The following is a 57,671-nucleotide window of genomic DNA, read 5'->3' as shown; positions in this document are numbered from 1 at the left end:
TTCATGATAAAAAAAGCTAGCAATTTTCGACGGTGAAACGAAAAGCAAAATGAACATCCCCTTATTTAAACGAAAATTCTGTGTATATTTCATTATAAAGCAAACCAAATGCCAAAAAGACATAAAAAATTCATCAATGTAGTAGACTTGATGGATTTTTTATTGTTTCTTAAGAAAAGCTTTATCGATGTTATCTGTTTCTTTTCTAAATGTTGCTTTGTGCTAATTGTGCCTTAAAGTTTTCTTTGTTAGCTTCATACTGTTTCTTTCTATGGCCATTTGCTCCCGATGGATGAGGAAAATCGAAAAGAATCGTTTGATTATGAATTTTATTTTCCTCGACTAAATAGCGGAGTACATCGGAAACCGCTTTGCCTGTTGGTATGATGATTGCGTTTGGAAGACTGTTTATTTCAGGTACGAGCACTTCGTTCATCATGTTTAAGAATGCTTTCGTTTTTAACATCTTTGGCTTGCTGCCTGTATAATTTTGCCCGTCGACAAAGACTGGATATCTCATTACCGAGGTCGTATGCAGCAAGTGGTGCTGATCCCCAAATAATTGTTCACAGCTATTAATATTCAAAGCATGATGAAGCCCAATACCATCCAACATATCATAAAGGTTTTTCCTCATGGTCGTCCCGCCAAAGCTTGCATTCTTTTTGGCATTGCAAAGCATTTGTTCCCATTCTTCTTCATGGATGTGATGGCGTACATAATTAAAAGCAAGCTCCATTTGTGTCCAGCCGGGCGTAATCCCTATAATAATTACTTTCGCCTCTTTGTTTATGTATTCGAATGGTGCCCAAAAGACCTCGATATTGTCTTCCTTTAACATTAGAAACTCCTCGGTCCGAAGGTCATCTCTCTCATAAGCAGCTTTTAATGGCAACTGTAGTATGTTTTTTTCAAATTGTTGAAAGTACATGTTCATTCCCCCAAGTATGTATTGACCATGTTGTCGTGCATTTTTATTAACAACATTTTATTATTTCGTTAATCAAACTATAACGTTCGTTATAATTATTGTCAATATTTTTATTATTATGTTATAATTCATCTAACTTATTGTTATGAAAAGGGTAAACAAATGACAAATTCAAATTCCATACATGAACGAATAAAAAATAGAAGAAAAGAATTGAAAATGTCCCAAACTGAATTGGCCAATAAAGTGGGATTGAAACCACCTGCCATTAGCCAATATGAATCTGGGGTCAGAAAGCCTTCATTTGAAGCCTTAAGAAAATTATCGTTTGCTTTAAAGGTTTCGACGGAATATCTGGTTTCCGGTTTTAACCAATCCCAAAACCAGGACCCCCTTGGAAATTCTGATCGTGCCTTTCTAAAAATCATTCATTCATTAAATGCCTCTGATAAAGAAAAATTATTAGAATACGCAGCTTTTTTGGCAACTGGGAGGAAAATAAAAGTCGATATACTTTTTGACTCCCCTTCCGATTACGCGGACCATCTGCTGGAAGAAAGTACAAATGACCAATTGCCAATCGATTTATACCAACTGGCGCGAGAATTAGGGTTAAAAGTGTTGGAGGATGAATTAGAGGAAGGTGAAGGCATTCTTATTCAGGGCGACCATCCGATCATTCTTTTAGACCGAAACATAACCTTTCCATCAAGAAAAAAATTCACAGTAGCTACCTTGATCGGTCATTTTATAATCCCATGGCACTTAAAGCCAAGCTATACTTCTAGAAGGTACCTGAACAAAAACGATGAAATTTTAATGGGGAATTCCTCTCTTTTAACGGATGAGGTCGAGGAAATGGAAGCCCATAAATTTGCATCCAACCTGCTGATTCCATCAAAGGAACTAAGGAAAGAGCCGTTTAACCAAAGACCTGCCATAGAGGAACTAAAGAGGATGGCGGATAAAAAATATCAGGTATCTTTATTTTCACTGTTAAACCGATTAGTGGATTTTGCAATTGACAAGTACGCGGTTGTTCAATCCCAGCATTCTAAGATCATCAAAGTGTATCAAGGAAAGCGGATGCTAAAGTCCTTTGATGTGGAAGTGGATGCGAGAAGTATGGCAGCAACTTTTTTTAGTCAACCAAGCGCACAAGAAGAAGTCCGTGAGGGAGAAGTGCCGGCGGCTTGCTGGCTGCTGGATTCCAAGGAAAATGAAATGGTGTATGAACAATCCATCTATAATCCGAAGGTCGGAAGAGTATTAACTTTATTAACCTTTAAGAACCAGGATTAATACTAGGTATCAAATTCCAAAAGGGATTGCTTTGTGGAGCAGTCCCTTTTGTTCTACCTAATTCATTTATTCAAGAGGAATGGTTTCTAATTTCGAGATGATTCTGTGTTTTTAAAGGTTGATTAATTTCAATAATTGGTGTCTCTGTTTCATTATTATTAGTTGCTTCGTTGATTGGACTCATTTCTGATGGTTCACCCATGTCATTCATGGCTGTAGGAAATTCATTTTGTTTATCCAATATCCACACCTCCATGAATAGTATGGCTATTTCTTGGTTCTTTTAGTTCATAAACTTTTCTATACCAAAAGGGTAAAACCGGTCATCCAGGAAAAGGAATCAGTGATAAATAGATTTATGAAATAAGCGTCTGGTATTGGATTTAGGAGATGTACTTTTTTAACGAAAAGCCCCTCTTTAACGGATCAAATAAAGATATCAAATTTAAAGGCTCACGCCGTCATCTATACCAGTCCGCTTTTTCCATATGGACAAACGGTATATCGGTATCCACTTCCCCTGCAATCTGTTCGAGGGGCAGGTCTTCCCCGTTCAGCCACTTAGAAAAATCAAATTGCACCGGCATCTGGTCCCCGCCTAGCGCAAACCATGCTCTCAATTCCTTGGGAAAATAGCCTGAAGTATGAATGGTGCCTGCCCAGCTTCCATAGAGTTTTGAAAAGACCCCTTGTTCAGTGTCATTTAAAAGATTGAATGCTTCGGATGCGCCCAAATCTTGTACCCGGTTTTTTTCCATTGTTTCCAGCCTTTTTTTCGAATCATCCAAATGGTGGCGGTTTTCTTCTGTCAGGATATGAAAATGATTGGTACAGGAATATCCCCGCCGGACTTCCACCCTTCTCGGTGAAGTTTCCACAATATACGGACTTTGACATTTCTGATCAAAAAAGGTGTAGCTAAAGGAATGGCGGTGAGGAATCTCTTTCATAAAATCGACTGCTTCCTCCGCTGTGGCGCATAGCTCCAGTGCCAGCCTGCCAATCATATTACAGACGAAACCGTCTCCAGGGCGTTTGCGGTTCATAAAGGTATAACCCATTGTTAACCCTTTTTCATTCAGGCCATCCATCCGTCCGGTCACTTTCTGGCCCGGCCCGATGACCGCATATCCCCCATCAGTCGGTTGAAAAACTGTGAAACGACCATCATAGGTTTTCGGATGGTAATCATAGTTACGAATCAGATAATCTTCCCCCACATAAATGGAACAACCAGAAGGGTGAATGTTCACCCGGTAACCCCCAAATTCCAGCAATACGCGTTCCAGCGGCCACTTCAGAGCATCCTGCAATCCCAAAAATTCCTCCCAGATATGCGGGGCCAAACTTTTATAGACGTGTTTCGTCTCCTCTGTATCAATCCGAAAGAGCGGTTTCCGGACTTTCCATTGTTGTTCCCGGTTTTTTACCATGATGGAATCCTTCATGATTTCACCTTGCATAAAACCAAATTCATAGTGGGTCCCGCGAAATTGAATAATGTCTGCAAATACTTTCTTCATGCTGGTAACCTCCATTGCTGCGATACTATAAGGATACCTGAATGGGTGCAAAAAATAAAAGGACAAGCCTTCAACCAAGCTGTGCCTGGCTTGCCTGTCTAGAGTTGTTTACTATTATTTCCATATTAACGTGGTATCTCTTGAAGGCTATTGTAACTGACAAGCGAACCAAGATGAATAAACGACTCGATTACTTCCTCTAACAGCACTTCCGCATCATGGTAAGCTCCAGCCGGAAGGATGTCCAAATGACGGTGACCCATATTACCGCAGCAATATACAAGCAATAAGGTTCTCGTTTCCCAAATTTCAAATCTAAACCGATACCAATGGTTCGTTGCTTCGAGATGCCGCCCTGTATGGAACTTTTTGTTTAGTAAATGGTGAAAAGCAAACTCGGCTTTGGCTCCTTTCAAAGATTTCCCTTCCACTAGAAATGGGTTACTATTTCTCGTATACAGGTACTCCAAGCCATCTATGGTGGCTATGCCTGTCTCCTTTTTTGTCGCGAAAATGACCGGGGAACGTTTATTTTTTCCCAATTCTTGAAAGTCAATGATATCACTCTGATCCCATTGGACATTGAGATCAGCCTCATGCAGCAAATTTGCCCATTTCCCTAAATCTCCAGGATTCTCCAGTCGTTCGCATGAAAGATAGGCTCCATCCTCAGTTAACAAATTTTCCACGATTTGCATATAGGTTCTGTCACCATACATTGGAGCTCCCTTCAAGTATTCCGCCAGTGACCAATACTTGGATATCAAAACAGGCCCCATTATCTCATGAAACGTTCGCACAGATATAATAAGGTCAAACGAGTCCTCCAAAAAGTATTCCTGCAGCTCCGCAAAATCCATTTTAAAGAAACTTATGTTATTCAATTCGAGCTGACTAGCCAATTGTTCGGCACATCGAATGCCGTTCTTTTCTTGATCGATGCCAATAATCTCCGCATCTGGGAAATGAGTGGCATACCAGCAAGCCATCAGCCCATTATCACAACCGATTTCCAAAATCCGTTTTGGTTTCAGTTGCTTTTGACTGTTGAACCAGTTGAGGAGGGCTGTATGAAATGATATGGTCCATGATTCTACAGCTAAACTGAAGGATAATGTCCGGTTCTTCACCTCATAAAGGTTCCCATTCTTTTTACGGCTGAAGAGCGGTTCAAGTTCCTCAGATAAAATGGGGTCAACTGCCGAAACATGTTTCCAGAAATCACTCCTACTTGTGCTGGCCTTGATTCCCGTTGACTCAAAAAAATCGGAAATGGTAGTTTTCTTTTGAATCGGTTCTATTAACATCTCTAATCTCCAGTTATCGAAAATAGTTATGACCATATATTAGGACTTGGTAATAATTATGGTTCGTTTTAATAATAATTTATTTTTGCAGTTTTTTCAAAAGATTTTATTTAACGCGTCTTCCTTTTGAATTGTTATGGTGCAAATATGGAGTATGTTGAACAGTTCTTGAAATGGTTATTGATTTCAATCAATGGTTACTTATGATAGCCTAAGAATAGAAGAAAAAAGCTATTTGTTAGGGGGGATAAATTGATACTAGAAGCCGCTATGCTTCAAGTCAAACCGGGAATGGAACAGGAATATGAAGATTCGTTTCGTAAAGCCTCAAAAATTATTTCATCTATGAAGGGTTATATATCACAAGAGTTACAATGTTGTATGGAAGAGAATGGCAAGTATTTGCTTCTAGTTAAATGGGAGAGTTTAGAAGATCACACTGTGGGATTTAGACAATCAAGTGAATACGAGGAATGGAAAGCACTTTTACATCACTTTTATCAACCATTTCCAACCGTAGAACATTTTGAAAAAGTAAATCTGAATTCTTAGTATGAATCGGGGTCTCCTGTACATAGGAGTCCCTGTCCGGTTTACTATTAACATGCTTCATTACCATGCCAAAAAAAACGCCACCAGTTAGGTGACGTTCGACTTTTTTATGTATGGAGGAGAGCAAGGGATTTGAACCCTTGATACGCGGTTAACGTATACACGATTTCCAATCGTGCTCCTTCGGCCACTCGGACAGCTCTCCATTTGTGGTGAAAAGACAGAAATCAAAATTCCTGTCTTTCGCCTGGCAGCGTCCTACTCTCACAGGGACTTGCGTCCCAACTACCATCGGCGCTGAGAAGCTTAACTTCCGTGTTCGGTATGGGAACGGGTGTGACCTTCTCGCTATCGCCGCCAGACTATTTCATTGAGAGATCATTCCCTCAAAACTGGGTAATCAGAAGAAACTTTGGTAAAACGAGTAGTCTGCTTTATTAGTGTTGTCTAGCTCCAGCGCACAGCGTCTAGTGTCCTTCTCTCATCTCCCTACGATAAGTCAACATCGAATCGCTACACTCTCCGTGTTTCCTTTATCTCAGTCGATGCGTTCCACAAGTAACGCTTCGGCAGCATAAGCATCGCACTAACAAAAAGCGATAGCTTTTTGTAGGAGGCCATACGCTGCTAACCGTGCGCTTCCGCTTTTCTTATTGGTTAAGTCCTCGATCGATTAGTATCAGTCAGCTCCACACGTCACCGTGCTTCCACCCCTGACCTATCAACCTGATCATCTTTCAGGGATCTTACTAGCTTGACGCTATGGGAAATCTCATCTTGAGGGGGGCTTCATGCTTAGATGCTTTCAGCACTTATCCCGTCCGCACATAGCTACCCAGCGATGCCTTTGGCAAGACAACTGGTACACCAGCGGTGCGTCCATCCCGGTCCCCGTACTAAGGACAGCTCCTCTCAAATTTCCTGCGCCCACGACGGATAGGACCGAACTGTCTCACGACGTTCTGAACCCAGCTCGCGTACCGCTTTAATGGGCGAACAGCCCAACCCCTTGACCGACTACAGCCCCAGGATGCGATGAGCCGACACGAGGTGCCAAACCTCCCCGTCGATGTGGACTCTGGGGGAGATAAGCCTGTTATCCCCAGGGTAGCTTTTATCCGTTGAGCGATGGCCCTTCCATGCGGAACCACCGGATCACTAAATTGACTTTCGTCCCTGCTCGACTTGTAGGTCTCGCAGTCAAGCTCCCTTGTGCCTTTACACTCTGCGAATGATTTCCAACCATTCTGAGGGAACCTTTGGGCGCCTCCGTTACTCTTTAGGAGGCGACCGCCCCAGTCAAACTGCCCACCTGACACTGTCTCCCATCCCGATAAGGGATGCGGGTTAGAATTTCAATACAGCCAGGGTAGTATCCCACCGACGCCTCCACCGAAGCTGGCGCTCCGGTTTCTCAGGCTCCTACCTATTCTGTACAAGCTGTACCAAAATTCAATATCAGGCTACAGTAAAGCTCCATGGGTCTTTCCGTCCTGTCGCAACCTGCATCTTCACAGGTACTATAATTTCACCGGGAGTCTCGTTGAGACAGTGCCCAGATCGTTACGCCTTCGTGCGGGTCGGAACTTACCCGACAAGGAATTTCGCTACCTTAGGACCGTTATAGTTACGGCCGCCGTTTACTGGGGCTTCGGATTCAGAGCGTCGCTTTGCAGCTAACCCCTCCTCTAACCTTCCAGCACCGGGCAGGCGTCGTTCCCTATACTTCGGCCTTTGCGGCTGCAGAGACCTGTGTTTTTGCTAAACAGTCGCCTGGGCCTATTCACTGCGGCTTACCGAGGCTATTCACCCCAGTAAGCACCCCTTCTCCCGAAGTTACGGGGGTCATTTTGCCGAGCCTTTAACGAGTTCTCTCGCTCACCTTATAGGATTCTCTCCTCGCCTACCTGTGTCGGTTTGCGGTACGGGCACCTTTTATCTCGCTAGAGGCTTTTCTTGGCAGTAGTGGAATCAGGAACTTCGGTACTCTATTTCCCCGCCGTCAGCAGTTGAGCCTTACGGTGAACGGATTTTCCTATTCACCAGCCTAACTGCTTAGACGCACATAACCAGCAGTGCGCTTACCCTATCCTCCTGCGTCCCCCCATCACTCAAACGATAAAGAGGTGGTACAGGAATATCAACAGTTTGTTGTCCATCGCCTACGCCTTTCGGCCTCGGCTTAGGTCCTGACTAACCCTGAGCGGACGAGCCTTCCTCAGGAAACCTTAGGCATACGGTGGATGAGATTCTCACTCATCTTTCGCTACTCATACCGGCATTCTCACTTCTAAGCGCTCCACCAGTCCTTACGGTCTAGTCAACGCCCTTAGAACGCTCTCCTACCACTGACATCGAAGATGTCAATCCACAGCTTCGGTGATACGTTTAGCCCCGGTACATTTTCGGCGCAGAGTCACTCGACCAGTGAGCTATTACGCACTCTTTAAATGGTGGCTGCTTCTAAGCCAACATCCTGGTTGTCTAAGCAACTCCACATCCTTTTCCACTTAACGTATACTTTGGGACCTTAGCTGGTGGTCTGGGCTGTTTCCCTTGACTACGGATCTTATCACTCGCAGTCTGACTCCCACGGATAAGTCTTTGGCATTCGGAGTTTGTCTGAATTCGGTAACCCGATGGGGGCCCCTAGTCCAAACAGTGCTCTACCTCCAAGACTCTAACTTCGTGAGGCTAGCCCTAAAGCTATTTCGGAGAGAACCAGCTATCTCCAGTTCGATTGAATTCTCCGCTACCCACACCTCATCCGCGCACTTTTCAACGTGCGTCGGTTCGGGCCTCCATCCAGTGTTACCTGGACTTCACCCTGGACATGGGTAGATCACTTGGTTTCGGGTCTACGACTGCATACTATTTCGCCCTACTTAAGACTCGCTTTCGCTGCGGCTCCGTCTCATCAACTTAACCTCGCATGCAATCGTAACTCGCCGGTCCACTTACAAAGGCACGCCATCACCCATAAATGGGCTCTGACTACTTGTAGGCACACGGTTTCAGGATCTCTTTCAATTCCCCTTCTTCCGGGGTGCTTTTCACCTTTCCCTCTACGGTACTGGTTCACTATCGGTCACTAGGGAGTATTTAGCCTTGGGAGATGGTCCTCTCCTGCTTCCGACCGGATTTCACGTGTCCGGCCGTACTCAGGATCCACTCGAGGAGGGAACGAAGTTTCAACTACAGGGCTGTTACCTTCTATGGCTGGCCTTTCCAGACCGCTTCATCTACCCCGTTCCTTTGTAACTCCATATTGAGTGTCCCATAACCCCGAAAGGCAAGCCTTTCGGTTTGGGCTGTTCCCGTTTCGCTCGCCGCTACTCAGGGAATCGCGTTTGCTTTCTCTTCCTCCGGGTACTTAGATGTTTCAGCTCCCCGGGTATGCCTTCTATACCCTATGTATTCAGGTAAAGATGCTGCCCCATTACGGGCAACGGGTTTCCCCATTCGGAAATCTCCGGATCAAAGCTTACTTACAGCTCCCCGAAGCATATCGGTGTTAGTACCGTCCTTCATCGGCTCCTAGTGCCAAGGCATTCACCGTGCGCCCTTTCTAACTTAACCTAAAATGGTTTAAAACCTAAAATGGCGATTACTCGGTTTTACTTGGTTTCTTCTATATTACGATTATCCAGTTTTCAAAGAACGAGTTTCTTGAGAGAATGGTTTCGAATTATACCTTACGGTATAATCCTCACAGAAAAGATTGCTCCCTCAAAACTAAACAAACAACAGAGGTCAACTGTTTATCAGTCCATGTGGACTGCATATTCCTTAGAAAGGAGGTGATCCAGCCGCACCTTCCGATACGGCTACCTTGTTACGACTTCACCCCAATCATCTGTCCCACCTTAGGCGGCTGGCTCCGAAAAGGTTACCCCACCGACTTCGGGTGTTACAAACTCTCGTGGTGTGACGGGCGGTGTGTACAAGGCCCGGGAACGTATTCACCGCGGCATGCTGATCCGCGATTACTAGCGATTCCGGCTTCATGCAGGCGAGTTGCAGCCTGCAATCCGAACTGAGAATGGTTTTATGGGATTGGCTTCACCTCGCGGCTTCGCTGCCCTTTGTACCATCCATTGTAGCACGTGTGTAGCCCAGGTCATAAGGGGCATGATGATTTGACGTCATCCCCACCTTCCTCCGGTTTGTCACCGGCAGTCAGATTAGAGTGCCCAACTGAATGCTGGCAACTAATCTCAAGGGTTGCGCTCGTTGCGGGACTTAACCCAACATCTCACGACACGAGCTGACGACAACCATGCACCACCTGTCACTCTGTCCCCTGAAGGGAAAATCCTATCTCTAGGAGTATCAGAGGATGTCAAGACCTGTAAGGTTCTTCGCGTTGCTTCGAATTAAACCACATGCTCCACCGCTTGTGCGGGCCCCCGTCAATTCCTTGAGTTTCAGCCTTGCGGCCGTACTCCCAGGCGGAGTGCTTAATGCGTTAGCTGCAGCACTAAAGGCGGAAACCCTCTTCAACACTTAGCACTCATCGTTTACGGCGTGGACTACCAGGGTATCTAATCCTGTTTGCTCCCACGCTTTCGCGCCTCAGCGTCAGTTACAGACCAGAAAGCCGCCTGCCACTGGTGTTCCTCCACATCTCTACGCATTTCACCGCTACACGTGGAATTCCGCTTTCCTCTTCTGCACTCAAGTCCCCCAGTTTCCACGACCTCCACGGCTGAGCCGTGGGCTTTCACATCAGACTTAAAAGGACCGCCTGCGCGCGCTTTACGCCCAATAATTCCGGACAACTCTGCCACCTACGTATTACCGCGGGCTGCTGGCACGTAGTTAGCCGTGGCTTTCTGGTTAGGTACCGTCAAAGGCACCGGCAGTTACCCGATACTTGTTCTTCCCTAACAACAGAGCTTTACGACCCGAAGGCCTTCATCGCTCACGCGGCGTTGCTCCATCAGACTTTCGTCCATTGTGGAAGATTCCCTACTGCTGCCTCCCGTAGGAGTCTGGGCCGTGTCTCAGTCCCAGTGTGGCCGATCACCCTCTCAGGTCGGCTACGCATCGTCGCCTTGGTGAGCCGTTACCTCACCAACTAGCTAATGCGCCGCGGGCCCATCTGTAAGTGACAGCTTGCGCCGTCTTTCAGCTTTCCCTCATGGGAGGAGAAGAATTATCCGGTATTAGCATCGGTTTCCCGATGTTATCCCAGTCTTACAGGCAGGTTGCCCACGTGTTACTCACCCGTCCGCCGCTAGCTTCGAAAAGCAAGCTTTTCCAAGTCCGCTCGACTTGCATGTATTAGGCACGCCGCCAGCGTTCGTCCTGAGCCGGGATCAAACTCTCCAAGAAAGTTGATTAGCTCAAAAAAGTTACGTTAGCTTCGTTTCGTCAGAAACGAATGTTTATTGTTGACGTATTGTTTGTTTAGTTTTCAAAGAGCAATTTTTTTCACTGTCAAAAGCAACAGGAATAATATTATATCGCGTTTCTTCTAATCTATCAATCATCATTTTTTTCAATTGCGACTGATATCGGCTCTTCTTTTAAGAGCAACGTTTAGTATCTTAACACCAAAACAGTGAAGATACAACCAAAAAATTATTTCCAAAAGCAATAACTTGTTCCACTCTTTTTGAGAGGGACTTTATATCTTAGCACTGTTAACTCCTTTATATAATGGAATTTCTTTCCATATAAAAGAGATAATGTTTCGAGTATTTTTTGTCGCTCACGAAACAGCTTACTAATAATATCAATGATACAGGAAAACATCAACATGTAAAATATTCCATTCGTTCACAAACGCTAACTAACATTCCAATGAATAAAAAAACGCTAAACTCTAACTGTATAGAGTTTAGCGTTTATGTTCTATGTAATAGCCCACACAATTTCACTAATTATGGCTGCTGCGTTCCCGCCCTGACCCGTTCTTAGTGGCCTTGTTGAACTATAACTCCGCAGGTAGGATTCGAACCTACGACCGATCGGTTAACAGCCGATAGCTCTACCACTGAGCTACTGCGGAATAAAATTTATTTAGTATGGCAGAGAAGAAGGGATTTGAACCCTCGCGCCGGTTACCCGACCTACACCCTTAGCAGGGGCGCCTCTTCAGCCTCTTGAGTACTTCTCTGTATGTTAAAGAAGAACTTACAACAGAAGTATATCATTCCTACCATATAACAGACTAGCTGTAAATCCTGGTAGTTCAAATTTACTACAGGAAGGTATCCCTCTAAACGATATGATGCTTATGAAATGGCTGTAAGCCAGGTTTTGTTCTTCCGTACTCCAAACGGCAGCAAGCCTTGTACCGGAAGCAGTAGTCATCTATCTATCGGCCATTAGCCGATTCATCCGTTAGGTTCATTTTCCGCTGGATGATGCCCCTACCTTAATTTGGGTTGCTCGCTCGTGGGGTTTACCCGTTCCACCTTTTCCGTTTCCAGATAAGCACGTCACTGTGGCACTTTCAGGTTACTATCAGCATATCCCAAAGGACTTAGCATGAATTCACCGCCGTCAGCCAATACTATAATTGACTGCCCACCCTTGCAGATGGCACGAACACTACAGGCATCTCAGCACTGTGCGAGCCTGGACTTTCCTCAGTTCCTTAAAAGGAACCGCAACTACTCACCATTTCATATTGAGTTATCGTTCATCGCTCGTTGCGACAAGAGATACTATATCAGGTTTAGAGCGATAAATCTCTAGGAGCTTAATTCCATTCTTTCCAATTGGCTTCGTTCCTATGGATTGTCTAAGCAGAAAGATAACTTTTTCACATTATTTTTTCCGTTCACTTTAATGAAAAAAGGAAAAACAATTAAAACGTCATAAGCTAGTCTTTATCAAAAAAGGAATATCTTCTTATTTCTTAGAAAGAGAAAGCCCTTCTGCAATGGAAAATTCCGCACTCGATATCAAGTTATTGACTGCGCTAAACAACGCTTTAACGGAGGAAGACATGATATCCGGATCGATTCCACAGCCCCAATAAACCACACCTTCCAAGGATGTAATCCCCACATAGGAAACAGCGTTTGATTTAGATCCAATTTCTAAAGCATGCTCCTTATAAACTAAATCCTTAAATTGAATACCGAGTTGATTCTGTATCACACTGCTGATCGCATCTAATCTGCCATTTCCAGTTCCAGTAAAATCATGAACTTCATCGTTTATCCGGATCGAAACAATAGTTTCGTAGTGATCATTGTGTGTCGAAGTATATTGGATGAATTCGACTGGTGTGCCAATATTAATATAGGTGGATTTGAATATTTCAAAAATCTCATTTGGCAGGAGCTCTTTGTGCAATTGGTCTGAGACATTTTTAACTTGATATCCGAAAGTTTCACGCATTTGAACGGGCATATCCAGGCCAAAATTTTGTTCCAGTATGTAGCCAATTCCGCCTTTACCGGATTGGCTGTTAATCCGGATAATATCCCCTTCATACTCTCTGCCAATATCCTTTGGATCAATCAAGAGATATGGAACAGACCAGTGCTCAGGTTCTTGATCCTCACGCCACTTCATCCCTTTGGCAATCGCATCCTGATGGGAACCCGAAAATGCGGTAAACACCAGTTCCCCGCCATAAGGGTGACGCTGATGAACCTGCATTCTAGTTAATTCTTCATGCCTAACAATAATTTGAGGAATATTTTCAAAATGCAGGCCTGGGTCTACCCCATGTGAAAACATATTTAATGCCAGTGTCACGATGTCCACGTTCCCCGTTCTTTCCCCATTACCAAACAATGTCCCTTCCACTCTTTGGGCACCCGCAAGCATACCAAGTTCCGCATCTGCCACTCCTGTCCCCCTGTCATTGTGTGGATGAACAGATAAAATGATATGGTCTCTGTAGTTCAAATGATCACTCATATACTCAATTTGGCTGGCATAAACGTGCGGCATGGACATGGAGACCGTAGCCGGCAAGTTGATAATCACTTTGTTTTCAGGTGTTGGCTGCCAAATATCAAGTACCCGGTTACAGATTTCAAGAGCAAACTCCATCTCGGTCCCCGTAAAACTTTCCGGTGAATACTGAAATTGAAAGTTTCCCTCCGTTTCAGCTGCATATTTCTTCACCAGTTTTGCTCCAGTTACGGCAATGTCGATAATTTCTTCTTGCGATTTTTTGAATACCTGCTCACGCTGGGCCACTGAAGTCGAATTATAAAGGTGGACTACAGCCTTGTTCGCACCTTCAAGTGCCTCAAACGTTTTTTTAATGATGTGGTCCCTCGACTGTGTTAACACTTGAATCGTCACATCATCTGGAATCAAATTCTGTTCAATCAATGTCCGCAAAAACGCATATTCTGTTTCGGATGCGGCAGGGAAACCGACCTCGATTTCTTTGAAACCTACCTCTAGCAGCAATTGAAAATATTGTAGTTTCTCTTCCAGATTCATGGGAACAATCAAGGCCTGATTGCCATCCCGAAGGTCCACACTGCACCAGATTGGCGGTTCTGTTATATACTCTTTTTCAGTCCATTTCAAGCTTTTTACGGGAGGCATAAAATAACCTCTGGCATATTTTTCGGTATTTTTCATCGTAACTCCCACCTTTACTTGTAATAATTTATTGACTAAAAATAAAAAGCCTATCGTCTCTTAAGAGACGATAGGCATTACCTACGTGGTACCACTCTTTTTGATTCATTAAAAAAACAAAATGAATCCACTTTGTGACTTGATTACGGGGTCAGCCGTTAAGACCTGATTATCAGCCTTACCACTCCTGGGTGAGTTGGGGGAATTATTGACTGTCTTTCACCGGCCGACAGCTCTCTAAACAATAATGGATCCTTAATACTCCCATTCATCGTGTTTCATCCGTTAAATTGTATGATTTTTCTCATTTTATAATGAATTTTGATAATAATCAAGATGTTTCTTATTTTATATACAAATAGAAATTTTATTTTACTGTATTCACTCCACATTATTGAATACAAACTTATCATCTTCACGCGATTCCAGAGTTACGTTGTTAAGCATTAATCCTCTAATATTGTTCGCTTTGAATCCATATTTGCCGACTGCATTTATATTTTCCAACCTTATACTTTTTAACGGACTTTCCGGCAGACCCGTCAAATAGATGGCATTACCTGTAAGAGTTTCTAATGTGATATTTTTAAATGAAATATCCCTAAGGATGGAAGTACCCTCATCCACTTCTTCTGCTTTATCCGGATCAAATTCCCTATGGCTGTAAAACTGATCAATGTAAATGGCACCCCTGAACCATTCACAGTCTTCATGTGATAAATCGTAGTTCTTAAATGTAATATCTTCATACTTTATATTTTCTACGATTCCGCCTCTTCCCCTTGGAGCCTTTATGCTGCCAACGCTGTATACATCTTGAAAATCACAGTCCTGTACCAAGACATTTCTTACACTCCCGGACATTTCACTGCCGACGGCCACGCCAAAACCACTTTTAAATTGGCAATTGGTAATCCTGACGTTTTCGGTAGGGATTCCCACCTTTCTGCCTTCAGCGTCCCTGCCAGATTTAATCGCGATACAGTCGTCCTGACTGGCAATCATCGAATGAAAAATGTAAATATGGCTGGAAGAATCGGGATTTAAACCATCGCCATTGACTATATCCATGTATTTTTTTCCGTCCTCATCATGTTTTGAATAAATCTTTACATTATTGACGCTAACATGGCTACAGTAGATAAGGTGTACGCACCATGCTGGTGACTGCTTTATGGTAATATCCTTAAGATAGAGATAATCAACATTTCTTATGCATACTGCTCTCCCTGGCTTCCCTTTCTTTTCTGTGATTTCTTTTCTTCGAAGAGCACTTCCATTGGCATCTATTTTACCGGGTCCCTCAATCGTGATATTTTCCGATCTTTCTTTGTTTGAAACGCCTGTATTGATAAGGCTTGCGTAGCATATCGTTTCCAAGCCTTCCCATCGATATTCGAATAAGGGATAATCGGCGGTGTCACTACTTCCAAGCAGCACTCCACCTTCATCAATAAAGAGGGTCATGTTACTTTTTAAAAAAATCGCTCCTGTTAAAAATACTCCTTTGGGAACATAAACCGTGCCTCCATGAGTACACTCGTCAATCGCCTTTTGAATGGCCTCGGTATTTAAAGTTTTTCCATCTCCAACTGCCCCAAAAGAGGTAATGTCAAAGGTTTCTCCTACTGGTTTTGTCGTCACTTTAACCTTATTGCTTTCCAATGATAATTCCCCATTTGTTAAGATGGAGCGAATATAAATTTCATATTCCTGTAAGCTTTCCAGATTATCAACGGTGTAATCTGTGCTTTGGCTGCTTCCATGTATTTCACTGTTAACATATATTTGATAGCCCACAATATCTGATGATTTTTCCGGTTTATCCCATAGAATGGCGATACTTGATTTATTTTGAGAAGCAGGGGGTGAAAACAGATGAAGCGGCAATATTTCTTGGTTACTATTGATTTTTTCCATACTATGTAATCCTCTCTATATAATTTCTTATTTTTTACAACTAGTGAATACCAATCAGCAAAAAGTTCATTTATTATCTGATGCAAATGCCTACAACCATATTGTATTTTAGTGCAAAATATTTTGAATGAATTAATCAGACATTTCTGTTCAAATATTAGACTAGATTCATAATTAGCTTGTCGTGGATCAGAATATATTTTTGATAAATTTAAAAGACCGAACATGCTAGCACATGTCCGGTCCTGCAAATGTAATTATTAATTCATCTGTTCTTTACTATCAAAATTTGGGCATTCATCACTTTCTTCCATTTCATCTCTCGTTAAACCATACGGCACACCATTTTCCGTATATCCTGCAATAAAGTAAAACATACCTTCCCCATCATCCTCAATCTGCTCCTTTTCTCTCCTCCTTTGTTCCTTTTGTTTTTGTCTGGCTTCGATTGACTTTTTTACCTGTTCTTTGTATGTTTGTTTAAATTTGTAGCCCAGCATTTCGAGTTCTGTGATGGCACAAATCAGGTCTACTCCAAACCAATTGCTATAACCTTTTGCAAGATTTTTTCCATTATAAATTTCAGCCCATTTTTTTGCATTCTGAAGACGATCTTTGCGGTTATACCGTTTTCTTCTCGGCGTGTTATTTGTATTATGTTTCTTTTTTGCCATTTGGTGCCTCACTTACGTAGTAATTTACATAATATTGTTATGTAGTTAGTATGTTGTATGACTTATCAAAATAAATACTGGTATTTTTATATTACCACAAGAGCCCGTGCCGTACATTCACACACATTTGTGCATAGTTTCACATAATGCACAAAGTTTTTAAATCGGCTTTATTGCTTTTGATGTTGAATGTGCCAACGTTCGAAATACTCTTTCACTGACCCCAATTTCATACCTCCTCAAAGGTTTAACAGTTTCCATAATCTAAAACAACACAGGAGACTACTGTAATAATTTGGATAAAATACTTTAGATAAAAAAAGAGAACACATTTATGTCTTTCAATGTGTTCTCCTATTCATTTATATTCATTTATCTCTTGAGCGCCGATTGTAATCTCTTTCGATTCCTTGCTTCCAGCTTCGGTCAATCTTTTTGCCGCTTCGAAGATGGATTACCGCTTCACTTACTGCTTTAAAATTTAATTCCGTTCCTTGTTCATCCGCATGATATTCAACCGCAAAATCCTCATCTATCCCAAATCTTGCAGCAGTAGAGATGGCATCAATATTCGCTCCAAGGAACAGGAACTCCCAGCCAAACTGCTCTTTTTGGTGCTGGACCATCCTTCTGATTTTTTCAGCCGTAAACTCGCGGCTGGCATTTTCCATCCCGTCCGTGGTAATCACGAATAGAACCTTTTCCGCCCGCTGGTCTTCACTGGTCCTCTTTTGGACATTGACGATTTTTTGAATGGTAAAACCAATGGCATCCAACAAAGCGGTGGTTCCCCCTACCTGGTAATCTTGATCCGTTAAGGGTGATATGCCTTTAACATTGATTCGGTCATGCAATAATTCGTATCCGTGGTCAAACAATACCGTGGTCACAATCGCTTCCCCATCGGCATTTTGTTGCTTTTTCAACATTGAATTATACCCGCCAATGGTGTCCCCTTCCAGGCCTGCCATGGAACCGCTTTTGTCCAAAATAAACACTAATTCCGTTAAATCTTTTTTCAAAATCATCATCCTCCGTTCTTTATAAACAAAGGATACCAAGAATCAGAAATAATATGGTCGCTTTGAAAGCGACATTTTAAGAACTCAATAATGGTTGGTCAAAAGCAAACAATACCTCATTGTTCTCAAGTATATTTTATTGGAGCAGGTCTATAAAGTTTTTAAAAACTGGAATATCTTATCGTTCAATCCTGGTAATTCTTCATGGCCAAAATCAGGATATACTTCCAGCTGAACAGGAGCAGTTATTTTGTTAATAGCCGCAAATTGGGTGGACGGTGGGCAAATATTGTCCATCAATCCGACCCCGATCAGAACTTCTGCTTGAATGAGGGGAGCCAAATGCTGAATATCTATGTACCCTAGCTTGGTAAAAATTTCTTCTTCCCGCTTGTGCTGGGGATCAAATTTACGGAAGTAGGTTAGCAGTTCTGCATAGGCATCCTTTGCCAAATCCATTTCCCACACTCGCTTGTAGTCACTCAAGAACGGATAAACAGGCGCCGCTTTCTTAATCCTTGGCTCTAAAGCAGCACAAGCGATGGCCAAAGCCCCACCCTGGGACCAGCCCGTTGCTGCAACCCGGTTAGCATCTACCTCTTCAAAATCCATCACAATGTTAGCAAGCTGAACCGTGTCGAGGAAAACATGTCTGAACAACAAGTTCTCAGGTTCATCATCAAGTCCGCGGATAAAATGCCCATGGTGAGTATTCCCTTTGACTCCGCCTCTATCCTCTGACTCGCCACCTTGTCCCCTTACATCAAGCGCGGCAAAAGAAAACCCCAGTGCCGCGTATGACAGTTTACTCTGCCAATCCCCCGAATGACCAGTATAACCATGGAATTGGAGCACGGCCGGGTGAGGCTCAGCTGAATTTATTGGCCGTATATATTTAGCATGGATTCTTGCGCCTCGAACCCCTGTGAAGTATAAGTCAAAGCATTCCGCATAAGGCACAGTAAATTCGGATGGCACCAGCTTTATCTGCGGATCCGTTTCCCTCATTTCCCTCAGCGCGGCATCCCAATACTCTTTAAAATCCGCCGGCAGCGGATTGCGTCCCTTGTACTCTACTAAATCTGATAATGGCATGTCTAATGTCGGCATATCCTCTTCCCCCAAACAATTTATTCTCTCTTGCTTTGTAATTTTTCACAGCAACCTTTTCTATCTTCTACTCAAAAGGCCCAAACTTATTTAAGCACCCAATAATGGCTGGTCAAAAGCAAATAATACTTCATTGATTTCATGGATGTCATAGTTGGCTTGCTGGATAAAGTATTTGATGATTAAATCGAATTTGCTGCTATGTGACAAGGTATAACCAGCCGCTTCCAGCAGGTCGTGAGTCTCTTCTAAATTCAAACTTAGTGCGATAGCTAAAGCAATGGCCGTCTTCTTCTTTGGAGAATACTCAGCCGCGGTGCGGATTTTGGAAAATAAGCGCCGGTCGATATTGGCCCGTTTATATGTCTCCACATCGGTCATTCCCTTGTCGTCAATCATCCGAAGCAGCTTTTCAGAAAAAGATTCATCCATTTGATCAAATAAGAAGTCTAAAGAACTTTCAGCTTCTTTCTGTTCCGGAATGACGACTTCGTGGACCGGTTCTACTATACTTCGTAAGCGATTAAACTGAAAGGTACTCTCTAGTTCTTCCACATAATGCTCATCAATGTATTGATGAACCGATGCAAAAATCTTCTGGCTGACACCGAACGATTTTTTGTCAAAAACGACAAGATAAACGTGCAGGTCTTCCTTTAATAAAAAGGTGCTGATGGCGGAAACTGCAATTTGTAAGGCCTCTTCCTTTGGATAACCGTAGATACCAGTTGATATCAGGGGAAAAGCGATCGATTCACATTGATGATTTTTTGCCAGTTCCAAAGAGTTCGTGTAGGAGGCCTGTAGTAAATCTGCTTCATGATGGTTTCCTCCTTGCCAGATCGGTCCCGGAGTATGAATAATATATTTAGCATCCAAGTTAAACCCACCGGTAATAACGGCTTCTCCTACCTTGCAGGCGCCAATTTGATCACATGCTTCTTGCAACTTCTTTGGCCCCGCCGCATGAAAGATCGCTCCACACACCCCTCCGCCCATTTTCAACCCGGTATTAGCTGCATTGACAATTGCATCCACCTTCATCTTTGTTATATCTTGGCGAACAATTTCTAATGGCATAATCGTATCCCTCTTCCTATGCTTGCAGATGATTTTCCTCATAACTTCTTTAGAAAAATATATACTTTTATTTTACAAAAATATTGAAAATGATGGCAGTGGCAATTTTGCATAAATAGGCTGTTTTTTTGAATTGTTCCCGTTAATAGATTCATTTGAAATAAACGGTCCATGGGGTCCCATTAAACTTTATTTACTCTGTACACTGAATTTACATGTCATTAACAATCTGATGATATGATTGGTTTACCAACGAATGAGGAGGCAGGTTAAATGAAAGTGCGTGCAATATTTATTGATATGGATGGTACACTGTTAAAAGCCTCAAACACCATTTCCCACCGAAACAGGGTAGCCATTAAAAGACTCATGCATCAGGGAGTTAAGGTTTTTCTGGCAACTGGTCGACATTATGAAGTGACCGCCCCCTACCATAAAGAACTTGGATTACCCACACCTATGATTTGTTTGAATGGGGCCGCTATTCATGATGCAGAAACAGGTAATGCGCTGCAAATGAAAACGGTCCAACTCAACGAAGAACGCTTCCACAAATTGACGGCAGAAAATTCTTGCAACGTCATTATCCATACAGCAAATGGAGTCTATTGCAAAGAAACAAATGAAGAAATCGAATATTGGACAAAAGTGGGAAAAATTTCACCACGGTATATTGGAGATTTAAAACAAGCAAATTATCATGATGTTCTTAAATATAGTGTTCGAACCGGTGCACCCTGCCCGGAATTTTCTGCAATGTTTAAACAGGAAGCGGATATCATCAACTGGAATGACGGGTTTGAGTTGGTCGCCCCGCATGTATCCAAATGGTCTGCTATAAAAAACTTACTGCTCACCTATAGAATCAGTCCAAATGAAGTCGTAACCATTGGAGACGGCCCCAATGATATCGAGATGGTTCGCCATGCCGGTTTGGGTGTGGCAATGGGAAACGCTAGCGAAAAGATAAAAGATGCTGCTGATTTTGTGACAGGACACCACGAGAATGACGGATTAGCGGAGTTTATAGAAAGTTATCTTCTTAATGTCTATAAATCAAATGTTATGTAAACATATAAAAACGACAGGTGTGGCCTCGTTGGGTTCATTCCTGTCATTTTTATATAGTCTCTAAGTTTCTATAGTTACTTATCATTCAATGCCACTGCTTCTTGAATCAGTGAGGCAAATGCTTCAGGCTGGATATCATCGATCTTTTTTATTTTAATATGTCTCATCATTTTGGCTGTCCCTTGCAATAATTTGTTCGTGTCCTTTTCTTGGAGTTCCGTCCCTCTAAAGAAGCCAAGATTCACATAATTTTTTGCTGCTTGGATATAGCAAACCAATCCGTTAGAAGAATAATTGGGCATCGACCATTTCAATTCTTCTATAAGTTTAGGCGATGAATCGAGGATGATTTTTCTTAATGAAACCACTATGTTTCGAATATCCTCTGGAAATTTTACAATCAACTGGTCTACTTTCTCGTTTGTTCTAAGTTTATTTGTCATAACGCTGCTCCTATCAGATTTATAAAAGTCTAGCAAAAGAGATTTAATCATTAAGTGTCTATATAGTTGAAGCTGCAGGTTTCTTAGCATCACCTTTTTATGTCAGGTTTATTTTACCATCGAGAACTAGAAATATCTCATAGATTAAATAATTAGTCGGCAAGATTCATTTTCCGTTAAAGAAATAAACCTTTTGCTATAAGAGAAAAAGGCTAGACAAAGTAGTACTTTGGCCCCAAGAGCCAACCACGTGGTAAAATTCAACGGCTTATTAAAGTTGCTGCTTCGTTTGAAATGATTTCTTTTATCTCTTTGTTTCCAACCACACCCACATGGAACGTATTGGAATTGATCCAATATAGTTGTCTGAAAGAAACCCCATTGTTCAGTTCCATTTCTAAAAAAATACGTTCTCCTTCAAAACTTCGTTTTTTATATAAGGCTTCAGGGTCTTCTAACTTTAATTGGTACCATTCATGAATGAATTGATTTGTAGATAAGGCTGAAAATGTATGGATTCGGCTGCCGTCTTCTGTGCTTTCGATATGAATGTTTTTACCAGGCCTTTTAATGGGTATAGATCCCCGGCAGTTTTTGCGTTTTTATTCTGTTCTGTTACGTATACTTTTTCATCCGCCAAGATTATCAACGATGATGGGTAGCCTTTCAGTTCATATATGGGGGTGCCTTTTTCCAAATAGGCAGCATTACCATTTTTCATTTTGTGATCACTGCATGCATAGTCCGCCATCTTATAGGTTACTTTTCCAATTTCTTTCCCTTTTTCAACGGTAAGAGGAACTTCTTCGTCAGTTTGGTCCGGAATATGATGCTGGTATTTAATATCGTTAACCATGACCAAATCTACCCATTCAATTTCGGCATCTGGGCAACCACCAAAATTATCCCAAGATTTTAAACTGCACGAGCACAACAACAAAATGAAAACTCCAAGGATTGATAAGTTTATTATGAATTTCATGACTCCCCCTCATCCTAATATTACCAAATAACACTCTAAACTTATATAACCGTTATGGAAATCCTTTAATATTTCAATCAATAAGAGAACCGTTGATGATGGAAAAATAAAAGGCATGTGCCCGGTCCAATACCGAGCACATGCCCAATATATTATCCATTGTCATCGAATTTGTCAGATCATGGTAGCATTGGCAATAGTGGTTACTCCTGTTACTGGCGGTTCACTGTTCCCAGAGAATGTGTTATTCATAAGAGTGATGCTGCCATCCGGAGAAATATTTGCAATGGCCCCAGCCTTGTTAAGCCCTGCGGTGTTACCAATAAATGTGCTTCTAATAACGCTTGCATCTTTTGTATTGGCTATAGCCCCACCGCCAAAAGAACCGTTTGGAGCACTGTTATTGGTAAACGTACTTCTTGTAACCATGAGTGTCCCATCATTCGTAATAGCCCCGCCATTGCCATTCAAAGCTTGGTTATTAGAAAAAGTACTATTGGTTATATTGGCTGTATTTGTAGCGAAATTACCTATTGCCCCGCCAAAGTTAGCGATATTACCAGAGAATGTACTATTCGAAACATTCACCAGAGCCGAATCATTATCATTAGAAGTATTATTATTCGCAATCGCTCCACCCACACTATTTGGAGCACTGTTGTCAGCGAATATACAATTGTTAATCATGACGGTACCTGAATGATCATTTGAAATAGCCCCGCCATTACCAGAAACTTGATTGCCGGAAAACGTGCTATTGGCAATGTTAACGTCACCCGTTTGAAAATTTGCTACTGCCCCGCCATTCGATGCATTATTTAAAGGTTTACTCCCAAAGAATCTGCTATTGACTATGACAACTGTCCCAATATTTGCAACAGCTCCTCCTTGATCAGAAGCCGTATTCTCAGTGAACGTGCAATTGGTAATTCGGGCCATGCCATCATTTACGATGGCTCCGCCAGTTCCAGCGGCAGCCCTGTTTTTAGTGAAAGTTGTATTGGTAACAGAAACTATACTAGGAGTAAAATTCCCGATAGCCCCGCCGAAATTACCTGTGTTTTCAGTGAATATGCTATTGGTCACATTAACTGTACCGGAATTCTTATTCGCGATTGCCCCGCCTGAGGTCGATGTAGTGTTGGTTAAGAACGTACACCTAGCCACATTCAATGTGGCCGCATCGTTAAGAATGGCCCCACCACCATTTCCTGTTGTATCATGACCATTTTGAAAGGTTAGGCCGCTGATGGTTACCTGATTGCTGGAACCACTAATTGTAAAAATACGTGTAGTGATCCCACTGATCGTTGGACCAGGTCCGCTGATGGATAGTGTTTTTGAAATTGCGATTGGACTAAATAATGTAATCGTACCAGATACTGCAAAGACAATGGTGTCACCTGTACCTGCCATATCGACAGCCATACGAAGTGAGCCTTGACCGCTATCATGGGTATTTATAACTGTTTGAATTGCCAATTGATCCTCTCCTTTTTTTGTAATTCTGGAACTTGTCCAGAATTATACTATTCTAAGAAAGGATAATGGGGACAGGCATTGACCTAAGATTCCATTAAATAGGCAGCAGGCATCCTCTATTCTACTTGTACATTCTGGAATCATAACTTATCTTTGATATGGAAACTTTAATCAAGGAAGTTTGTCATTGAAGGTGAAACGGAGGAAAATAAATGAGTAATCAACCATTGATTGTGACAACAGAATGGTTAACAGAGAAGTTAAACGATCCAAATTTAAGGATAGTTGATGCCACCACATTTTTAAAAATTCCCGATAAAGAAGGCGAAGAGGTTGGCATGTGGTCCGGGAAGGATGCGTATAATCAAGGTCATATTCCCGGGGCGGTATTTGCGGATTTAATGAATGAATTATCAGACCCCGATGCTCCCCTCCCGATGACGGTTCCGCCACGGGAGCAATTTGTCAAAAAAATGGAGGAATTAGGGGTCGGTGACGAAACGTATGTGGTTATTTATGATCAAGGTGCTTTAGTAGGGAACCCGGTGGTCGCTAACCAGTGGGCTTCACGATTAGCATGGCAGCTTCGATATGAAGGCTTTGATGAAATTTCTGTGTTGGAAGGGGGTTACCATAAATGGAAAGACGAAGGACGCCCCACCACAACGGAGCCAGGCCATTATCCTCAAGCGAAATTTACGGGTAAGCGCCGTCCAGAACTATTGGCGACCAAAGAAGATGTTGAGAAAGCCATAGATAATGAAAACATCGTCCTCATCAATAGTTTGTCGCCGGAAGATTTTAGGGGTGAAACCAACACGTATCCACGTAAAGGCCATATTCCCAGCAGCGTGAATGTTTTCTTTGGAGTTCATGCTGACCCGGAGACAAGGAAATTATACGATATATCCAGATTGCGGGAGACCTTTGAAAAAGCGGGCGCATTGGACGCAAATAAAAAAGTGATTACTTATTGCGGAGGCGGGATTGCTGCTACATGGAATGCACTTCTTCTCAATATGCTCGGGCAAAAAAACGTTGCGGTATATGACGGATCGATGAATGAGTGGGCTAGTGATTCTAATTGCCCGCTGATTACTACCAGCTAAAATTCAAAAAAGATGGGAGATACCAACCTCCCATCTTTTTTATTGCGTTTTTACTCGTTTCGAATTAAGAATTTCTTATTTATTATTAAAAACAACTCACTCTATCCATAGTAATCCGAGCGATTTTATCACTAAAGTAGTTGGGCGGTTTGTTTCTTACAGGCAAAAAAGGTTGACCTTAAAATATTAAAGGGGTACAATAAAACATGTGTTTATCTTACAAACAAAAGTTTAATCACATCATGGGGGGTACATATTTTGAAAAAACGTAAACTTGGTCTTGCACTATCACTTGTACTTGCAGCAGGTACACTTTTGGGTGCTTGTGGAAAAACTAGCGACAATAAGGAAAACAAAGCCGATGCTAACACTTTCTCAGTAGGAATGGTAACTGACGTTGGTGGCGTGGATGACAAATCCTTTAACCAATCTTCTTGGGAAGGTCTCGAAAATTTCGGTAAGGAAAACGGCCTGAAAAATGGGAAAGGCGGATATGATTATCTTGCATCCAAATCAGATGCCGATTATACGACAAACTTAAATACCCTTGTCCGACAAGGATTTGACTTAGTTTATGCAATCGGGTTCTTAATGCCGGGAGCTCTTGAGGAAATTGCCACTCAACAAAAAGATGCGAAATTTGCCATCGTCGATGCGGAAGTAAAACAGCCGAACGTGGCAAGTATTCTTTTTAAAGAGCAAGAAGCAGGGTTCCTAGCAGGAATCGCCGCTGCCAATGCAACAAAATCGAACCAGGTTGGTTTTATTGGCGGAATGGAAAGTTCTGTAGTTGAGCGCTTCGAAGTTGGTTTCTTGGCTGGGGTCAAAGCTGTAAACCCAGAGGTAAATGTGGATGTTCAATACGCCGGTGCATTTGACAAGGCTGAGGTTGGCCAGACAATCGCTTCGAAAATGTATTCATCGGGAGCAGACGTGATTTTCCACGCAGCGGGAGCTACTGGAGCTGGTCTGTTTAAAGAAGCCAATGACCGGAAAGCCAAAAATCCTGACAAAGATTTTTGGGCAATTGGTGTTGACCGCGACCAAGCCGATATGGGTGAAAATGTGGTTCTAACTTCTGCTTTAAAACGGGTTGACGTAGCGGTTAAGGATGTTGCCACACAAACAAAAGACGGTAAATTCCCTGGCGGTAAAGTTGCATTATATGGATTGGCTGAAGATGGAGTTGGCCTGGCGCCAATCAATTCGAAGGTGGCAAACAAGGCTGATATTGAAGCAGCTGTCCAAGAATGGGTTGAAAAAATTAAATCAGGAGATGTAGTTGTTCCTGAAACAAAAGATGAACTAAAAACTTTTAGCCCACAAAACTAACAAGATATTCATTATTCACTTTCTTACTCTATGCAATATCAACATAAAGAAAGCAGATTATTCCTGCTTATAATATGTCCGAATAATAATTGAAATCCACCCTGGTGTTTAACTCAAGGGTGGATATTTTTTACCCATCAACATTCGATTGACACCATTATAACGAATTTAATACTTCCTTTAATTTTTGTACCTCTTCCCTTGTTAAGGTAACACCTTTCCCCATCTTTTCGTGATTATCTGACCAATCCCGAACATCATACTTTGGTTCTCTACCATTCCAACTTATTAAGTTGAGCTCTTTTCGCCACCCCTTTGAAGATTCGGAAAGTACCGCGATGGTTTGGTGAATTTCATATTTAATTTCTGCCATTGTATAGCCTCCTTATATGTACGCTTTCTAATATGCTAAGTTAAACTTTATTGCCAATTTAGCCAGAATGAAAAATTCTCCAATTAGAAAAGGTCAATAATTGTTAAAATGACTTCCACCTTATACCTCATTTTATAAAATTATCTAATTTAAATTTTACCATCAAATGGATTTAGTAGAAATAAAATGTATTACTTGTCTTGAAAAATTCCAACTCAAAAAGCCATCCCTTTACTAATAAGTGAATCGTTACCTTGAAACATATGGATTGTCTGTAACCCAAAAACGCCATGGATAGTCCTTGGCTTCCCCCGAATTGTTTATGCCAATCCTTTTTCCAGACGATATAGCTTCCGGAATGATTCCTTTTGCCACATATAAAGGGGGCTGCGTAAGGGGGTGTCCATAGTCTTCCATTGTAATTCCTAGTGATTTGGTCAATTTTCCGGGTCCGTTAGTCAGATTAATAGGATTTTCAAGGCCCCGTCTCTGTTTCATCAGTTCGATACCGACAACCGGTTCCAATGCACGAATCAAAACCGCTTCCGGTTTCTCCTCTCCTCCACTGACAATATTGAAAAGGCAGTGTGTATGCATGGTGTAAGTATATGCGAGACCTGATTGGTGGAACATAATCTCTGTTCTGGGAGTGCGTCTGTTGTTGTAGCTGTGTGCAGCCCGATCACCCGGTCCTTTGTAGGCTTCCGTTTCTACGATATATCCTGCCGTCATCCCATCCATCGTTTCTTTTATAAGAAGGCAACCAAGCAATGAATTTGCTAGGTCAAGAGTCGGCTGGTCATAAAATGTCTTGGGCAATGAAGCGAAATCATTATCATATTCCACCAATTTCTATTCCTCCCAAAAATTGATACTGGGTTTCATAACAAAGTTACAATTAAGTATAGACGTTTCTCCGATTTATTATAGAAAAAATTCACACTCTATACGATTAATGTTTATTGTTTACATAATATTATTATAACTAACAAATATCATCACTGTTCGCTATAATTCCTTGTTAATAATAAAAAGGCAACTCCCTAGTGGAAGCTGCCTTCTTTGCCGTTAAAGTGACCTTTAGTGTTGCGCCAACAATGTGGAGATTGCTTTTACGATACGGGCTGGCTGTAGGTCTCTACACCTCCACGCTATGAAGACGTATGATTTCATTAAAAATCTTGATTCCATTAAATAATGATTCAACTTCAAATTGCATGTAAGGATGATGCAATCCTGGCTGCAAATCACATCCTAATCCGATCATGGTTGCTTTTAACTGTGGCTTATTCACTTTATAAAAGTGAAAGTCGTCCCCTCCTGAAGTGACCACTGGCGGTTCTAGTTTTTCTTCTCCTAATACATTTCCAATTGCCTTGGCCGCAAACTCCTGTGCCCCTTCGCTTGACTCCGCCGCCACAATTCCGAAATCACCTGTAATCTCAATTTCAGTTTGGTAAATGTCTTTCGCATTTTCGATAATCTGTAGAACATGCTTATGCATTTCATCCATAAGTTCGTTGGTTTGGGCTCTCATATCAATGGCCAATGACGCTTTTCCAGGAATAATATTCGTATTTTTTCCGCCTGCGATAAACCGGGTTACTTTCGCCGAGTGTGGGATGCTCGGATTAAAATACAATGAATGAATCGTGTTAATCAGATAATTGCCAATTTCAATGGCATTATGGGTTAAATGAGGTCTGGCTCCATGCGCATCTTCCCCATTAATCTCAAACTCAATGGATCTTGTGGCACTATGAATCAGCGCAGGCGAGGCAAAACCTGTCCGCATTTCCTGGATTGGACGGAGGTGAATGCCATATAAATAATCCACGTCATCCACGATTCCTTTTCCCACAAATTTTAGCGCCCCTGCCCCGACTTCCTCAGCCGGCTGGAATATAAAACGGACACCGATTTGTTTTTTCAATTCCTCATTTTGATGAATGCTCCACAGGACGCCTAATACCATGGTCATATGGGCATCGTGGCCGCAAGAGTGATTGGCTTGCATTTTACCATGTACTTCTTGATATAAAGCATCCATGTCCGCACGAATGGCAATAATCGGCCGGTCCCCGCTAAAGTTTCCAAAGTCACCGTATACACCGGTGCAATCATCAAAGGTGGTCACTCGATGGCAGCCTGCGTCTTTTAGGAGTTGGGCCACATATTTAGTCGTCTCTTTCTCTTCCCAGCTAAGTTCCGGGTTTTGATGGAGGTATTGAAACGTTTCATTGATTTTTTTAATAAATGCTTGATTTAAAGCTTGTGTTTGAGTATCCACTACAAACATCCCTTTCTTAATTGATGTAGTACTTGTTGATTGGATTCACTAATTCTTTTTATTCGATTCTTTGGGGGCGATAGGGTGACAATTAAAAAGTTGACAGGTCCCTTTTCTAGGATTGATTTTTGCGCTTTTTGAATCGATAACACATAATCTCTCAATTGGCAGATTAGCGCTAAGTTAGAATCCGTTATGATGACCGTATTTCTGTTTTCTTCCGCAATTCTGATTGAATCAAGGCCGTAAAAATAATGGGAAAATTAACAACACAATTTCTCTTTGTTCTGTATACCGACATCTGTTTCAGGCCGATACAGCGAAGGTATTATTTAATAAACTATTAAAATTAAAGGAAAACCAATGGGCATAGGAAAGATTGATAGTAACCACTACTTTAATATCCTTTGCCGATAGGAGGTGTTACGATTTGTACTGCTATACTCCAGTTTATGTTGCCAGGTGCTAAAAGGATATTTGCGCATCAACATACATGATGCTTTCAAAAGAGTTGTCCTAATATCCCCATTTATACGCCGGATGTTGCCGTTGAAAACCCTTTTTGCTTTTTGCTCTGATGAAGTCTGTGGACGTGGATTCCCATTCATCCAGTCTCTCCCCTCATTTCTACGATGTATAAATACTATTCCAATATTATAAATATTAAAAATTGTCTTCATTATAGTAAATGATTTCTGTTAATACAATAAAAATGCACGAAAACATTTACTTTTTAGAAATTCCGTGTGTGAGTGATACTAACAAAACCTATGGTTGAAGACGATGCAAAAAAAGAAACCAGCATGGCAATATGCTGGTTTTTACGTTCTACCATCGTGTTTCCTTACAGTCAATAATAATCGGTACCACTTGATGTTCAACCATCTCTCTAAATAAATTCAATTTAATTCATATGGGTCAGTCTGCTGATTGTTTCTGCCAGCAAAGCGGTTCGTACAGGTAACGAAGGAATCTCCAAGTACTCATCATCTCTATGGCCATTCCCCCCGATTGGCCCCATCCCATCGACCGTGGCTAAGCCCATGGAACTGGTGAACGACCCATCAGAACAGCCGCCCCTAAATTCCTCCTTGATATCCATTCCCATTTCATTGCCTATCTCTTGGACCAAGTGGATTAATTGTACCGATTTTTCGCCTTTCACCATAGGCGGACGGTTAAGCTGGCCTGCGACCTCGATTTTTGTCCCTTGAATATGGGGTTCGGCACATATTTCTTTAATCATGCCTTCAACCGCTTTGATCTGCTCCAGTTTCATGATCCTTACATCTACTTCCGCTTCGGCAATAGGTGCGATGGTATTGGCGGAGGTTCCTCCTCTCAGCAAACCCACATTGACCGTGATCCCTTTTTCATAGTCGGTGATTTTATGCAATTTAATCGTTTTATAAGCTATTTCTTCAATGGCGCTGCGACCCTTTTCATGCTCGGAGCCTGAGTGGGCGGGCACACCTTTTACTTTAATTTTGTACCTCGCTCCCCCTTTGCGCTGCGTGACGATCGAACCATTTTTACCTGCAGGTTCTACAATCAAAGCAAACTCTTTATCTTTGCCCACTTCCTCAATTAATGGTCTAGAGTGCCTCGAACCGATTTCCTCGTCACTATTCAGGACAATTTCAACGTTTTTGTAGCCTTCGTCTTGCCTTTCTACCAATGTTTTCATGGCAAATAAAACAGACACCAAGCTGGCTTTCATATCTACTACGCCAGGGCCATAAGCATAGTTACCTTCTATCCGAAAGGGCCGCTTTTCTGCCGTCCCTTCCGGAAAAACGGTATCCATATGGGCAACAATGATCACCTTAGGACTAACCGCCTCCGGATGCCTGATAACCAGGTTGTTTCCTCGGTTTTCTTGGGGATGCACATGGACATCGAAACCGATCGATTTGTATTCCTTTGACAAGACAGCCCCCACCTTGTCAATCCCTTGCTTATCATAACTGCCGCTATCCGTATTAACCAGCTTTTCCAAGAGCGCCAACATTTCCTCCAGTTTTCCTTTTACTTTTTCAATCAACCACTTCACTCCTCACTTTACATAAAAAATGGATTACGTACTTAAAACTCATGGATGACCAGTGCAGCAAATTTGATCCCTTCGATGAAGTCATCAATAAAAATGTTCTCATTGGGTGCATGATTTTGGGAACCCGCATGCCCCACACCAAATCCGACTGCCGGAATTCCGAACTTTTGACAAAGGGTATACATCGGACCGGTTCCAGCCTGAGACCGCATCACCTGTGGCTTTTTATCAAAAAATTTCTCGGCACTGCTGACCACTTTTTGAACAAGGGGGTCTTCCAAATTTGTCAGAGCAGCACGTTGACCCTTCAATGGAACCACCTCAATATCGGCAAACCCGTGTTTGTCCAGATGTTTCCTCAGCAGCCTCAATATTTCATCAGGATCTTGTTCCGATACTAACCGGAAATCAATTTTTGCTTTGGCAACAGAAGGCAATACAGTTTTTGAACCCTGGCCCGTATAACCTGATTCTATTCCGCAAATGGTACATGTAGGCTGAAAAATGAGCTTTTCTTTGAGATCGAATCCTGATAAATTGTTTAAATACTGTTTCAGTCCGAGCTGTTCCAACTCTTCTGCTTCTTTATAATCAATGGACTCTGTTAAATCCTTTTCTGCTGTTGACAACTCTTGAATTCGATCGTAAAAGCCCTCGATTAAAATTTCTTCCTGTTCATTTTTTAGCGTGCTTAAGGCCCAAACCAGCCTCCAAGCAGGGTTCGTGATAATGGCCGCTTTGGCGGAGTGTAAGTCGACATTTGCGCCTTTTGCGTGGAGCTCCACATAAAGCATGCCCTTGCATCCAAGCGTGATTTGCAGCCTGCCATCGGTACTTTTGAAGCCATTTTCCCAAATACACCCGTCCGTTGCTAATTTTTCGGGGTATTTTTCGGTGAATTCACTAAGATGGGGACTGCCAATTTCTTCTTCTCCTTCAATAATAAACTTTAGATTAATTGGCAACTCATTATATACCTGCTGATAGGCATGAATCGCACAAATCCTTGCAAGCAGTGTCCCTTTGTTATCCGCTGTCCCCCTGGCGAACAATTTCCCATCCCGGATTTCCGGTGAAAAGGGTGGACTTTCCCATAATTCAATTGGATCCTCTGGCTGCACGTCATAATGATTATAAAAGGTAAGCGTTTTTCCTTTTCCTGAATTAAATTCTCCATAAACAATCGGATTTCCGGATGTTGGAATGGTTTCAACCTCAAAAGAAAGTAATTGTAAATGCTCTTCTACCAATTGTACCGTTTCCTTGATACCCCGATTTTGTGCCGCCACACTCGGCTGTCTGCAAATATCCATTAACCAACCCAAATACATTTCTTTGTGGTCTTCGATATATTCATAGATTTTTTCTATCAAAGAGAAGCCCCCCGTTTCTTTTTATGGTCAATCAGCTAAATGCTTCATAAAAAATTCAATGGTATTTTGATGCATTACAATGTGATTCGCCCGTTTCTCTGTCTGATGGCCTTCATTGTTGAAAATAGTAAAATTCACTTCCTGACCGTGTTCTTTCATTTTCTTCACAAGCTGCTCCGATTCGCTGATTGGGACACGAGAATCATTCAGTCCGTGGAATACGAGCAACGGGACCTTTATTTTATGGGAATGATGCAAAGGAGCAATTTCGTCAAAGAAGTCACTGTCCTGTTCGAGGAACCCATACTCACACTCTCTTAACCTGCGTCTCCATGGCCCTGTATGGGTTAATAAGGTTCTCAAATTGGATATCCCGACAATGTCCACCCCGGCTGCCCATACATCAGGATAGTGAGTAATCGCGGCCAGTACCATAAAGCCCCCATAACTGCGCCCCATAATGCCTATTTTGTTTGGATTGACTTGGTGTGTTTCGATTAAGTCCTTTACCAGCCAGACGAGGTCTTTGACCGAATCCATTCTTTTGCGGGCATCATCCAGTCCTAAATACGTCCGGCCGTATCCGCTGCTACCGCGGACATTGGGCGCCGCGACCGCAAAGCCTTGACTGGCTAAATACTGAATGACAGGATTAAACTCTGCTTTCGTCTGCCCCTCGGGTCCGCCATGTACATATATCACTGCAGGCTTATTGGGTTCCTGTCCCTTATTGTAAAAAAAGTAGGGCACCTCCAATTGATCAAAAGAGGTAAATGTGCATATTTCAGGATTTAGGCAATTGCGGGTAACCGGTTCTGCATCACTGACAAACGTTAATCTAGTCACTTCTTCTGAAGTCAGCGAATATTGCCAGATATCACCTGGGATGGCAGGAGTTTTTAACGCAAAATTAAATTCGTCATTATTTCTCCATGAGATCGAATCCACGACGCCAGAGGGAATTCCTACAACTTCTTTCTTCCTGTTTGTCTGTGGATGGTACAGCCACAATCGGGAAACTCCTTTTTCGTTCACGGTCAATGCCAGCCATTCTTCATTAGGCGACTTCTTGACTTCTTCAATGTCCCACTCTGGCCAATGAAGAAGTTTATCGAACTGATCAGGCCGATCAAAAGAAAAGCTGCATAAATAGAAGGTTTCTTCTCCTATATCCGTAAGTAAATAACCGCCTTCCTTGTTTTTTCGTGTTAGAACATTTTTATAGCCTGCGGAAATTTGTGAGTTTCCTATTCGGGTTGTTTCGCTGGTTTCAAGGTTTATTCGATAGATGGCATTATCCAGGTTTGATTCCACCACACTAATCAATAAATTTGCCTGATCGATCCAGCTCAACACATTACAATTTCCATCATATTGAAAAGCGGCTTTCATTTCCTTTGACTCTACATCTACAATAAATACGTCGAAGAAACCAGGATGGCGACGGTTGCTGGTGAAGGAAAAATATTGGCCATCGGGTGACCACCCGCCCCCATAATGAAAGTGCTCAGGTGAAACGACCAAAGGCTCCAGGATGGATAAATCTTGTTGATATAAATAGAATTGCTGCCTCTCGTCCCCATCGCAATCCATTCCAATGATGGTCTTTTTCCCGTTTGGAGAGTGAAATATACTCAGCGTGCGGTCCTCCATGCTGGTAAACAGCACCGGATTTTGCCCGTCATCCAAGGTCCAAATTTGTGGAAGGCCTGTCTTATTGGAAATAAAAGTGAAGGAACCTGTGCCGGGAATGGTTTGTGATTTATAGGCTGAAGGAACCCGTAAAAAATCTTGTAGAAGCTGTTGATTCATCATCATTTCCCCCTTAGCTTAAATTCTATTATTTTGTTTAAAAGAAACTGCCCTTCCCGCTAATCAGGCTTAGATTGAGAGAAGAGCAGCTTTTTTAGGCGAACCTACTCAACCTTTTTTACGTTCCAAGGAATGGCACCTTGAAAAACAGTTAGGTCCTTAAGATTTTTGGACGTTGTTAGAATCGTAGAATAGTGGCCAAAAAGGGTAAATGGCAAATAGTTATCCCACATATAGCTTTGTAATTCTTCCCAACCGTTTTTAGCCTCTTCTTGGGTACCTGCCGTTCGGATGCTAGCAAGCATCTCTGTCATCTTTTGGTCGTTGGTCCAGCCAACATAATTAGGATTAACAACCAATAGCTGTGATGGTGTCGTGACATACCCTGTACCCACGACCATCAAATCCCAGTTTTCCGGATTTTCTCTTCTTTCAATAAGAGTCGGCCAGTCAAAGATTTCTAGCTTTACCTTCATGCCGATTTGTTCCAGTTCTTCTTTTATAACAACTGCGGAATTGTACATATATTCGTAATCCCGCGTCGAATAAATAACAATTTCTTCGCCGTTATAACCGGCCTCTTTCAGCTTATTTTTGGCAGATTTCGGATCGGCCAGATTATAAGACTTTTTACCCGCGTCAGTAGCCCAATCCACTTGATCCATACTCATATAACCAGGACTTAGTTTATACAGATCCTTATTTCCGTAACTTGCGAGCATGATCGCATCCAAATCCAACGCTGTATTCACAGCATCTCTCATTTTTTGATTGGAGAATAAACCATGCTTTTTGTTATAAGTTAAATTCAATGTACCTTGATCAAAGGAAACATAAGTTTTTAAATCTTTGTTACTTTTCAAATCCTCATAACTGTCGTATGGCATAGCTGTCGCAATATCATATTCACCCGTTTGAACACCAGCCATTCTCGTGGACGGATCGTTTACAATATAATAATAGACTTCATCGACATAAGCCTTTTTCTTACCGGCTGTACCGCTAGATTCCTCATCGACAGATGCATAATCATCAAACCGTTTCAAACGGATATACTGATCTTGTTTCCACTCCACGAATTGGAAAGGCCCTGTCCCAATATACTCGGTGATGCCATCTTTTCCGGCCGATTCAATGACTTCCTTTGGCATAATGGCGGGAAATTGGCCTCTTCCTGCCATTATGTCTAATACATCGGCCACAAACGTTTGTAATTTTAGTTCTACAGTATAATCATCCTTCGCCTCGAATGTCGCCCCGCTCAACAGTAATTTTGCCCTGGATGATTGCTGGAGCCATCGGTTCATTGATGCTAATACATCCTCTGCCTTCATTTCCTTGCCATTATGAAATGGAACCCCTTTTCTTAAATGAAACGTGTAGGTTAGACCATCGTCACTTTTATCAATGGACTCTGCTAACATCGGGACTGGCTGCTGATTGGCATTTTGAGTGACCAGGGTTTCAAAAATATTCCTGGTCACCTCCAGAGCAACTGTTGTCGTCGTTAAATGAGTGTCTAGAGTGGGAGGCTGCGCATTAATCGCTATTTTTAAAGTTCCTCCCGTTTGTTCTTTATTACTTTCTTTTTTCGTGGAAGTAGAAGTGGTGTCACTGCTGCACCCCGCCAACAAAACCAATACAGTCAGGATCAAAAAAGCCATTTTTTTCACTATCATCATCCTTTCAAATGTATTTTTAGGAACTTTATACCTATTTTAATAACAAATTTGTTATTATAGTATTTGAATATAGATAATATTCTGAATTGAATATCTAAAAAATTTCTAAAGGAGGTAGCAATGGATTATCATCTTCTCACTTTTGTTACTGTTGCCGAGAAGAAAAACTTCACACGCGCAGCCGAGACATTACATATTTCCCAATCTGCCGTTACTTTGTCCATAAAGGTTCTTGAAAAACAATATGAGTTAAAATTACTGGACCGGAATAATAAATATGTGCGCTTAACAAAAGCCGGGGATATTTTGTATCATCATGCCAAACAAATACTCTCCCTTTACGATCGGATGAATCGTTTAATAGAGGATTTGTCACACTCAGCTAGCGGGATCATTACCATTGGTTCGAGTTATACTTTTGGGGAATATTTGCTGCCAAAAATCATCGCAGAATTTACCACAGATTTTCCACTCATTAAGCCGAATATCGCTATCAGAAACTCGCATCGAATTATTTCACAACTGCTTCGCGGTGAATTAGATTTAGGCATCGTGGAATGGATAGTGGAGAATCCAAAATTACAGTTCCAGCCATTTGCCCAAGATGAAATGGTTCTCATTGTTTCTCCTAAGCATCCACTTGCATCCAAGCAAGAAGTGGAGCTGCATGACTTAAAAGAAGAAACATGGATTATCCGGGAGATTGGTTCTGGTACCCGACAAGCCATCAATCAACTTTTCTCGGAAAACAACTTCTCACCCAGTGAAGTCCGCTCGTTTGGAAGCTCACAAATTATTAAAGAATCGGTTGAAGCCGGTTTAGGGATATCCATTTTATCCTTGCATACGATCCGTAAAGAATTAGAATTAAAAACATTACATACCTTACGAATTAAAAACAACCCAATTGTCCGCAATTTTTACTTTGTCATTCCTAAAATGGACATTCAACCGAAATCTGTCAGCTTATTTTTATCCTTCCTAGAAAACTATTCCACCTTAGACATTTTTGCTTAATACATATTGGTCATGAATTTATTATCTAGAAAAATATAGCTTTTACCTGTTTTCCATTTACTTGAGGATGGCTTCCTCTTTTTGCAAAATCGGAACCTCAACAGAGATGGTATCTGGATATTTAATTCCCATACCCGTATTTAAGGCAACAACTACATCCTGGTCTTTAATCCATCCTTGTTCTCTCAGTCTGCGGGCTGCTGCAAAAGTGGCAGCTCCTTCGGGACATACAAACGCCCCTTCAAGGCCCGCCAGCTTCTTTTGTTCTTCCAGCAAAACGTCATCTTCAATCGCCACTGCGCAGCCGTTGGTTTGATAAATGGCATCGAGCACTAAAAAGTCCCCCAAAGCCTTTGGCACATTAATTCCAAATGCTACCGTTTCAGAGCCATTCCAAAATTCGGATTCAGACTTGCCATCTTCCCATGCCTTAACGATGGGGGCACAGCCTTCCGCCTGAACGGCGACCAAACGGGGAAGGTCTCCTTCCACCCAGCCTAATTTCTTAAGCTCATTCAGTGCTTTATAAATACCGATAATTCCTACACCGCCTCCTGTTGGATATAAAATAACATCCGGCAGCTTCCAATCCAGTTGTTCAGCAATCTCAAGCCCCATGGTCTTTTTCCCTTCTATACGGTACGGTTCTTTTAATGTCGAGGCATCAAATAAACCAAATTCCTGAACGGATTGTGCTACGATTTTCCCCGCATCACTTATAAGTCCATCCACCAGATACAGATTCGAACCCGAGATGGCCGATTCATTTCTTGTAATCTTCGGGGCATCAATTGGCATGACAATGGTAGATTGAATCCCTCCCCTTGCCGCATAAAGGGCCCAAGCCGCTCCGGCATTTCCATTGGTAGGCATAGCGAGCTCTGTTACCCCTAATTCTTTCGCTTTGGAAACACCGACTGCTGCACCCCGGGCTTTAAAGGTTCCAGTAGGTATGATGCCTTCGTCTTTCATCAGCAAGTTGGGGATATTCATATCCGCACCCATCGCAGGCATGGGTAAAAGCGGGGTCATGCCCTCTCCAAGGGTCACGACATTTTTTTCATCGCAGACGGGAAGCAGCTCATGATACCGCCACAAGCTGGGGACCCTGCCCGCCAGCTCTTCTTTCGATAGCACCTTGCCCAGCTCTTCTAAATCGTATTCCACCAATAAAGGCGATCCGCAGGCGCATAACTGATTCTTTTGTTCATGTGAATAGGTACTGCTGCACTTAGGACAATATAAATGGGATACATAACTGTAGTTCATTGATACCACTCCATTTCGGACAATTGACTAGTATTTGTAAATCATCATACTTGATAGTTTAAGATATTTGAAATGAATATTTTTTATTGGAATCATATAGAATTCTCATGATAAATTTTCTTCCAAAATGAAATGATATAAAAGGGACTGCCCCCTTGGACAGCCCACACATTACTTTTTAAAACAAGGCTCTGTTAAATTTGGCTGTTGATTTCCGCTTCAGTCGCTCAGCGAACCCGCGGGCGTGCAGGAGAGCCTCCTTGGCGCTGGAAGCGCCTGCGGGGTCTCCCCTGCCCCGTACTCCCGCAGGAGTTGAGCGCCTTCCGCTCCAATCAACAGAGTTAAAAAAATCAACATTATCGCTTAACAGATCCTTAAACAAAAAGACTTTCCCTTAATTTGGACGGCTTGACTTCGGCTGGGATTGGACATTTGTATGGATGTACGGCCAGTTGTTCTTGTAATTCCTGTTTGGCCTGTTTGATAATATCTTGATTTTCCAAAGCTTTAATGGCTGTTAACGCTAAAACTTTGGCTACCTGCAGCAGCCCCTTGTGGGAAATGGATGACTTCCCTTGGGTGACCATCTGCCAGCTATGAAGGACTGTCCCTAAAGCAGAAGTCGTATACATGCACTGCGCCGTCGGGGTAATCCAGCTAACATCTCCCACATCGGTGGAACCGGAAAGAAATCCCTTCCCGTCAAAAGGAATCGGCTTTGCCGTCAAGAAAGGTCCTTCGGAAGGAATGGTGAGGTTTTGTAAACATATTTCCTCGCAATACCCGGCATTTTGTTTTTCTGCATCCGTTAAAGTATCCCAAATGCGTTCGGCAAAATCGTACTCTTCCATGGTATAGGAAGGCATTCCCACCTCTTGGATGGATTGTTCCAGCACGTTACCCAATGTATGGTTGGGATTATAGTTGGAGCAAGCTTTATCAAATACAATCTCGACCTCGGTTTGCGTCATTAAAGCGGCCCCTCTGGCAATATCGCAAAGACGGTCATAGATTTTCACTGTCTCCATCATGTTTTTCTCCCGCACTAGATAGAGAACCTCTGCTTCTGACTGGACCACATTTGGCGATATGCCGCCAGAGTTCGTGATGGCGTAATGAATCCGCGCTTCTTGATTGACGTGTTCACGCATAAAGTTTGCACCGATATTCATGAGTTCCACCGCATCCAACGCGCTTCTTCCTAAATGAGGGTTGGCCGCCGCATGGGCGCTTCTTCCCTTAAACCGAAAGTAAGCCTGGATGTTGGCTAAGGAACTACAGCCTTGAACACCTGTATGGCTTTTAGGATGCCAGCTTAGTGCGATATCCACATCATCAAATACCCCTTCACGGGCCATAAAGGTTTTTCCCGATCCGCCTTCTTCACCGGGACAGCCATAGAAGCGGACGGTCCCTTTCACTTGATTTTCTTCCATATATTTTTTTAAGGCGGCAGCAGCGGCCAAAGCACCGGTCCCTAATAAATTATGGCCGCATCCATGGCCGTTGCCCCCATGCTGTATCGCCTCCTGGTAGTCCACATCACATTTCTGGCTCAATCCAGACAAGGCGTCAAACTCACCCAAAAAACCAATGACCGGCTTTCCGGATCCAAACTCCCCGATAAAAGCTGTCTCAATGCCGGCTACTCCAGTTATAACCGAAAATCCCTCTTTTTTGAGCTGCTCACATAAATACCTGCTGGATACATATTCCTCAAATCTTGTTTCAGGATTTTCCCAGATAAAGTCACTAATCGACGTCCATTTCTCCTGTGTTTGTTCGATAAAATCATGTAACCAATCTACTTGATTCAAAATCATTTCTCCCCCGTTCATTCGTTTCATCTTATCACTAGACAAACTTGACCTCCGATGCCATTTTTTCAGATGTCACTTTCCCATATATCTTCCCGATTCCATCCTCAATGATGATGTTTGTTCCGAACGGTTCGGATAGCTCTTGCAGTCTTTTTAATATCGATTCATTCTTCGTAATTTCCGGAAATCCGTTTTGATGGCGTTTTTTTCCATGCGAAAGTTCTAACGGGTATAAGGTTATTTCGATTACTTCTCCATCCTTCATGGTCCAGAAGGGCAGGACGGACTCCATCATTTCCGGAATACTTAACAATCCCTTCGTGCCATTGAACGACTTTTTGTCCATTGCCTGCATGACACCAAATTCATTAGGGATTTTATGATTGTCGTAAAAATCCTGAGGCAAGGCATCCAGCGTTTCATTTTGGAAAATAAAGTTCCCCAAGCTGTGAAAAATCGGCCTTCCACGGTAAATTTCAATGCCCCTCATGGTGTGCGGACCATGGCCAATCACTCCATGAGCACCCGCATCAATAAACCGTCTCGCCGCTTTCCCCACAAAGTCAGCGCCAATCCGCTTATTGGTCCCCTTCATTTCATGGGCATGGAAGTTGACCATCACATAATCTGCTTGTCGTAAAGCATCATCAATGACCCCTTCGATGCGTTTCATATCATTTTCATTGGGTTCTGTTATAAGACCCTGCTCTTCTCCCGTTTCAAACACCATCGGGTATCCGTATTGATCCCTGCCAAATGGCAGCGTGCCTTCCGGAAAGGGCAGCATAAACGCTTCTTTAATCGACATTTGCGTGAATGAATTCACCTCTGTTTTATCGGCAATCGTCTTCAACACCGCAAGTTCTTCTGAACTGATGATATGCCTGCGTATATGGCGAAGACCATTGATTCCCGGGCGCCCCTTGATATTATGCCTTTGTTCCGTTGCCATGTGGGTCAAATGGGAAACGACTGAAACCGAGATAAACCCAATCCGCCCTGCGGTGGTATCTAGAAAAACGGGCTTTCCCGCTTCATATAAATTCTCTCCGGTGCCTGTATGTAGAATGCCGGCTTCGTCCAAGTGATGGTTTGTCGCTTCGAGTCCGTCAAATCCATAGTCAAATGCATGATTATTAGCTGTACCCACAAGATTAAATCCAAACGCCTTTAAATCGTCCAGCCGGTCTGGCGTGGTTCTGATATGTGTCCCGCCTGGAATCGCTCCGGGGGTACCTTCCTTGTTCAAAATGCTAATCTCGAGATTGGTAATCCTTCCATCCGCTTGCTTAATAACTTTTTCGATATTTTTAAAGCTTGCATCCTCATAACTGGGGATCCGTCGTGTTGGCAGATAATCACCGGTGGCTGCAAAAGAAATCGTTTCCTTCATATCCTGGCACCCCTATCTCTTTTTTTATTTTTTTATTAAATATGGCTGTTGATTGCAGCGAAAGAAGCTCAGCGAACCCGCGGGCGTGCCGGAGAACTTCCTCGGTGCTATAAGCGCCTGCGGGGGGCTCCCTGTATTAGAAAAATATTAAACTACCGCTTTATTTACCTTCAGGTTTTTGGCATTCAAAACAAATTGGGCCATTACCTTTACGCCGATTTTCATACCCCGTTCATCAATATCAAATCTTTCATTATGATGACCGGCCGCAAGCGTGGTTCCTACGATGCCAAAGGTCGCTAAGCCCCCGTTTCTTTTGACTCTTTCCATCATATAGGTCGCATCTTCAGAACCTGAGCTTTCATTCGTAAGTAAATGAACCTGCTCAATTTCCTCAATATTTTGGATGGATTGCTGAACATATTCCGCAAGTTCTTCGCTGCATTCCACCGATTTGGCCTCTCCCACGATGTCAATGTCAACATCCACCTGATGGGCCATCGCTGTTCCTTTCAAAATCTGGATAGCATTGGCCAAAATAAACTCATTGACCTCAGGGTTATCACCACGGGTTTCAATCTTTAACTTGGCGGAGGACGGAATAATATTTCTTCCGGTTCCGGCGTTTAGGACCCCCACATTGATTCTGGAGTTGCCGCCGCCATGACGGGGAATTGCATGCAGGTTAAGGACCGCAGAGGCCGCTGCAAGCAACGCGTTTCTGCCGTCTTCCGGTTTTTTGCCTGCATGGGAAGATACTCCAGAAAAGGTGACATCGATTTTGGTTGTCGACAAGTAGCCGTTATTGGAGCAAACTACCTCTCCTAGCGGAACGCCTGTCCCGATATGATTGGCAAAAAACACATCCACATCATCCAATACACCGGCGGCAACCATTGATTTGGCGCCGCGGACTCCCTCTTCCGCCGGCTGAAAAATCAGCTTAATTGTTCCTGACAATTCCTCCTTTATCTCGGAAAACAATTTCGCCACGCCTAATCCAATCGAGGTATGGGCATCATGGCCGCAGGCATGCATCATCCCTTCATTTATGGAACGGAAACCCATGGCTTCCGGGACATGTTCCGGATCGTTTGCTTCCACTAAATCCAGCGCATCCATATCAAAGCGAAGGCCAATCGTTGGTCCGGGGCGACCGGTTTCAAGGATTCCCACCACACCGGTATATCCGCCTTTTACGGAATCCAGCCATTTGGCATTGGCTCCTTGCGCCAGCGCCCGTTGTTCATGCAGCCGCAAGACCTCCTCTGGAGGAACCCCCATTCTTGCTTGGGTATCAATAACTTCTTTTCCGATTTTGATTTCATACCCCCACTCTTCCAGTTTTTCAGCCACTAAAGACGCGGTGCGGAATTCGAGCCATCCGGATTCAGCATGCTGATGAAAATCCCTTCGCCACTCAATCATCTCTGAAAAAATTTCTTCTATTAAATTGTTCATCTCCGTTTTCATTTCTTCACCCCATTTGTATTTTTTGAGGGACTATTGCTGTAAATGACATGCCACAAAATGGCCCGGTGCCTTTTCAACCCTTTCCGGTACAACTTGTTTACAGATGTCTTTCGCCAAGGGGCATCTAGTATGGAAAGTGCACCCAGACGGAGGATTAATAGGAGAAGGAATTTCTCCTGTTAGGTTAATCTTTTCTTGTTTCATTTTCGGATTTGGGTGTGGGATGGACGATAATAATGCCTGAGTGTACGGATGAAGCGGATTGGCAAAAAGCTCATCCGTCTCTGCTTCCTCGACCATTTTTCCCAGGTACATGACGCCAATTCGATCGGAAATATGCCTTACAACACTTAAATCATGCGCGACAAATAAATAGGTCAGTCCAAACTCTTCCTGTAAATCTTCGAGAAGGTTGATAATCTGCGATTGAATCGATACATCAAGGGCTGAAACCGGCTCATCACAAATGACCAGCTTGGGGTTCACGACCAATGCTCGGGCCAGACCAATTCTCTGCCGCTGGCCGCCAGAAAATTCATGGGGAAAGCGATAATACGCTTCCGCATGGAGACCCACCTTTTCCAGAATGTCAAAAACCCGCTCCATCCGCTCTTGACTGGTTCCGATTTTGTGGATCACCATCGGTTCGGCGATACTGTCTCCAATCCTTTTTCTCGGGTTTAATGAAGAATACGGGTCCTGAAACACCATTTGCAGGTCTTGCCGTTCTTTCCTAAACTCTGAGTCTGATAGTTTAAAAATATCCTTTCCCCCAAAAAAGACTTCACCTTCCGTAGGGGCGGTCAACCGTAAGATGGTCCGGCCCAGGGTACTTTTTCCGCAGCCAGACTCGCCAACCAGACCGTACGTTTCTCCTTCGTATAAATGAAAGGTGACATCATCGACCGCTTTCACAAATTTCTGGGTGACCCCTATCGAATTTTTAACTGGAAAGTATTTTTTAATACCTTTTATGTCTAGAAGCTTTTTCTCCTTCTCTGGTTCCGGTTGTGGCTCCCATTTTACCGCTTCATGTTGCATTCGATACAGCCTCCTCTATCTCTTTATAGTTCCAGCACATAATTCGTTTATGGTTATCCAGCGTTTCTAATTCCGGTTTTTCGCTCATACACTTTGCACTTGCATAAGGGCACCTTGGAGCAAATCGGCAGCCTTTTGGAATGTCATTCAATGAAGGGACCATACCTTTGATAATTGAGAGCTTTTGATTCCGGTCGCCTGTGAGTTGGGGAATCGAATTGATTAGTCCTTGCGTATAGGGATGGAGCGGATTTTCGAATAAGGAATCCACATCCCCTTCTTCCACCACTTCCCCTAAATACATAACGGCAACCCTTGTACAGTGCTGGGCGACGACACCTAAATCATGGGTAATCAGCATGATGCCCATGTCCAATTTCTGTCTCAGGCTGTCTATCAATTCCAATATCTGCGATTGAATGGTCACGTCCAAGGCCGTTGTCGGTTCATCCGCGATCAGCAGTTTGGGCTGACAAGCAAGGGCTATGGCGATCATGACCCTCTGCCGCATCCCTCCAGATATTTGGTGAGGATACTCATGAATCCTTTGCTCAGGCGCCGGAATCCCGATTAATTTCAGCATTTCAATTGCCCTTTGATGGGCTTCTTTTTTCGAAAGCTTTTGATGGAGCATAATCGGCTCCATGATTTGGTCTCCAATCGTAAAAACAGGATTAAGGGAACTTAACGGATCTTGGAAGATCATCGATATGTCGTTTCCCCTAATTTTTCTCATTTCAGATCCGGACACATTCAAAAGGTTTTTTCCTTCAAAATTAATTTCTCCATCATAAGTGGTGACCCCATTTTCTTCAAATAAACGTAAAATTGATTGTGCTGTCACACTCTTTCCGCATCCGGATTCCCCCACAATGGCTAACACTTCACCACGGTCTACATGAAAGGAAATTCCATCAACAGCCGTGACCTTTCCTCTTTCAGTTTGGAAATGAGTTTTAAGGTTATTTACCTCTAGCAGGTGATCTCCCATTTTCAAATGCCTCCTTCATCACTCGATTGCCCCAATTATTTCTTCGCCCGGTTTGTATGCGGGTCTAATAAGTCTCTTAATCCATCGCCAAACAGGTTTAAGCCCAATACACTTAAAATAATGGCAAACCCCGGGAAGAAGGTCATCCACCATGCATTAAAAATAACCAGTTTTCCATCATACAGGATGTTTCCCCAGCTCGGATCCGGTGCCGGTACGCCTACACCTAAAAAGCTCAATCCGGCTTCGATAATAATCGCATCCGCAAAAATAAAGGTTGCGTAAACAATCAACGGGGATAGAGTATTGGGCGCGATATGTCCCCAGATGATTCTTAGCGACGAAGCTCCTTGGGCCTTCATCGCTTCAATATACGTCTGTTCCCGTACGACCAGTGCCGCTGAACGCACCACCCGTGCGACATAAGGGGTAAAAACGGCACTTAAAGCGATAATGACATTTTCTACTTTCGTCCCTAACGCTGCCATTAAAGCGATAGCCAGCAAAATCGCCGGAAAGGCCATCAAGCCGTCACAAATCCGCATTAAAATATGATCCAAAATTTTATAATAGGAGGAATATAAACCAATGATCATTCCCAGGATCGATGTGATAATGGCAACAGACAATCCGACACCCATGGAGGCCCTTGCCCCATAGACGACCCTTGCAAATAGGTCGCGGCCCAAGTTATCGGTACCAAGCAAATGATCTGCACTAGGTGCTTTTAACCTGCTCGACACGACCATTTCATAGGGAGTATAAGACGAGAGCAACGGACCTACTAACGTAATAAGCAGAGTCAACAGGAGGATGACACTTCCTGTTACCGTCAATTTATTTGAAAAAAATCGGCGGACAAACAAACGTCTTCTTTCCCGGTTAATATCCCGTCTAAAATCGCTCAATTGCCGCTTTTTTTCCACAACCAGTTCCATTCCAAAACCTCCATTCAGGACAAAGTATGTTTACGCTTCTTTTTTCAATCGTACCCGCGGGTCAATGACACCATAGAGCAAGTCGACGATTAAATTGATCAGAACATAGGTGACGGTAACCATTAGAACCGTACCTTGGATGACCATATAGTCTCTTCGTTCTACTGAATTAATGATCAATTGGCCAATGCCGGGAATGTTAAATACCGTTTCGGTAACGGCCGCCCCGGCCACGAGTGTTCCAAAGGTTTGTCCAATAACCGTTAAAATTGGGATAAAAGCATTTCTTAAAGTGTGCTTATAGATCACTTTCCGCTCATGGAGCCCTTTTGCCCTAGCTGTTTTAATAAAATTTAAGTTCAGGGTTTCCACCATAGACGATCGGGTCATCCGTGCAATCAGTGCGGCTTGGCCAGTGCCCAAGGCAATCGCAGGCATAATGAGATATTTAAGATGTTCCCAGAATCCGGCACTTAATGGGCGGTATCCAGCTACTGGAAGCCACCTTAAATTAATGGCCAAAATAATAATCAAGAACAGTCCGAAGAGGAAATGGGGGATGGAGATTCCTAACAAGGAAATTCCCATAAACGTTTGGTCGGTAAGAGTGCCCCGCTTTCTGGCCGCGATTATTCCTAAAGGTAAGGCGATCAGAATGGCGGTAATTTGCGACAAAATGGCTAACGAAATAGTCGGGCCAAGATGCTCCACTATGGCAGCCGTTACGGGTTTATCCATAAAAAACGAATCGCCTAAATCTCCTTGGAATACCCCTTCGACCCAATGGAAATATTGTTGATAAACTGGGTCATTCAGTCCCAGGTCATTCTTCAATTGCGCGATATCTTCCTGGCTGGCTTCAGGACCGAGCATCACGGCTGCCGGGTCACCTGGGGTCAAATGGATTATCATAAAAACCACAATCGAAACAATTAAAAGAACCGGTATGAGTGAGAAAATCCGTTTTAAGATATATGATTTCAAATAAAACAAGCCTCCTTCAGCAGAAAAATGAACAGATTATTAGAGGCCGGCAAAAAGCAAGGTGAAACCTCACTGCTATAAGGTCCTAGTTGAACGTATGGCTCCAATGTCCATATGGTTTCAGCAGTGAGGGGCATCCCACCCAAGACAGCCTCTTGTTATCTAGTAAGTGATTATTTTGTCAGACTTGTATTCCAAAGAATCATTCCTTCAAAATAAGTATTTCCTTTGATTTCTTGATTTCTATAGGCATGGAACGTATAGTAATCGCCAATTTTGATGTATGGGACATACTCCTTCCAGGCATATTCCTGCATCTGTTCCCATACCTTATAGGCATCTTGATCTGACGCAGCTGTCCGAATTTGTTCCGTATACTGCTGCAGCTTTTCATCCACCGGCCAGCCAGCATAACCAGGGTCTAACGGCAAGGTTTGTGTCGGCAGTGAGACAGGAGAGAAACCGGTAATGAACGCATCCCAGGAAGCCGGGTCATTTCGTTTTGTGGTTAGTGTTGCCCAATCGACGACGTCCAGCTTTACCTTAATCCCGATTTTTTCTAATTCTTCTTTCAAAACCACAGCGGAATTATAGCTGTACTCGTAATCACGAGTTGTCAAAATGCGGATTTCTTCCCCTTTATAACTTGACTCTTTTAATAATTGTTTCGCTTTTTCTTTATCATGTTGGTTGTAATATTCTTTTCCGGCATCTGTGTACCATTTGGCTTGGTCTTTGTACATTAAGCCATTATCCAACCGATAAAATTTATCATTGCCAAAGGCTCCCATCAAAACATCCTTATTATTAATGCCAGTGTTAACCGCCTGGCGGAGCTTTTGGTCGGTAAATGGGCCCTGTTTTTTATTAAACACAAAGGTTAGTCCGCCATATAAATTTAAGATTGGTTTCATGTCGGAGGAACTGTCGACTTGTTCATAGTTATCATTTGGAATTTGATAGGCAATCTGGTACTGGCCAGTTGTTAGACCACCCATTCTAGTAGAACCATCCGTGACTACATTAAAGAAAATATTGTCCACGAAAGCTTCCTTTTTACCTGCCAAGCCGTCAGACTTAGCTTCGACTGGCTTGTAATCATCGTATTTTTCTACTTGAATATATTGGTCCGGTTTCCATTCCACAAGTTTAAATGGGCCTGTCCCAACAATTTCCTTAACGCCTTCTTTAGGGGCATTTTCAATAATTTCTTTCGGCATAATCGCGGCAAACTGATTGGTGGATGCAATAACATCCAATACGCCGACGGTTGGCTTTTCAACTTTTAATTCAACCGTATATTTGTCTTTTTCGGTAAATTGACCTTTTCCAATCGCATTGGCTGCACGTGTCGATACGGTTAACCAGCGATTCATGGATGCCACAACATCCTCAGCTGTCATTTCCTTGCCATTATGGAATTTAACACCCTGTCTTAAATGGAAGGTGTAGGTTAACCCATCATCACTTTTGTCGACTTTCTCGGCCAGCATCGGCTGCACTTCATAATCCGGATTCAGCACCAGCAATGTCTCAAAGATATGTCTGGCAATTTCTTTGGTGGCAGTGGTGGTGGAAACTTGGGGATCAAGTGTTGGCGGCTGTGCATCAATCGCAACCTGAAGGTCTCCCCCTTTTTTCACAGCAGAATCACCGCTGGCTGGTTTTTTTTCTCCGCTCGTGCTGTCCGAACTGCATCCGATTAGGGCAGCAGATAGCAAAAGAAGAACGGTGAGGAGCCAACTGAACTTTTTAAAACGTTTTGTCATAAATAAACCCCCTTTTTTTAATTGGTTATAAAAAATTCGGAAAACGGTATGTATAGTTGATAAAATAGAATTCTATTAAATTAACATGCGTTTTCCGATTCTTACCAAAAGTTGAACGGCTAATGGCAGCACAGCTTCATCGATATCAAATTGATGATGGTGATGCGGGGCTGGCAGCGGAGAGCCGATATTCATATAGGTTCCCTTCCCGCCTCTTTCCTGAACCCGCTTAATTAGGAAAGAAGCATCTTCACTGCCCAAACTAATGTCACAATCTTCTTTGAAACTAGTAAACCCATCAATTTGCTTGGCCTCTTCAAGAACGACGGAGATCATTTCGGGATCCGGCTGTATCGTCGTGGCTTCGCCAATGACTCCGATGCTGGATGTTAACCCGTGCATCAGGGCACTATGCTCGACAATGGTTTTAACTCGCTCCGATAGTTCTTCCTTTATGTCACCTGAATCGGAGCGGACCTCTATCACCATGGAAGCTTCGCTAGGGATAATGTTGGCCGCGGTGCCGCCTTCTAAGACTCCGACATTTACCCGGGTTGTCCCGCCGCTGAACCGAGGTATGGCATGGATATTTAGCAAGGCCGTGGCTGCCCCTAATAAGGCATTTCGGCCTTTTTCAGGAGTTCCTCCGGCATGGGATGGAACGCCGTAAAAATAGGCTTTCAGTTTAGAAGAAGCCAAGAATTTGGAATTTCCCCCATGAACTTCACCAAGCGGAAGGTCCAAGCCAAGATGCGAGCAAAACAGGTAGTCCACATCGTCGACAATCCCTTTTTGGGCCATGGCATACCCGCCGCGTCCGCCTTCTTCTGCTGGTTGAAAAATCAATTTCAATGTGCCGGCAAATTCCCGGTCTGCCATACTTTCAGCCAGCAGCAGCCCCATTGCCGTATGCCCGTCATGGGCACAGGCATGCATATTTCCTTTGAACTTGGAACCAAATTCCTTTATATTTGGATAATGTTCGTCAGCTTGGCTTTCTTGGATTGGCAAAGCATCGATATCAAATCGGAAAGCAACTGTCGGACCTTCCTTTTTGCCTTTTAACACGCCAACAACTGCTGTATGGCCGCCTTTCATTTTTTCCATGATGGCTGGGTCTGCCCCATTTTGTGCAGCTCTTTTAAACGCTTCCTCTAATTCATGCTCAGAAGGAACCCCTCGTCTTGAGTCAGAATCGATTGCATCCTGGCCATATAAGACGTGATAGTCTAATGATTTCAGTATTTCCACCACTTTAGATGCTGTTCGGAATTCAGTAAACCCTAATTCGGGATAACGGTGAAAATCTCTTCTTAACTGTATGACGTCCATGAAGTTTTCCCCCTTTTCTTTTCAATTTTTGTAAGACTTTGTCAGATACTTTGACAACCTGTCTTTAATTTATTAGAATAATAACAAAATTGAGATAATAAGAAAAATTAGTATTCTATATCATCAAGATTAGTTTTTTTAATCGTTGTCATAAATTTGGATAATTTTGCATAATCTTTTTAAATATCTTCCTTCCTGTGAAACAAAATAAAAAACTGCTCAAGTAACTTGAGCAGCCTTTTCATAAAACTACATTGTATATCTCATTGATAGTGTAATAATTTGGAGGTTTAATAAATCTATTAGAATAATGGAGTTCATAAAAATGGATTTTATTACAGTAAAAAAAGGAAAGAATAGCTGGAAACGGTATGTGTCTTCTTTAATTGTCATTGTTCTGTTTATCTTTGCCGGAGGGCTTCCATATGTCATGATTAGTGACTGGATCGTGGATACAGATGGAAACCCACATACCTATTTTGATTTTGAAAAAGAAGATTTTGTAGGAATTAACCCGTTACTGTATTTCGCCTTGATGAATTCCCAATTTTTGTTTTGGCTGTTGGGCCTGTTTGTTGCGATTCGTTTCATTCATAAACGAACATTCACATCTCTCATTACTCCCTATAGAAAAGTAGATTGGAAGAGAATTGGTTTCGGATTTATTATCTTCTTTGTAATCCAGGGTCTGACTTCCATCATCGATGCTATGTTAAACCCTGGGGATTACTCATTCAACGATATTAGAGTTCCCGATTTTTTAATTTTATTTGTGCTCGTTCTGGTTTTAACTCCCATACAGACGACTTGTGAGGAATTATTTTTCAGAGGATATCTCTTGCAGTTGATCGGGAAGTGGATTCGCCTACCGTTTCTTTTATCTCTAATAGCCGGTGCGATTTTTGGCGCCCTCCATTTCGTCAATCCCGAAATGGGATACTCCCCGATATTGGTTGGAGCGGATTATGTGATAACCGGATCCATTTGGTGTTATATCACCGTAAAAACGAACAGCAGTGAATTGTCGATTGGAGCGCACGCTGCGAATAATATGATGTTGGGGTGGTTCTTCACGATGAAGGACTCTGCCTTTGGTAACATTCCATCCCTATTTGTTATCCACAATATTAATCCTGCCACCTCACTCATGTGGACCCTCGTTACTCTTGGTCTTTTCCTATTCTTTTCATTGAAGAAATACAAATTCACCAGACTTTAGAAAAGAGGACAGTGGCCTTCCAGAAATGGCAAAGTCACTTTCCTCTTTTCTTGATCATATCAAAAACGTAATTAGATAAAGATATGTAATTCTTGATACTATGCCTTTTTATATCATTTTACTTAATAGCTAAAAACTAAATTTTCTCTTTAAGTTGTTTCTTAACGCTTACGTCCAGGTCCATTTCGTCAATCGTTTCTTTCATGGTATAGAACCAATTCTCCGCCCTTTCTGGAGCAATCTTGAAGGGGTGCCTCTCTTTTACCTGAGAAACGTGCGTTTCATTCCCCTCTGAAGCATCTTCGGAAACTAAGCGGTTAATAAACATCCGTTGGCGCTCCTTCAGCTGCTCAATATCCACACCCCTTTCTTTAAATATGGAAACATAGTAAAAGTCATTTAACAGTTTTTTATAAAAACGATCCACCAACTCGTTTACTTTTTCTTGTTCCAATGCAATCGTCATAGTCCTATCCCTCTTTTAATGAAAATGTTTTTCTACTATTAGTATAGTGTAAACCCAATAAAGGATTTGTGATTTATATCATAACATAACAAATTTAATCGGAAAATCATCTTTTCCCACGAAAAAAAGCCTTTCATCCGTTTTTACAACAAATGAAAAAGCCTTAGTCTCGTTTGCCTTTTCTATTAGGCTCTGTTAAACGATATTGTCGCTTTTTTATATACTCTGTTGATGGAGCGGATAAGCTCGGCTCCTGCGGGATTACGGGGCTGGGGAGACCCCTCAGGCGCTTACCGCGCCGACGAGGCTCCCCGGCACGCCAACGGGTTTGCTGAGCGACTGAAGCGGAAGTCAACACCCTTCTTTAATAGATTTTTCTATTTAAAAAAGAAAATGATATTAAAATACAAATGCTAGCAGGATACAAGAAACGATTACGGCAAATAATGAGCACAATACGTTAAAAAGAATTGATTTTTTAAAAGTAATGTCACCCTTTTTATACCCTAAATAAAAGGCATAATCGATAAATACGGTAATGATGATAATAATAGCGACAAATGCTAACAGAGTCATTTGAAGAACTCCCATTCCCTTCATACCCCCTTTTATTGTAAAATGGCAATAGTGTTTTGAGCCGCTGCTTTTTTTGCTGGAACAAAACTGAATACAATCCCAACAATAGACGAAATGCCAATAGCCAGCAATACTGTAAAAGAATCAATTTGAACATGAAATGGGAAGAAAATGGACAGGAATTGGGATAATAACCATCCAAAGAGGAGGCCAATGCAACCTCCCAATAAAGAAATAAGTATTCCCTCTAAAAGGAATTGATGCATAATCTGTTTTTTAGTAGCACCTAAAGCCCGTTTTACACCAATTTCACGCCTGCGTTCCGAAACGCTAGTATACATCATATTCATAATTCCGACACCGGCAATAAATAGGGAAATGCCGGCGATGGAGGCAACCACCATCGTAATGACGGAAAAGAGTTGGGAGATATTTTTAGAAACGGCAGATGTATTGGTAATGTCATAGGTTCCTAAGTGCCTGTTGATCCCCTCACTGGCTAGCTTCTGCTGTATCTCATGGATGATGGCATTGATTCGGTTTGGTTCGTTAACATAAAATTCTACATATTGAAATTTATTATTCTGGCCAAAATATTGATTAAATGTATTCTCAGGTACGAAAATAGGATTGGAGCCCGTGAGCTGATCTTGGGCCTCATATATACCGATAATCGTAAAAGTCTGTTCGTTTAGTTTGATGGTCTTGTTTAAAAAAATCGAACTATGCCCCAAATCCGCATTCAACAAATCGCTCGGAATCATCGCTACCTTTGAATGGTACATTTCATCTGTATCCGTTACCGTTCTCCCAATATATTCTGTTTCGATTGTTTTTGTTTGTTTTGAGACATCTGTGGTTCCCTGTAATTTTTGCTCCAGGTCATAATCTACATTGAGGACTTCATTGTCGTTTTCTTTCATCCTTACCTTATGAATTCCATCGATTGATGTTAGTAAGTTGACATCACGTTCATCAAAGAACGAAAAGTTATTATGATATAACTCCTCATTTTCTGGAAAAAAGTTGACCACTATCCGAATGCCATCTTCGTTCTTTCCTGTCAGATTTTCAATCGTATATTTTTCAAAACTTCTTCCGATTGAAACAACAGTAATGACAGCAGCCACACCAATCACTACTCCAATAATCGATAGGATGGCCCGATTGATATTCTGTTTAAAAATGGCCTTTACAGCCATGTACATAACCGGTATCGTCTTCATGTATTTACACCATTTGAGTAATGATTCCATCGGATAAAAAGATGGTTTTCTCTGCATAATCGGCTATCTTCTGATCATGCGTAACAAGGATGATGGTCGTTCCGTTCTCGTGAATTCTCTTAAAGATTCGCATAATTTCCTCTGATGTCTTACTATCTAATGCACCGGTGGGTTCATCAGCAATAATGAGCTCCGGATTATTGATGATCGCCCTGGCAATCGCAGCCCGTTGGAGCTGGCCGCCAGATAATTGGGCAGGATATTTATTGGCTTTATCCTTTATACCCACTTGATCAAGTGAAAGCAAGATGTCTCTTTTTCTTGAGATAAAATGGTTACTGTACAGCAACGGCAGTTGAAGATTTTCGTATATGGTGTAACGGTCTAGTAAATTAAATTTCTGAAACACAAATCCGATCATATGATTTCTCAATTTGGAAATTTCCTTATCGGATTGTTTGGTTATATCCCTGCCTTCCAACAGAAATACACCATGATAGTCATTGTCCAATAAACCTAATATATTTAAAAGTGTGGACTTACCTGACCCTGACCTGCCCATTATCGCAATAAATTCACCTTTTGCAATATTTAAATTTATATTTTTTAAAACGGATATCTTTTCACCCTCGACAAAATATTCTTTATCCAGATTACTTAACTGTATCATGTTCATCACCAGTGCCCAGGACTTTAATTTGTTCATTCATCTGCAGGCTTTGATCATTTAACTGACAGATTTGGTTAATCGTCTTTTCGCAAGATATTTTTCTTTTTAAATCCTCGTTATTTTTTTGTTTAAGGTAAACATATTGATTTCCCTGCTCGTCTTCCTCAATGGTATTTAGCGGCAGGTCAATTTTTTCTGATTTAAGCGTGACTACGACATCATATCCAATCTGAATATCGCCTTCTATGGCAAATATAACTTGGAATCGGGAAGATTCATTGCCAGCATCTTTTGGCAAATGAAGTTTTTTCAAAACCTTTCCCTTGAATTCACCATTAGACACAATATCGCGAATGGTTACGGGTGCATTTTCGGTGATTTCTTCAAAATCGAATTGGGAAACTTCGCTTAGAACAATTAAGGGATCCGATACGATTTTCAATAATTCATTCGTTTCAGGTTGGCCAATGTAATTGTTAAAATAAACCGTTCCATTTTGCTCAGCAAACACTTCATTTTTCATTCTTTTCGTTATGTATTCATTTTGGTTAAACAGTTCTTCTTTTTCTGCTGTTAACGCCTCAACGGAATCGATTTCGACCTTTTGTTCTGCCTTCTTCTGTTCGATGTCCATTTTCAGACTTTCGCGCTTGTCCGTTAAGGTTGCTAATTCAGCAGTCTTCTTTTTCAACAGGACGTCCTGTTCCGTATTATTGGTACCACTGTTCGGAACCTGATTGGTTTCATCGCTGTCAGCAGTTACTTGAGTCTGAACCGTCGAAGTACTGTCAATTTCCCGAGTAAGGGTTTGGATTTGCTGCGATATGGTTTGCACATCACTATCTAACTTTTTTAATTCATTCGATAGGCTTGCTATTTGAGATTCTTTTTTCGTAATATCATTTTGTAGTTTTGCTATCTTATCATCATTCATTTGTGCCTGGTCTTTCATTTCCTTATTAATGGCGGTTAGAATCAAGTCACCCTTTTTGACCAGCTGCCCATCCTTTACCGCAATCTCGGTTTCATATTGTTCATTGAATAATAGCTTAGTAACGATTTGTTCCTCTTCTGGATAAATCGTTCCATCTATTGAAATTGGCTCAGGACCTTTTATGGTATAATACTTGCTTTGTTCCTTTGCTTGAGTTGATTTCATTTCAAGTGGTTTTAATTGCAGGATGATAAAGTAGATAAATGCCGCTAATAAAACCGCCAACAGAGAAATGATGATAGTCCATAATCTTTTGTTATGTAGAAAACCTTTTCCTTCCATCCCCGATTCACCCTAATTCACTAAGTTCAGTTAATATAGCTGCGTTCAAATCTTGTTCATTGGTTAGCTTATATTTATGTTGTAATTTCGATGCCTTTCCATTATTTAAGATATATATTTCATCGGCTATAGAATGACAAAAGGCCATGTCATGTGTGGTGATAAACAGGGATTGGCCTTGTTTGGCAAATTGTAAAATATGTGATTTCAAAAATTCAATACTAACAAGATCCAATCCAATCGTCGGTTCGTCCATGACAATTAATTTAGGATTGATGATATCAATAAAACAAAGAGCCAGTTTTTGTTTCATGCCTCGAGAAAAGTTTTTCACCAATTTACGATTTTTTCCATCTAATCCATAGGCCGCTAATAACCGTTCAAGCTCTTTATTTGGGAGATTTTTCTTATATAGAGCGCAGTAGTACTGTAAATTTCCAAGAGCGGATAAGTACTCGATATATAATGGCTCATCCGGCATGTAACCAAACTCTTTTTTCACTTCCGTTGGAAAAGGCTGTTTCAAGGTTTGGTTTTGAAAAATGATTTCCCCCTCATCGCAGCCTAAAATCCCTAATAGGATTTGGACTAATGTGGTTTTCCCCGCCCCATTTGCCCCAACCAGAAAAACAATCTGCCCTCTTTTAATATTGATGGAAATATCATCAAGAACCTTATTAGTTTGATTATAGGTTTTTGAAATATTACGTACTGCTAATACATCTTCCATATGTAACACCCCGATTAAATGATCCACTGAAAACATAATTGAACAAGGAAAATCAAACTGTATAAAATAACCGGAAACAATAAAACCCGATATTTTTTAAACAGCCCATAGATGATGATCCCTACCTGGAGCAACGTAAATAGTCCCCAATAAGGTAGGTAGTAACGATTGTCCAAAATATCTACTGTATTGTGTGTGGAAATCATGATCACGACTTGAATCGCAAAGTTTAACATAACAGCATATAAGCTAGTATAGTAAACCGTAATAATGTCGGAATAACTTAAATTCGACAGACTCTTCTTCTTCCATCTTTTTTGCACCCTCAGGCCCACGTACAAAATAAAACTAGTAACATATAAGTTAAATAATGTATTGATAAATTGGACCGGAATTTGGAAGTACATACTATTGAGCATTTGGAAAAACTGCTGGATTTTATTGAGCTCCGCTTCAGAAAAACTCGATTGTAAAGTCTGTTCTAAATCACGATAAATAAAAAAAATCCCTGTTGTAGATCGTTCATAAAAAAAGGCATATAGGAAAATGAACATCAATAATAGAACAACAATGAACAATCTATTAGATAGAACATTTTTCGCCATATCATATCCCCCCTATAACTTCATTGAAATATTGGCCTCAATCAATGCAGCAAGAATGTTTAACAAACAGACGGCCAATAGCGCGAAAAAAATGTACTTTATGTAAAATTTAACGTTAATCCTGTTTTTGCTTCTCCCCATTTGAATCATCAATAATATTGGAAGAAACCCTACTGAAATACTAATAATCATCGATGGAATTTCAAATATTCCATGAGGGACTATTTTTAACAAGCTATCGAATATTCCCCAATGGTTCACTCCATAGGAAAAGACGGAGCCAATGGTGAATCCATTTAAAATGGCTAATCCAATATTGACCAAACCCAAACTAAGGATTCCCAAAAATAATAGAAAGGAAAGGGTCATATTATTGACCAAAATTTTGGCAAAGGAATACGTCATGTTATCTTTCATATGTGTATCCTCGGAATAATATCCACCTATAAACGATAGGGTTAGAATGAAAATGGTAAGAATATAACTTATGACAATGATTTTATCTACCCTTCTAATAGACAGATTTGGCGTACTCTCCATAAAAATTCTTCCAGCCCTTTTTGATTTTTTGGATAAATACCAGATAGACGGCAAAATGCACAAGGAAACCGAAGATCACGATGAGCAATGTGGCAAAAGGATTAGGGATAAGTGTCTTTATGATAAACATAAAGTTAATATCCAAATATACAATGAACATCGAAACGGCAATACTCTTTAATGATGCATATTTGTCGAGGATGGCTAAATCATTTTGATACGATGTTTTATATGAATTAAAATAGTTTACGGCGAAGCTGTACAACAAAATAAAGGTTCCATAAACCGGGATAAGACTAATGGATGATAGCCAATTGATCCGAAATATGATGGATAAAAATAAAT

At 42.0% G+C, this 57,671-nt stretch carries 47 protein-coding genes, 3 tRNA genes, 3 rRNA genes, 2 other RNA genes and 1 other annotated feature (1 of these 56 running past the window's edge); of the genes, 7 read left to right on the top strand and 48 right to left on the bottom strand.

Annotation, left to right across the window (positions count from 1 at the left end):
* On the bottom strand, positions 1 to 57 hold the 5' end (the start) of the coding sequence (locus tag ACY8D0_RS25240) for a bifunctional RecB family nuclease/DEAD/DEAH box helicase (RefSeq protein WP_462413219.1). The gene continues 3,684 nt to the left of window position 1, outside the view; only the first 57 of its 3,741 coding nucleotides appear in the window; the start codon lies at positions 55 to 57; its stop codon lies off the left edge, out of view.
* A gap of 148 nt (positions 58 to 205) precedes the next feature.
* Entirely contained in the window at positions 206 to 931 is a 726-nt protein-coding gene (locus tag ACY8D0_RS25235; RefSeq protein ID WP_462413218.1) for a uracil-DNA glycosylase family protein, read from the bottom strand.
* Between the two features lie 162 nt (positions 932 to 1,093).
* Between ACY8D0_RS25235 and ACY8D0_RS25230 the strand changes: the two genes are divergently transcribed.
* Positions 1,094 to 2,233 carry a helix-turn-helix domain-containing protein gene (locus tag ACY8D0_RS25230; RefSeq protein WP_462413217.1) on the top strand — a complete coding sequence of 380 codons (1,140 nt, stop codon included), beginning with the start codon at positions 1,094 to 1,096 and terminating at the stop codon, positions 2,231 to 2,233.
* Positions 2,234 to 2,303: 70 nt separating this feature from the next.
* Here the strand turns inward: ACY8D0_RS25230 and ACY8D0_RS25225 are convergent, their stop codons facing one another.
* From ACY8D0_RS25225 to ACY8D0_RS25215, 3 genes are all read right to left on the bottom strand, one after another.
* Positions 2,304 to 2,474: a hypothetical protein gene (locus tag ACY8D0_RS25225; RefSeq protein ID WP_462413216.1), complete on the bottom strand. Its 171-nt coding sequence runs from the start codon at positions 2,472 to 2,474 to the stop codon at positions 2,304 to 2,306.
* A 220-nt stretch (positions 2,475 to 2,694) separates the two neighbouring features.
* Positions 2,695 to 3,756, bottom strand: a complete 1,062-nt coding sequence (locus ACY8D0_RS25220) for a C45 family autoproteolytic acyltransferase/hydrolase (protein WP_462413215.1) — start codon at positions 3,754 to 3,756, stop codon at positions 2,695 to 2,697.
* Between the two features lie 125 nt (positions 3,757 to 3,881).
* Positions 3,882 to 5,063, bottom strand: coding sequence for a methyltransferase domain-containing protein (locus ACY8D0_RS25215; RefSeq protein WP_462413214.1), 1,182 nt, complete (start codon positions 5,061 to 5,063; stop codon positions 3,882 to 3,884).
* 252 nt (positions 5,064 to 5,315) lie between these two features.
* Here ACY8D0_RS25215 and ACY8D0_RS25210 point away from each other — a divergent pair, with 252 nt between their 5' ends.
* Positions 5,316 to 5,615: an antibiotic biosynthesis monooxygenase family protein gene (locus ACY8D0_RS25210; protein ID WP_462413213.1), complete on the top strand. Its 300-nt coding sequence runs from the start codon at positions 5,316 to 5,318 to the stop codon at positions 5,613 to 5,615.
* A 114-nt stretch (positions 5,616 to 5,729) separates the two neighbouring features.
* Here the strand turns inward: ACY8D0_RS25210 and ACY8D0_RS25205 are convergent.
* The 14 genes from ACY8D0_RS25205 to ACY8D0_RS25140 form a co-directional block, all read right to left on the bottom strand.
* Positions 5,730 to 5,820: transfer RNA gene (locus ACY8D0_RS25205), tRNA-Ser, on the bottom strand.
* Positions 5,821 to 5,860: 40 nt separating this feature from the next.
* A 5S ribosomal RNA gene (rrf, locus tag ACY8D0_RS25200) occupies positions 5,861 to 5,977 on the bottom strand.
* 291 nt (positions 5,978 to 6,268) lie between these two features.
* Positions 6,269 to 9,194: ribosomal RNA gene (locus ACY8D0_RS25195) — 23S ribosomal RNA — on the bottom strand.
* Positions 9,195 to 9,408: 214 nt separating this feature from the next.
* Positions 9,409 to 10,952 (bottom strand): 16S ribosomal RNA (locus ACY8D0_RS25190).
* The 16S, 23S and 5S rRNA genes sit together here with 1 tRNA gene alongside, the layout of an rRNA operon.
* Positions 10,953 to 11,475: 523 nt before the next feature.
* Positions 11,476 to 11,560: signal recognition particle sRNA small type (gene ffs, locus ACY8D0_RS25185), an RNA gene on the bottom strand.
* A tRNA-Asn gene (locus tag ACY8D0_RS25180) sits at positions 11,560 to 11,631 on the bottom strand. The genes ffs and ACY8D0_RS25180 overlap by 1 nt, the downstream gene beginning before the upstream one ends.
* A gap of 17 nt (positions 11,632 to 11,648) precedes the next feature.
* Positions 11,649 to 11,739 (bottom strand) — tRNA-Ser (locus ACY8D0_RS25175).
* A 127-nt stretch (positions 11,740 to 11,866) separates the two neighbouring features.
* Positions 11,867 to 12,250: RNase P RNA component class B (rnpB, locus tag ACY8D0_RS25170), an RNA gene on the bottom strand.
* Positions 12,251 to 12,479: 229 nt separating this feature from the next.
* Positions 12,480 to 14,183 carry a 2-isopropylmalate synthase gene (locus tag ACY8D0_RS25165; protein WP_462413212.1) on the bottom strand — a complete coding sequence of 568 codons (1,704 nt, stop codon included), beginning with the start codon at positions 14,181 to 14,183 and terminating at the stop codon, positions 12,480 to 12,482.
* Between the two features lie 60 nt (positions 14,184 to 14,243).
* Positions 14,244 to 14,464, bottom strand: a binding site (T-box leader).
* Positions 14,465 to 14,564: 100 nt separating this feature from the next.
* Positions 14,565 to 16,103, bottom strand: coding sequence for a glycosyl hydrolase family 28 protein (locus ACY8D0_RS25160; protein ID WP_462413211.1), 1,539 nt, complete (start codon positions 16,101 to 16,103; stop codon positions 14,565 to 14,567).
* Positions 16,104 to 16,363: 260 nt separating this feature from the next.
* The gene (locus tag ACY8D0_RS25155; RefSeq protein WP_462413210.1) at positions 16,364 to 16,777 is read right to left on the bottom strand and encodes a hypothetical protein; all 414 of its coding nucleotides are present in this window, start codon (positions 16,775 to 16,777) and stop codon (positions 16,364 to 16,366) included.
* Positions 16,778 to 17,145: 368 nt separating this feature from the next.
* Positions 17,146 to 17,799 carry a vWA domain-containing protein gene (locus tag ACY8D0_RS25150; RefSeq protein ID WP_462413209.1) on the bottom strand — a complete coding sequence of 218 codons (654 nt, stop codon included), beginning with the start codon at positions 17,797 to 17,799 and terminating at the stop codon, positions 17,146 to 17,148.
* Positions 17,800 to 17,949: 150 nt separating this feature from the next.
* Positions 17,950 to 18,909 (bottom strand): acetylxylan esterase, encoded by a 960-nt coding sequence (locus tag ACY8D0_RS25145; protein WP_462413208.1) that lies wholly within the window; start codon positions 18,907 to 18,909, stop codon positions 17,950 to 17,952.
* Between the two features lie 90 nt (positions 18,910 to 18,999).
* Positions 19,000 to 19,989, bottom strand: coding sequence for a macro domain-containing protein (locus ACY8D0_RS25140; protein WP_462413207.1), 990 nt, complete (start codon positions 19,987 to 19,989; stop codon positions 19,000 to 19,002).
* 273 nt (positions 19,990 to 20,262) lie between these two features.
* Between ACY8D0_RS25140 and ACY8D0_RS25135 the strand changes: the two genes are divergently transcribed.
* Positions 20,263 to 21,060: an HAD family hydrolase gene (locus ACY8D0_RS25135; RefSeq protein ID WP_462413206.1), complete on the top strand. Its 798-nt coding sequence runs from the start codon at positions 20,263 to 20,265 to the stop codon at positions 21,058 to 21,060.
* A 74-nt stretch (positions 21,061 to 21,134) separates the two neighbouring features.
* Here ACY8D0_RS25135 and ACY8D0_RS25130 read toward each other — a convergent pair whose 3' ends face one another.
* From ACY8D0_RS25130 to ACY8D0_RS25120, 3 genes are all read right to left on the bottom strand, one after another.
* A complete protein-coding gene (locus tag ACY8D0_RS25130) occupies positions 21,135 to 21,503 on the bottom strand; it encodes a DUF1801 domain-containing protein (protein ID WP_462413205.1) in 369 nt (122 codons plus the stop codon).
* 460 nt (positions 21,504 to 21,963) lie between these two features.
* Entirely contained in the window at positions 21,964 to 22,485 is a 522-nt protein-coding gene (locus tag ACY8D0_RS25125; protein WP_462413204.1) for a hypothetical protein, read from the bottom strand.
* Between the two features lie 174 nt (positions 22,486 to 22,659).
* Positions 22,660 to 23,967 (bottom strand): beta strand repeat-containing protein, encoded by a 1,308-nt coding sequence (locus tag ACY8D0_RS25120; RefSeq protein ID WP_462413203.1) that lies wholly within the window; start codon positions 23,965 to 23,967, stop codon positions 22,660 to 22,662.
* Positions 23,968 to 24,179: 212 nt separating this feature from the next.
* Between ACY8D0_RS25120 and ACY8D0_RS25115 the strand changes: the two genes are divergently transcribed.
* Both ACY8D0_RS25115 and ACY8D0_RS25110 read left to right on the top strand, forming a co-directional pair.
* Positions 24,180 to 25,076, top strand: a complete 897-nt coding sequence (locus ACY8D0_RS25115) for a sulfurtransferase (protein WP_462413202.1) — start codon at positions 24,180 to 24,182, stop codon at positions 25,074 to 25,076.
* Positions 25,077 to 25,334: 258 nt separating this feature from the next.
* Positions 25,335 to 26,408 (top strand): BMP family lipoprotein, encoded by a 1,074-nt coding sequence (locus ACY8D0_RS25110; protein ID WP_462413201.1) that lies wholly within the window; start codon positions 25,335 to 25,337, stop codon positions 26,406 to 26,408.
* Between the two features lie 157 nt (positions 26,409 to 26,565).
* Here ACY8D0_RS25110 and ACY8D0_RS25105 read toward each other — a convergent pair whose 3' ends face one another.
* From ACY8D0_RS25105 to ACY8D0_RS25075, 7 genes are all read right to left on the bottom strand, one after another.
* A complete protein-coding gene (locus ACY8D0_RS25105; protein WP_462413200.1) occupies positions 26,566 to 26,781 on the bottom strand; it encodes a YdbC family protein in 216 nt (71 codons plus the stop codon).
* A gap of 249 nt (positions 26,782 to 27,030) precedes the next feature.
* Positions 27,031 to 27,627, bottom strand: a complete 597-nt coding sequence (locus ACY8D0_RS25100) for a DNA-3-methyladenine glycosylase (RefSeq protein ID WP_462413612.1) — start codon at positions 27,625 to 27,627, stop codon at positions 27,031 to 27,033.
* Positions 27,628 to 27,919: 292 nt separating this feature from the next.
* The gene (locus ACY8D0_RS25095) at positions 27,920 to 29,071 is read right to left on the bottom strand and encodes a M20 peptidase aminoacylase family protein (protein WP_462413199.1); all 1,152 of its coding nucleotides are present in this window, start codon (positions 29,069 to 29,071) and stop codon (positions 27,920 to 27,922) included.
* A gap of 904 nt (positions 29,072 to 29,975) precedes the next feature.
* Entirely contained in the window at positions 29,976 to 31,124 is a 1,149-nt protein-coding gene (locus tag ACY8D0_RS25090) for a M20 family metallopeptidase (RefSeq protein ID WP_462413198.1), read from the bottom strand.
* 32 nt (positions 31,125 to 31,156) lie between these two features.
* Positions 31,157 to 32,497 (bottom strand): M20/M25/M40 family metallo-hydrolase, encoded by a 1,341-nt coding sequence (locus ACY8D0_RS25085; protein WP_462413197.1) that lies wholly within the window; start codon positions 32,495 to 32,497, stop codon positions 31,157 to 31,159.
* Between the two features lie 27 nt (positions 32,498 to 32,524).
* Positions 32,525 to 34,315, bottom strand: coding sequence for a S9 family peptidase (locus tag ACY8D0_RS25080; RefSeq protein ID WP_462413196.1), 1,791 nt, complete (start codon positions 34,313 to 34,315; stop codon positions 32,525 to 32,527).
* A gap of 98 nt (positions 34,316 to 34,413) precedes the next feature.
* Positions 34,414 to 35,973 carry an ABC transporter substrate-binding protein gene (locus tag ACY8D0_RS25075; protein ID WP_462413611.1) on the bottom strand — a complete coding sequence of 520 codons (1,560 nt, stop codon included), beginning with the start codon at positions 35,971 to 35,973 and terminating at the stop codon, positions 34,414 to 34,416.
* 138 nt (positions 35,974 to 36,111) lie between these two features.
* Between ACY8D0_RS25075 and ACY8D0_RS25070 the strand changes: the two genes are divergently transcribed.
* Positions 36,112 to 37,008, top strand: coding sequence for a LysR family transcriptional regulator (locus tag ACY8D0_RS25070; protein WP_462413195.1), 897 nt, complete (start codon positions 36,112 to 36,114; stop codon positions 37,006 to 37,008).
* Positions 37,009 to 37,065: 57 nt separating this feature from the next.
* Here ACY8D0_RS25070 and ACY8D0_RS25065 read toward each other — a convergent pair whose 3' ends face one another.
* From ACY8D0_RS25065 to ACY8D0_RS25020, 10 genes are all read right to left on the bottom strand, one after another.
* The gene (locus ACY8D0_RS25065; protein WP_462413194.1) at positions 37,066 to 38,277 is read right to left on the bottom strand and encodes a threonine synthase; all 1,212 of its coding nucleotides are present in this window, start codon (positions 38,275 to 38,277) and stop codon (positions 37,066 to 37,068) included.
* A gap of 374 nt (positions 38,278 to 38,651) precedes the next feature.
* Entirely contained in the window at positions 38,652 to 40,100 is a 1,449-nt protein-coding gene (locus ACY8D0_RS25060) for a M20 family metallopeptidase (RefSeq protein WP_462413610.1), read from the bottom strand.
* A 31-nt stretch (positions 40,101 to 40,131) separates the two neighbouring features.
* Positions 40,132 to 41,490, bottom strand: coding sequence for a CapA family protein (locus ACY8D0_RS25055; RefSeq protein WP_462413193.1), 1,359 nt, complete (start codon positions 41,488 to 41,490; stop codon positions 40,132 to 40,134).
* A gap of 147 nt (positions 41,491 to 41,637) precedes the next feature.
* Complete coding sequence (locus ACY8D0_RS25050; RefSeq protein ID WP_462413192.1) at positions 41,638 to 42,963, bottom strand: amidohydrolase; 1,326 nt, start codon at positions 42,961 to 42,963, stop codon at positions 41,638 to 41,640.
* 30 nt (positions 42,964 to 42,993) lie between these two features.
* Positions 42,994 to 44,004: an ABC transporter ATP-binding protein gene (locus ACY8D0_RS25045; RefSeq protein WP_462413191.1), complete on the bottom strand. Its 1,011-nt coding sequence runs from the start codon at positions 44,002 to 44,004 to the stop codon at positions 42,994 to 42,996.
* The gene (locus ACY8D0_RS25040) at positions 43,994 to 44,995 is read right to left on the bottom strand and encodes an ABC transporter ATP-binding protein (protein ID WP_462413190.1); all 1,002 of its coding nucleotides are present in this window, start codon (positions 44,993 to 44,995) and stop codon (positions 43,994 to 43,996) included. The genes ACY8D0_RS25045 and ACY8D0_RS25040 overlap by 11 nt, the downstream gene beginning before the upstream one ends.
* A gap of 35 nt (positions 44,996 to 45,030) precedes the next feature.
* Positions 45,031 to 45,933 (bottom strand): ABC transporter permease, encoded by a 903-nt coding sequence (locus ACY8D0_RS25035; RefSeq protein ID WP_462413189.1) that lies wholly within the window; start codon positions 45,931 to 45,933, stop codon positions 45,031 to 45,033.
* Between the two features lie 30 nt (positions 45,934 to 45,963).
* Positions 45,964 to 46,917, bottom strand: a complete 954-nt coding sequence (locus ACY8D0_RS25030; RefSeq protein WP_462413188.1) for an ABC transporter permease — start codon at positions 46,915 to 46,917, stop codon at positions 45,964 to 45,966.
* 173 nt (positions 46,918 to 47,090) lie between these two features.
* Positions 47,091 to 48,686: an ABC transporter substrate-binding protein gene (locus ACY8D0_RS25025; RefSeq protein WP_462413187.1), complete on the bottom strand. Its 1,596-nt coding sequence runs from the start codon at positions 48,684 to 48,686 to the stop codon at positions 47,091 to 47,093.
* Positions 48,687 to 48,761: 75 nt separating this feature from the next.
* Positions 48,762 to 50,018, bottom strand: a complete 1,257-nt coding sequence (locus ACY8D0_RS25020; RefSeq protein ID WP_462413186.1) for an amidohydrolase — start codon at positions 50,016 to 50,018, stop codon at positions 48,762 to 48,764.
* Between the two features lie 325 nt (positions 50,019 to 50,343).
* Between ACY8D0_RS25020 and ACY8D0_RS25015 the strand changes: the two genes are divergently transcribed.
* Positions 50,344 to 51,237, top strand: a complete 894-nt coding sequence (locus ACY8D0_RS25015; RefSeq protein ID WP_462413185.1) for a CPBP family intramembrane glutamic endopeptidase — start codon at positions 50,344 to 50,346, stop codon at positions 51,235 to 51,237.
* A gap of 136 nt (positions 51,238 to 51,373) precedes the next feature.
* Here ACY8D0_RS25015 and ACY8D0_RS25010 read toward each other — a convergent pair whose 3' ends face one another.
* From ACY8D0_RS25010 to ACY8D0_RS24970, 9 genes are all read right to left on the bottom strand, one after another.
* The gene (locus ACY8D0_RS25010) at positions 51,374 to 51,703 is read right to left on the bottom strand and encodes a globin domain-containing protein (protein WP_462413184.1); all 330 of its coding nucleotides are present in this window, start codon (positions 51,701 to 51,703) and stop codon (positions 51,374 to 51,376) included.
* A gap of 399 nt (positions 51,704 to 52,102) precedes the next feature.
* Positions 52,103 to 52,294, bottom strand: a complete 192-nt coding sequence (locus ACY8D0_RS25005) for a hypothetical protein (protein WP_462413183.1) — start codon at positions 52,292 to 52,294, stop codon at positions 52,103 to 52,105.
* Between the two features lie 17 nt (positions 52,295 to 52,311).
* The gene (locus ACY8D0_RS25000) at positions 52,312 to 53,505 is read right to left on the bottom strand and encodes an ABC transporter permease (RefSeq protein ID WP_462413182.1); all 1,194 of its coding nucleotides are present in this window, start codon (positions 53,503 to 53,505) and stop codon (positions 52,312 to 52,314) included.
* Positions 53,506 to 53,509: 4 nt separating this feature from the next.
* On the bottom strand, positions 53,510 to 54,175 hold the full coding sequence (locus ACY8D0_RS24995; RefSeq protein WP_462413181.1) for an ABC transporter ATP-binding protein: 666 nt from the start codon (positions 54,173 to 54,175) through the stop codon (positions 53,510 to 53,512).
* Positions 54,159 to 55,451 (bottom strand): HlyD family secretion protein, encoded by a 1,293-nt coding sequence (locus ACY8D0_RS24990; protein WP_462413180.1) that lies wholly within the window; start codon positions 55,449 to 55,451, stop codon positions 54,159 to 54,161. The genes ACY8D0_RS24995 and ACY8D0_RS24990 overlap by 17 nt, the downstream gene beginning before the upstream one ends.
* A gap of 7 nt (positions 55,452 to 55,458) precedes the next feature.
* On the bottom strand, positions 55,459 to 56,181 hold the full coding sequence (locus ACY8D0_RS24985) for an ABC transporter ATP-binding protein (protein WP_462413179.1): 723 nt from the start codon (positions 56,179 to 56,181) through the stop codon (positions 55,459 to 55,461).
* A 14-nt stretch (positions 56,182 to 56,195) separates the two neighbouring features.
* Positions 56,196 to 56,786 (bottom strand): hypothetical protein, encoded by a 591-nt coding sequence (locus ACY8D0_RS24980; RefSeq protein ID WP_462413178.1) that lies wholly within the window; start codon positions 56,784 to 56,786, stop codon positions 56,196 to 56,198.
* A 12-nt stretch (positions 56,787 to 56,798) separates the two neighbouring features.
* On the bottom strand, positions 56,799 to 57,326 hold the full coding sequence (locus tag ACY8D0_RS24975; RefSeq protein ID WP_462413177.1) for a stage II sporulation protein M: 528 nt from the start codon (positions 57,324 to 57,326) through the stop codon (positions 56,799 to 56,801).
* A partial coding sequence (locus tag ACY8D0_RS24970) for a hypothetical protein (RefSeq protein ID WP_462413176.1) occupies positions 57,298 to 57,671 on the bottom strand: 374 nt, incomplete at its 5' end. The genes ACY8D0_RS24970 and ACY8D0_RS24975, both read right to left, overlap by 29 nt.

Source organism: Neobacillus camarae (assembly GCF_054950115.1).
This window is presented reverse-complemented; position numbering and strand designations above follow the sequence as displayed.

What these genes read in the sequence shown, in the direction of transcription:
- ACY8D0_RS25235 (WP_462413218.1), bottom strand. Translation starts at nt 931, where the DNA reads ATGTACTTTCAACAATTTGAAAAAAACATACTACAGTTGCCATTAAAA.
- ACY8D0_RS25230 (WP_462413217.1), top strand. Translation starts at nt 1,094, where the DNA reads ATGACAAATTCAAATTCCATACATGAACGAATAAAAAATAGAAGAAAA.
- ACY8D0_RS25220 (WP_462413215.1), bottom strand. Translation starts at nt 3,756, where the DNA reads ATGAAGAAAGTATTTGCAGACATTATTCAATTTCGCGGGACCCACTAT.
- ACY8D0_RS25215 (WP_462413214.1), bottom strand. Translation starts at nt 5,063, where the DNA reads ATGTTAATAGAACCGATTCAAAAGAAAACTACCATTTCCGATTTTTTT.
- ACY8D0_RS25165 (WP_462413212.1), bottom strand. Translation starts at nt 14,183, where the DNA reads ATGAAAAATACCGAAAAATATGCCAGAGGTTATTTTATGCCTCCCGTA.
- ACY8D0_RS25160 (WP_462413211.1), bottom strand. Translation starts at nt 16,103, where the DNA reads ATGGAAAAAATCAATAGTAACCAAGAAATATTGCCGCTTCATCTGTTT.
- ACY8D0_RS25155 (WP_462413210.1), bottom strand. Translation starts at nt 16,777, where the DNA reads ATGGCAAAAAAGAAACATAATACAAATAACACGCCGAGAAGAAAACGG.
- ACY8D0_RS25145 (WP_462413208.1), bottom strand. Translation starts at nt 18,909, where the DNA reads ATGCCGACATTAGACATGCCATTATCAGATTTAGTAGAGTACAAGGGA.
- ACY8D0_RS25140 (WP_462413207.1), bottom strand. Translation starts at nt 19,989, where the DNA reads ATGCCATTAGAAATTGTTCGCCAAGATATAACAAAGATGAAGGTGGAT.
- ACY8D0_RS25135 (WP_462413206.1), top strand. Translation starts at nt 20,263, where the DNA reads ATGAAAGTGCGTGCAATATTTATTGATATGGATGGTACACTGTTAAAA.
- ACY8D0_RS25130 (WP_462413205.1), bottom strand. Translation starts at nt 21,503, where the DNA reads ATGACAAATAAACTTAGAACAAACGAGAAAGTAGACCAGTTGATTGTA.
- ACY8D0_RS25125 (WP_462413204.1), bottom strand. Translation starts at nt 22,485, where the DNA reads ATGAAATTCATAATAAACTTATCAATCCTTGGAGTTTTCATTTTGTTG.
- ACY8D0_RS25115 (WP_462413202.1), top strand. Translation starts at nt 24,180, where the DNA reads ATGAGTAATCAACCATTGATTGTGACAACAGAATGGTTAACAGAGAAG.
- ACY8D0_RS25105 (WP_462413200.1), bottom strand. Translation starts at nt 26,781, where the DNA reads ATGGCAGAAATTAAATATGAAATTCACCAAACCATCGCGGTACTTTCC.
- ACY8D0_RS25080 (WP_462413196.1), bottom strand. Translation starts at nt 34,315, where the DNA reads ATGATGATGAATCAACAGCTTCTACAAGATTTTTTACGGGTTCCTTCA.
- ACY8D0_RS25075 (WP_462413611.1), bottom strand. Translation starts at nt 35,973, where the DNA reads ATGGCTTTTTTGATCCTGACTGTATTGGTTTTGTTGGCGGGGTGCAGC.
- ACY8D0_RS25070 (WP_462413195.1), top strand. Translation starts at nt 36,112, where the DNA reads ATGGATTATCATCTTCTCACTTTTGTTACTGTTGCCGAGAAGAAAAAC.
- ACY8D0_RS25065 (WP_462413194.1), bottom strand. Translation starts at nt 38,277, where the DNA reads ATGAACTACAGTTATGTATCCCATTTATATTGTCCTAAGTGCAGCAGT.
- ACY8D0_RS25060 (WP_462413610.1), bottom strand. Translation starts at nt 40,100, where the DNA reads ATGATTTTGAATCAAGTAGATTGGTTACATGATTTTATCGAACAAACA.
- ACY8D0_RS25055 (WP_462413193.1), bottom strand. Translation starts at nt 41,490, where the DNA reads ATGAAGGAAACGATTTCTTTTGCAGCCACCGGTGATTATCTGCCAACA.
- ACY8D0_RS25050 (WP_462413192.1), bottom strand. Translation starts at nt 42,963, where the DNA reads ATGAAAACGGAGATGAACAATTTAATAGAAGAAATTTTTTCAGAGATG.
- ACY8D0_RS25045 (WP_462413191.1), bottom strand. Translation starts at nt 44,004, where the DNA reads ATGCAACATGAAGCGGTAAAATGGGAGCCACAACCGGAACCAGAGAAG.
- ACY8D0_RS25040 (WP_462413190.1), bottom strand. Translation starts at nt 44,995, where the DNA reads ATGGGAGATCACCTGCTAGAGGTAAATAACCTTAAAACTCATTTCCAA.
- ACY8D0_RS25035 (WP_462413189.1), bottom strand. Translation starts at nt 45,933, where the DNA reads ATGGAACTGGTTGTGGAAAAAAAGCGGCAATTGAGCGATTTTAGACGG.
- ACY8D0_RS25025 (WP_462413187.1), bottom strand. Translation starts at nt 48,686, where the DNA reads ATGACAAAACGTTTTAAAAAGTTCAGTTGGCTCCTCACCGTTCTTCTT.
- ACY8D0_RS25020 (WP_462413186.1), bottom strand. Translation starts at nt 50,018, where the DNA reads ATGGACGTCATACAGTTAAGAAGAGATTTTCACCGTTATCCCGAATTA.
- ACY8D0_RS25015 (WP_462413185.1), top strand. Translation starts at nt 50,344, where the DNA reads ATGGATTTTATTACAGTAAAAAAAGGAAAGAATAGCTGGAAACGGTAT.
- ACY8D0_RS25010 (WP_462413184.1), bottom strand. Translation starts at nt 51,703, where the DNA reads ATGACGATTGCATTGGAACAAGAAAAAGTAAACGAGTTGGTGGATCGT.
- ACY8D0_RS25005 (WP_462413183.1), bottom strand. Translation starts at nt 52,294, where the DNA reads ATGGGAGTTCTTCAAATGACTCTGTTAGCATTTGTCGCTATTATTATC.
- ACY8D0_RS25000 (WP_462413182.1), bottom strand. Translation starts at nt 53,505, where the DNA reads ATGAAGACGATACCGGTTATGTACATGGCTGTAAAGGCCATTTTTAAA.
- ACY8D0_RS24995 (WP_462413181.1), bottom strand. Translation starts at nt 54,175, where the DNA reads ATGATACAGTTAAGTAATCTGGATAAAGAATATTTTGTCGAGGGTGAA.
- ACY8D0_RS24990 (WP_462413180.1), bottom strand. Translation starts at nt 55,451, where the DNA reads ATGGAAGGAAAAGGTTTTCTACATAACAAAAGATTATGGACTATCATC.
- ACY8D0_RS24985 (WP_462413179.1), bottom strand. Translation starts at nt 56,181, where the DNA reads ATGGAAGATGTATTAGCAGTACGTAATATTTCAAAAACCTATAATCAA.
- ACY8D0_RS24980 (WP_462413178.1), bottom strand. Translation starts at nt 56,786, where the DNA reads ATGGCGAAAAATGTTCTATCTAATAGATTGTTCATTGTTGTTCTATTA.
- ACY8D0_RS24975 (WP_462413177.1), bottom strand. Translation starts at nt 57,326, where the DNA reads ATGGAGAGTACGCCAAATCTGTCTATTAGAAGGGTAGATAAAATCATT.